The sequence below is a fragment of the Janibacter hoylei PVAS-1 genome, assembly GCF_000297495.1.
GTDB lineage: Bacteria > Actinomycetota > Actinomycetes > Actinomycetales > Dermatophilaceae > Janibacter > Janibacter hoylei.
Map to the genome: position 1 here is coordinate 1 of NZ_ALWX01000003.1, position 55,009 is coordinate 55,009.

The following is a 55,009-nucleotide window of genomic DNA, read 5'->3' on the forward strand; positions in this document are numbered from 1 at the left end:
GGAGGGTGGGCGCCGCGCGCGGCCCGGTCACGAGGTCGAGGCCGCCGGCGTCGACGAGCACCGGCAGGTCGGAGGCCAGCGCCGCCCGGGCGACGTCGAGCTGCGCGCGGGCCGCGTCGTCGCTCGCCGTCGTCTCGAGACCGGGGCCGACGACCCAGGCCTGGACCCTCCCTTCGCCGACGACGGCCTCGGGGACCGCCGCGCGCACGAGAGCGGTGGGTGTCGGGGTCCCGACGTAGCGGACCATGCCGGCACCGGCGGTGACGGCCGCGGTCGTCGTGAGCATCGCTGCGCCGGTGTACTGCTCACCGCCGGCGACGACGCCGAGCACGCCGCGCGAGTACTTGTCGTCGTCGGGTCCGGGGGTCGGCCACAGCAGGGGCACGTCGTCGGGGGTGACCCGCACGACCGCAGGTGTCGCGTCGGTGAGGTCGAGCCCGATGTCGATCACCGTGAGCACCCCGCAGGCCGCCTCGGTCGGCGGCAGCAGGTGCACCGGCTTGGGCGCCCCGAAGGTCACCGTCTCGTCGGCGAAGACCGCTTCGGCGAGCGCGTCCCCGCCCTCGACGGGCTGACCGCTCGGGGTGTCGACGGAGATCACCCAGGTCCGGTCGCGGATCGCGTCAACCCACGGGCGGGCGAAGGGCGGCAGCCCCGGCCGTCCGCCGATGCCGGTGATGCCGTCGAGGACGACCTCGGCCCGGGAGATCGCGGTGAGCGCCTCGGGTCCGTCGTCGAGCAGTCGGACCCCGGCCGGGCGCGGGCGAGGTCGGCCGCCTCGGTCTGCACCTGCGAGGCGCTCGTGTCGACGCACACGGCCGCGGTCTCGAAGCCGCGCTTGGCCAGGCGGGCGATGGCGAAGAGGGTGTCGGCGCCGTTGTTGCCCGGCCCGACGAGGGCACACACCCGTCGGGCGCCGCGCTCGCGCATCCGCCCGGCGGCGATGCGCGCGACGCCCCGCGCCGCGCGCTGCATGAGCTCACCGCTCTCGAGCAGCTCGGGCAGGGCCGCCTCGGCGGCGCGGACGGTCTCGACGGAGTACCCGGTGATCACGCTCGCGACGGTAACGTTCCGCCCTTCGCCCGGTCGTGGCCGGTCCGACGTAGGGAGGTCAGGCCGACTCGGCGACGACCATCGCCGTGGCGATGCCCCCGTCGTGGCTCAGCGACAGGTGCATCCGGGCGACGCCGAGCAGCTCGGCACGCTCGGCGACGGCACCGCTGATGGCCAGCACCGGCTCGCCGTGCTCGCCGTTGGTCACCTCGACGCCCTGCCAGGGCAGGTCGCCGGGGGTGCGCAGCGCCTTGCCGACAGCCTCCTTCGCGGCAAACCGGGCCGCGAGGGAGTGCAGCGGCAGCCCCTGCTCGCTCGGCGTGAAGACGCGACCGCGCAGGGCCGGGGTGCGGTCGAGCCGCTCCCCCAGCCGGGCGATGTCGACGACGTCGACGCCCACCCCGACGATCATCGGGTCACTCGACGGTGACGGACTTGGCTAGGTTGCGCGGCTGGTCGACGTCCAGACCCTTGGCGGTCGACAGGTGCAGGGCGAAGATCTGCAGCGGGACGACGGTGAGCAGCGGCTGCAGCAGCGGCGAGGTGTGCGGGACGCGGATGACCTCGTCGGCGAAGGGCAGGACCTCCTCGTCGCCCTCCTGGGCGATGACGAGGGTGCGGGCACCGCGAGCGCGGATCTCCTGGATGTTGGAGACGACCTTCTTGTGCAGCTCGTTGGGCGTGTCCGGGCCCGGGACGACGATGAAGACCGGCTGGCCGGGCTCGATGAGCGCGATAGGGCCGTGCTTGAGCTCGCCCGCCGCGAAGCCCTCGGCGTGGATGTAGGCGAGCTCCTTGAGCTTGAGCGCGCCCTCCATGGCGATCGGGTAGCCGACGTTGCGACCGAGGAAGAGGACCGAGCGGGTGTCGGCCATGAAGCGGGCGATCTCCTTGACCCGGTCCATCTCGGTGAGCAGCGAGGCGATCTTGTCCGGCACCTCGTGCAGCTCGGCCATGACCGTCCGGGCGTCGTCGGCGAAGGTGCCGCCGCGCAGCTGGGCGAGGTAGAGACCGAGGACGTAGCAGGCGGTGATCTGGGCGAGGAAGGCCTTGGTCGAGGCGACGGCGATCTCCGGGCCGGCGTGCGTGTAGAGGACCGCGTCGGACTCGCGCGGGATCGTCGCCCCGTGGGTGTTGCAGACCGAGACGGTGAGCGCGCCGAGGGAGCGGGCATGGCGCACGGCCATCGCCGTGTCGGCGGTCTCGCCGGACTGGCTGATCGAGACGACCAGGGTGCGGTCGGAGACGATCGGGTCGCAGTAGCGGAACTCGTGCGCGAGGGAGACCTCGACCGGGATGCGGGTCCAGTGCTCGATGGCGTACTTGGCGACCATGCCCGCGTAGGCGGCGGTGCCGCACGCGACGATGGTGATCCGGTCGATGTCCTTGAGCTTGGCCTCGTCGATGCGCAGCTCGTCGAGGACGAGCTTGCCGTCGGCGTCGGTGCGGCCGAGGAGGGTGTCGCCGACCGCGTGGGGCTGGTCGTTGATCTCCTTCTCCATGAAGGTGTCGTAGCCGCTCTTCTCGGCAGCTGCGGCGTCCCAGGTGACCTCGTAGGGCTTGCCCTCGGCGGGCGTGCCGTCGAAGTTCATCACCGTGTGCGACGTCGGCGTGATCGTGACGATCTGGTCCTGGTCGAGCTCGACGGCCTGCTTCGTGTAGCCGATGAAGGCCGCCACGTCGGAGCCGAGGAAGTTCTCCCCTTCGCCCAGACCGACGACGAGCGGGCTGTTGCGGCGGGCCGCGACGACCGTGTCCGGGGCGTCGGCGTGCACGGCGAGGAGGGTGAAGGCGCCCTCGAGACGGTTGACGACCGAGCGCATCGCCTCGGTGAGGTCGCCCGACTCGGCGAAGGCCGCGGCGAGCAGCTGCGCGGCGACCTCGGTGTCGGTCTCCGACGTGAAGGTGACGCCCTGGGCCAGCAGCTCCTGCTTGAGCTGATGGAAGTTTTCGACGATGCCGTTGTGGACGACGGCGAGCTTGCCGTCCGCCCCACCGCGGTGGGGGTGCGCGTTTTCGTCCGTCGGGCCGCCGTGGGTGGCCCAGCGGGTGTGCCCGATCGCGGTCGCGGCGGAGGGCACCGTGTCGCCCTCGAGGGCCTCGCGGAGGTTCGCCAGCTTGCCGGCGCGCTTTTGCGTGTAGACCTCGTCACCGGCGACGAGCGCGACGCCCGCGGAGTCGTACCCGCGGTACTCGAGGCGCGCGAGGCCCTCCATGACGACGTCCAGGGGGCGGGCTCCCGTGTCGGGGCCGACGTATCCAACGATTCCGCACATGCGGGACAGGCTATCCGTCGGATCGCTCTGCGCAGAAAAGGTGGGACACAATGGGCGCGTGTCCACCGCCGCCACCTCGACCCTGCCCTCCCCCTTCGTCGAGCTCGACCGGCAGGCATGGGCCCACCTGCGCGAAAACCACCCGCTCAACCTCGACGAGGGCGACCTCTCCCGGCTGCGCGGCCTGAGCGACCCGATCGACCTCGAGGAGGTGCAGGAGGTCTACCTGCCGCTGTCGCGGCTGCTGACCTTCTACGTCTCGGCGACCACCCGCCTGCACCGCATCACCTCGACCTTCCTCGGCGAACGCCCGCCCAAGGCCCCCTTCGTCATCGGGGTCGCCGGGTCGGTGGCGGTCGGCAAGTCGACGACCGCCCGCATCCTGCGCGAGCTCATGCAGCGTTGGCCGGACACGCCCAAGGTCGACCTCGTGACGACCGACGGCTTCCTCCTGCCCAATGCCGAGCTCGAGCGACGAGGCCTGCTCCAGCGCAAGGGCTTCCCGGAGGCCTACGACCGGCGGGCGCTGCTGCGCTTCATCTCGGCGGTCAAGGCCGGCCAGCCGGAGGTCTCCGCGCCGGTCTACTCCCACCTGACCTACGACATCGTCCCGGACGAGCGCATCGTGGTGCGCCAGCCCGACGTGCTCATCGTCGAGGGGCTCAACGTGCTCCAGCCGCCGGGGGTGCGCAGCGACGGGCGCACCGGCCTCGCCGTCAGCGACTTCTTCGACTTCTCCGTGTACGTCGACGCCAACCTCACCGACATCAAGCGCTGGTACGTCGACCGCTTCCTGCGGCTGCGCCAGACCGCCTTCGCCGACCCCGCCTCCTACTTCCACCGCTACGCGGACCTGACCGACGAGCAGGCCGAGGCCCGCGCGCTGCACATCTTCGAGACGATCAACCAGCCCAACCTCGTCGACAACGTCCTCCCGACGCGCGGCCGCGCCACCCTCGTCCTGACGAAGGGGGCCGACCACCAGGTCCGCCGCATCCGCCTGCGGAAGCTCTAGCGCCTCCACGCCTCCGAGCCCGAGTGGCCGAGTCCCCTCTTCCGTGCCGGCGGGGTGTTGGTGACGTCGGCGCCGACAGCGACGGACGAAAGATGGTGTCGGCGCACATCAAGCCGAAGTCAGTCACGACGACCGCCGGCCATCGATGAACGCAGGACTTCGGCGGGCGCCGACATCTTCTTTCGTCCGGCGCCATCCAGCCAACGACGCAGCCCCCGCGACCTCGTGGTCGCGGGGGCTGCGTCGGGGGCGGCTCAGTACCAGTGCGGGTTGTTGCTGTCCCAGAAGGCCTTGGCCTGGCAGGGGCTGCCGTAGGAGGCCTTGATGTAGTCCATGCCCCAGATCATCTGGGTGACCGGGTTGGTCTTCCAGTCCGGGCCGGCGGTGGCCATCTTGTCGGCCGGCAGCGACTGCGGGATGCCGTAGGCGCCCGACGAGGAGTTGGTCGCGTCCCAGGTCCAGTTGCTCTCGCCGTTCCACAGGCTGATCAGGCAGGACCACTCACCCTCGCCCCAGCCGTACTCGCCGAGCAACTGCTTGGCGTAGGGCTGCGGGTCGCGCTGGATGATCTTGATCTCGGCGTCGGTGAAGTCGCGCTCGGAGATCGGCTTGGCCTTCTCCTCGGCGCGCTTCTTCTCCTCGGCCTTCTTCTTGGCGGCGGCCTTGCGCTCGGCAGCCGCCTTCTTCTTCGCGGCGGCCCGCTTCTTGGCCTCGACGGCCGAGAGGCGGTCCTGCTCGCGTGAGGCGCTGCGGGAGACGTTGGTGGCGCGGCGGCTCTCGGCCAGCCGCGCGGTGTCGACGGTCTCGGAGTCCGCGGCGGGGCTGGCCGACTGCTCGGGGGAGGTCAGGGTGGTGGCCGTCTCGCCGGTGTCGTGCGAGGGGTCGCCGATGGCGACGGTGGCGCCGACCGAGCCGAGCATCGCGACGGCGATGGCACCGCCGACGACGGGGCGACGGACGGCCGACAGGCCGGTGCGCTTGCGCGCGTGACGCGCCGCGCCGTGTCTGGGCGTGTAGCTGTCCGAGCGCACGTCACCAGCTCCTTCCATGGGACAGCCACCCGCGAGGAGTGGCTGTGGTGTGCCGGGCGCTTCAGGGGTGCGTGACCGGCCGTTATGCTTTTGAGACCCTAACCCACCGTCCGCGGCCGAGCAAAGGGCCGTCCACAACCCCAGCACGAAGGGGAGGCCCCGCCCGATCGCCGGGCGGGGCCTCCCCCTTCGTCCCGGCGTCAGACGTCCAGGCCCTCGAGCAGGTCCGTGACGAGTGCGGCGATCGGGCTGCGTTCGCTGCGCGTCAGGGTGACGTGGGCGAAGAGGGGGTGCCCCTTGAGCGTCTCGATGACGGCGGCGACGCCGTCGTGGCGCCCGACCCGCAGGTTGTCGCGCTGGGCGACGTCGTGGGTGAGCACGATCTTGGAGTTCTGCCCGATGCGCGACATCACCGTGAGCAGCACGTTGCGCTCGAGGCTCTGCGCCTCGTCGACGATGACGAAGGCGTCGTGCAGGCTCCGGCCGCGGATGTGGGTCAGCGGCAGCACCTCGAGCATCTCGCGGTCGATGATCTCGTCGACGACCTCCTTGGAGACGAGCGCCCCGAGGGTGTCGTGCACCGCCTGGGCCCACGGCCCCATCTTTTCCTGCTCGCTGCCGGGCAGGTAGCCCAGCTCCTGCCCGCCGACGGCGTAGAGGGGGCGGAAGACGACGACCTTGCGGTGCTGGCGGCGCTCCATGACCGCCTCGAGCCCCGCGCACATCGCGAGCGCGCTCTTGCCGGTGCCGGCCCGCCCGCCGAGGCTGACGATGCCCACGTCGGGGTCGAGGAGCAGGTCGAGGGCGATCCGCTGCTCCGCCGACCGGCCGTGCAGGCCGAAGGCGTCGCGGTCACCGCGCACGAGGCGCACCTGCTTGTCGGCACCGACCCGGCCCAGGGCGCTGCCCTGGGGCGAGAGGATCTTCAGCCCCGTGTGGCAGGGCAGCTCGGCGGCCGCGAGGTGCTCGACCCGACCGGTCTCGTAGAGGGTGTCGACCTCCTCGGCGGTCATGTCGAGCTCGCTCATGCCGGTCCAGCCGGAGTCCGACGGTCGCTGCTCGTGGCGGTACTCCTGGGCATCGATGCCGACGGCGGAGGCCTTGACCCGCATCGGCAGGTCCTTGGAGACGATCGTCACCGAGGCGCCCTCGAGGGAGAGGTTCTTGGCGACGGCCAGGATGCGGGTGTCGTTGTCCCCGAGGCGAAACCCGCTCGGCAGGGACGTGGGGTCGGTGTGGTTGAGCTCGACCCGCAGGGTCCCGCCGTCCTCCCCCACCGGCACCGGGGCATCGAGCCGGCCCGCGGAGACGCGCAGGTCGTCGAGGAGGCGCAGCGCGGTCCGGGCGAAGTACCCGAGCTCCGGGTGGTGCCGCTTGGCCTCGAGCTCGGTGACGACGACGACCGGCAGGACGACCTCGTGCTCCTTGAAGCGCAGCATCGCCCGCGGGTCCGACAGGAGCACCGAGGTGTCGATGACGTAGGTGCGCGGGCCCTCTTCCTCGGGCGGGAGGTCCACCGGATCGGGCGCGCCGTCGGGCTGCGCGAGCGAGGGGGTGACGGTCTGGGTCATCAGGTCGTCCACGTCGATCTCCTCCACGGGCGCCGCGCCGGCAGGCGCGCACGCGCCTACTCTCGGTGCTGGTGCCGGGACCGGGCCCTCGGCTGGAGCCGAGGCCGGGTCCGGCCTCTCCTGCTGTGCAGCAGCTCCATCGATGAGGCCTCCCGAACGCCCTGCCGTGTGCAGGTCGTCGTCATCAACGTACGACCGGCGCACGGTGGCACGCGCCACGTCGGCGGCGTGTCGGAGCGGGCTTCGCGATGTTCACCCCGTCGTCGCCTCAGGAGTCACACGGGCCACTCCAGGAGCACGCCGGCGGGACCGGAGGGAACGTCAGGCACCGTACCGACGGTGCCGGTCCGCGTAGGCCCGCAGGGCTCGCAGGAAGTCGACGCGGCGAAATTCCGGCCAGTAGACCTCGCAGAAGTAGTACTCGCTGTGCGCCGACTGCCACAGGAGGAACCCGGAGAGCCGCTGCTCCCCCGAGGTGCGGATGACGAGGTCGGGGTCGGGCTGGCCCTTGGTGTAGAGGTGTCCGCTGATGTCCTCGACGGTGAGCTCGCTGGCCACCTCCTCGAGGGTCGCACCCTCGGCCGCCCGGGTGCGCAGCAGCGAGCGCACCGCGTCGGCGATCTCCTGGCGGCCGCCGTAGCCGACCGCGACGTTGACGATGAGCCCCTCGACGTCGGCGGTCTCGTCCTCGGCCCGACGCAGCGCGGCCGCGGTCTGGACCGGGAGCATGTCGAGGGCGCCGGCCGCGTGCAGCTGCCACCGCTGGGCGGTCGCGAGGTCGGCCACCAGACCCTCGATGATGCGCAGCAGCTTGTCCAGCTCCTGCGGCGGACGGGTGAGATTGTCGGTCGAGAGCAGCCACAGGGTGACGACCTCGACGCCGGCCTCCTCGCACCACTCGAGGAAGCTGCCGACATTGGCGGCACCCGCCTGGTGCCCATCGGCAGCATTGCCCCCGCGCGCCTTGGCGAAGCGTCGGTTGCCGTCGACGATCATCCCGACGTGCCGCGGCACGCTGGCCTGGTCGAGCTGCCCGACGAGGCGTCGTTCGTAGGCGGTGTAGAGCGGGTTGCGCACTCGCGGGTCCCTTCAGGCGAGGTCAGTGTCCCCAACCTACCGTCGGGCCGTGGCACCCCTCACAAAGGCGCTCCGGAGCCCGTCCGGGCATGGCCGACCTACGGGTGCGTAGGTTACCGTCGATCCATGGACTCCCCCCGCGCCGAGATCAAGGAGATCGCGCACGACGTCGGCGAGCAGGTCGATGCCTTCGTCGATGCCGTCAAGCCGCACCTGCGCGGCTGGCTCCATCTCGTCATGGCGCCGCTGGCCCTCGTCGGCGGTCTGGTCCTCACCTCGACGGCGCCGACCCAGGGGGGGCGCATCGCGGCCATGGTCTTCACCATCACCGCCGGGCTGCTCTTCGGCACGTCCGCCGTCTACCACCGCGGCAAGTGGGGCGGCCGGATGGCCGGCGCCCTGCGCCGCTGGGACCACGCCAACATCTTCCTCATCATCGCGGGGAGCTACACCCCCTTCGCGCTGATGCTGCCGCGCACGCAGGCGATCACGCTGCTCGTCATCGTCTGGAGCGGCGCCATCATCGGTGTGCTCTTCCGTGTGCTGTGGGTCGGCGCACCGCGCTGGCTCTACGTGCCCGTCTACGTGGCCCTGGGCTGGGTCGCGGTCTTCTACATCAAGCCGCTGCTGACGCACGGCGGGTGGACGATCCTCGCCTTCGTCATCGCCGGCGGCGCCCTGTACACCGCCGGGGCCGTCGTCTACGGCCTCAAGCGGCCCAACCCGTCACCGCGGTGGTTCGGCTTCCACGAGATCTTCCACGCGCTGACGATCCTCGCCTTCATCTCACACTTCGTCGCCGCGACGCTCGCCCTCTTCGGGCCCATCGCCCAGACCGGCTGACCCCTGCTCCCGGCCCGAGGCGACGTCGCTCTCGCGGCTGCGCTCGGCGGACTCCTCACGCGCCCGCTCCTGCTCGGCCCGCTGCCGCTGCGCGTCCCGCTCGGCGAGGTTCATCCGGCGCAGCCGGGTGAACATGTTGCGCATGAGCAGCCACAGCGCCAGCGCGAGGACGAAGAAGACGATGAAGGCCCAGATCCCCGGGCTGACCTCGGTGCTCGGGGAGTTCACTTCCACTCCCTGACGGTCGACGCGGTCCGTCGGTCGAGGACCGGCTCACGCCTCGGACGAAGGGAGAGCGCGTCCGCCTCCGCGAGCGTCGCCGGGATCCCCGCGAAGAGGTCGTCCTCGCGCTCCGTCGTCTCCACGTGGCTGACCGCGAGCTCGTACTCCTCGGTGGGCCACAGGTCCGCCTGGACGTCGTTGGGCACGGCGAAGAAGAACCCGTCGGGGTCGATCTGCGTCGCGTGCGAGCGCAGGGCGTGGTCGCGAGCATCGAAGAAGTCCGCGCACGGCACCCACGTCGTGAGCTCGCGCTCCGGGCGGCCCTCGATGCGCTTCATCCACTCGTCGAAGGGGGACTCCTTGCCCTGAGCGAGGATCGCCTCGTGGAAGGTGCGGATCCGCTCGCTGCTGAACCCGCCGATGTAGTAGAGCTTCAGCGGCTGCCAGGGCTCCCCGGCGTGCGGGAAGGCCTCGGGGTCGCCGGCCGCGGCGAAGGCCGCCTCGGAGACGCGGTGGGTCATCACGTGGTCCGGGTGCGGGTAGCCGCCGTTCTCGTCGTACGTCGTGATGACGTGCGGCCGGAACCGCCGGATCTCGCGCACGAGAGCCTCCGTCGACACCTCGAGCGGCTCCAGGTAGAAGCAGCCCGCCGGCAGGTCCGGGAGGGGGTCGCCCTCCGGGAGGCCGGAGTCGACGAAGCCGAGCCAGGTGTGCTGCACCCCGAGGTGGGCGGCGGCACTGGCCATCTCCTCGCGGCGCACCTGCACGATGTCGCGCAGGATGTGCGGGTCGTCCTTGAGCTTGGGGTTGAGCACGTCGCCACGCTCACCGCCGGTGCACGTCACGACGAGCACCTCGGCACCCTCGTGGACGTAACGTGCGGTCGTCGCCGCGCCCTTGCTCGACTCGTCGTCGGGGTGGGCGTGGACCGCCATGAGCCTGAGTGCTTCCACTGCTGGGTTCCTCCCGGGGAGGGTGCGCCGCACGGCCCGGTGTGCCGTCGCGGACTGGTGTCACGGACAATGGCTCCATCCTCTCACCGCTCGCCGACCGCTTCGACGGGGCCGGTGACACCCCCCTTCGTCCCGCAGGAGCAGTCATGACGCCCGACGCCTCGCCGACCGAGCCCGGCTGGGACCCGGAGCGCGAGGAGGCCGAGGCCGAGGCCAACCCCGACCGGGGCAGCCGACGCTGGTGGCTCATCGGCGGTGTCGCGGTGGTCGCGGCCGTGGCGATGTCGATCTGGTACGGGCTGTCGATGACGTCGGGCGCGATCACGACGACCGACGTGGGCTTCGAGCGCAACGGCGAGCGGGAGATCGTCATGGTCTTCGACGTGACCCGCCCGACCGGCACCGCCCTGTCGTGCACCGTCACCGCGATGGACAGCACCTACGGGCGGGTCGGCACCAAGGAGCAGGCCGTGCCCGCGAGCGACGAGCGCACGACGCGGGTGCGGGCTGCGGTCCGCACGACGACACGGGCCGTCACCGCGACGGTCGCTGACTGCACGGTCGTGGACTGACACCTGCGCGCGGCCCCGCTGCGCGGTACACTGGACCTTTACACGCAACCGTGGGTCTGGACCGATGGGTCCAGACCTTTGTGCATCGTCCCCCACCCGGGAGAGCAGCGGTTCACCGTCTGTGGGGGCCCGACCCCGGTTCCCCACGACCTGAGGCAAGGAGTGTCCCGTGACCCAGACGTCCAACGCGTCGTACCTGACCCAGGAGGCCTACGAGCGTCTCCAGGCCGAGCTGCGCGAGCTCTCGGGCCCGGGTCGCGTCGAGATCGCCAAGCGCATCGAGGCCGCCCGCGAGGAGGGCGACCTCAAGGAAAACGGCGGGTACCACGCCGCCAAGGAGGAACAGGGCAAGATGGAGGCCCGCATCCGCCAGCTCAAGCAGATCCTCGACACGGCGACGGTCGGCGAGGCCCCGCCGGACGACGGTGTCGTCGAGCCCGGCATGGTCGTCACCGTCGAGATGTTCGGCGACGAGGAGACCTTCCTCCTCGGCTCCCGCGAGATCGCCGACGGCAGCGACAGCATCGACGTCTACTCCGAGCAGTCGCCCCTCGGCGCCGGCATCAACGGCCACAAGGTCGGCGAGACGGTCACCTACGAGGCGCCCAACGGCAAGTCCATCGAGGTCACGATCATCTCGGCGAAGCCGTACTCGGCCTGAGCCCACCCGCACCGAAGGGCGTCACGACCAGTGGTCGTGACGCCCTTCGTCGTCGGTGCTTGCGGTGCGGTGGTCAGCGGTTCCAGGGCTGCAGGTCGAGATCGTCGATGCCGAGCCACCCGCCCATCTGGGAGCCGTCCACCCCGCTGCCGCCCGACAGCACGTCGAGGAAGGGGTTGAAGGCGACGCTGCGCTGCCCGGCCGAGTCGCTCGCGGTCGTCACGTGGGCGCCCTCGTCCGTCGCCAGCTGGGCTGGCACGGCCGTCTCTCCGGACGTCGTCGGGGCGCTGGCGGCACCCCCGTCCGCTGGCGCCGGGGCCGCGCTCGTCTCCGGCTGGGCCGGGGGCGGGGTCGACCTGGGTGGAGGCCGCCGGCGCACCCGAGGTGGTCGCCGGCTCCGGGACGGCCTGCGCCGCGTCGGACCGCTCGAAGGCCCCGTAAGGGTGCTCGGCCGGACCGTCGACCCGCTCGAAGGCCGTGCCCTCCGGCGGGCCCGTCGTCAGGTCGAGCCGCTCGAAGGCGGGGGGCTCCAGGTCCGCGAGCTCGAGAGACTCCCCTTCGTCGGTCGGGAGATAGGGCACGAGGTCGCAGCCGACGAGGGGCAGGTCCGGGGGTGAGATCCGGATCGGCTCGCCGTGCACCTCGAGCTGGACCTCGGAGTTGCCGTCGGCCCGCGGGCACACGACGAAGTGGTGCCGGTCCGAGAGACTGGTCCCCGTCGGGAAGAAGGCCATCGGGCCCTGACCGTCGTCGCGCCGGCGGGCTCCGCCGGACCCGTCGTCGCCCGCGGCCCCGCCACCACCGCCGCCCGATCCGCCCGATCCGCCCGAGCCGCCGGAACCACCGCCCGACGGGACGCCGGAGGCACCGCGCTGAGCGTCGGACTCCTCCGCGAGCAGGCGGGAGGCGCCGCGCAGGGAACCCTCGGCAGCGTCGATGGCCCGGTGGGCCGAGCGCCACGAGCGGGCGAACTCCTCGAAGTCGGGGCCCTCCCACTTCGCACGGAGCACCTCGAGCAGCACGGCGCCACGACCGCCGACCTCGCTCAGGCGCTCGCTCTGACGCCGCAGTCCCACGGCGATGTCGTCGAGTTGTTCGACGTCTGCACCGTGGCTGATGTGCCTGGCCATCGACCTGCCTCCCGGAAGTTCTTGCCCTCAGACTAGAGAGCCGACCGGCGGCCGGACGATGGGGAGCACTCCCCCACACGAGCGGCTGCGACAATGGAGACATGTTCGGACGCCAGATCCCGCCCATGCCGACCGCCGAGTCCGCCCTGCCGGGGCGCGCGGAGCGGCCCTTCGACGTCCCGCAGCGTCACGAGGTGCTCGGGACACCGCTCGAGGGCCCGTGGCCCGAGGGCACCGAGGTCATCTACGTCGCCATGGGCTGCTTCTGGGGCGCCGAGCGGATCTTCTGGCAGCAGGCGGGCGTCGTCACGACGGCAGCCGGCTACATGGGCGGGCACACCCCAAACCCCACGTACGAGGAGACGTGCACCGGGCTCACCGGCCACACCGAGAGCGTCCTCGTCGCCTACGACCCCGAGCAGACGCGACCGGAGCTGCTGCTCAAGGCCTTCTGGGAAAACCACGACCCGACGACGCCCGACCGGCAGGGCAACGACGTCGGCACGCAGTACCGCTCGGCGATCTACTGGACGACCCCGGGGCAGCAGGCCGCGGTCGAGGCGACCGCCGCGGCCTTCGGCGAGGAGCTGCGCCGCCACAACCTGCCGCCGGTCGTCACCGAGATGCGGCCGGCGAACGAGGCCGGCACCTTCTGGTACGCCGAGGACTACCACCAGCAGTACCTCCACAAGAACCCCGGCGGCTACTGCAACCACGGCCCCAACGGCCTCACCTGCCAGGTCGGGATCCTCCGCCAGGACGAGGTGCCGAGCCAGGAGTCGGTGCTGCGTCAGGAGGGCTGAGCGGGCTCACTGCCCCCGGGCCGAGATGACGACGACCTCGCGGTCTGCCGCGACCCAGGCATCGACCTGCCACGTGTCGGGTCCGGCGAGCGCCACCTCGTCGAAGGTCCCGTCGCCGAGCTCGTCGCCCACCGCGTCGACGAGGTGCATGGGGCGGTCGCCGTCCGGGGAGGGCTGCGCGCGAAGGGAGTCCGCCACCTCCGGCTCGACGGTGACCGCGGCGTCGATCCAGTAGGTCGCCGGGCCGGGTGCCGTGCGGGAGTCCCCCAGCGTGCCGGACTGCCACGTCGCCGACACGGGGTCACCGAGGTCGGGGAAACGCTGCGTCAGCGGCGCGACGTCGGAGCGGGTGCCGCGCTCGTCGACCTGCTTGTCCGCGACGTGCCTCTCGTCGTCGCTCGAGGCACCGCACGCGGACCCCAGCACGACGACGAGGCCCAGCACGAGCAGCAGCCCGATGCGGCGGATCGCCGTGCTCATCGCACCGTGAGCATCCCGGTGGCGGTCGACCCCGACACCGTCGCATCGCGGGAGAAGGCCCGGCCCGTGGCGTCGTTGGCCAGGGCCGGGGTCCGCAGACGCACCACCCTGACGTCATCGCCCTCGACGACGACGACCAGCGCCGGCGACGCCGTCCACCGGTCCGAGATCGCCTCGCTGGCGACGACGGAGTTGACCCGCTCAGCGGTGACCCCCTCGTGGAAGAACGCCGCGCGGTCCCAGTGCCCCTCGACGACCTCGCCGAGGGGGGCCGAGGTGTCGTCGCGGACGAGCTCGGCCAGACGTGCGTCGACGGCCTCCCCGGACTCGGGCTCGGGAGTGCTCGAGCAGCCGGTCACGGTCGTCATCGTCACCAGCGCCATCATGCCGATGCACAGCCTCACGGTCATCGCCATGTCTGTCGTCCCCTCGTCCGTCTCGGCATCCCCGTCACGAGGAACCTAGGCCCAGTCGGCCCTCACGGCGATGGGGACGACTCCCCTCACAGGCTCGCGGCCAGCTCCGTGCCCTGCCGGATCGCCCGCTTGGCGTCGAGCTCGGCGGCGACGTCGGCGCCACCGATGACGTGGACGGTCACTCCCTTCGCCTGCAGCGGCTCGACGAGGTCACGCACGGACTCCTGCCCGGTGCAGACGACGACGTTGTCGACCGCGAGGGTGCGCGGCTTGCCGTCGACCGTGATGTGCAGGCCCTCGTCGTCGATGCGCTCGTAGGCGGCGCCAATGATCTGGTGGACCCCCTTCGCCTTGATCGCCGCGCGGTGGACCCAGCCGGAGGTCTTGCCCAGCCCGGCACCGATCTTGGTCTCCTTGCGCTGCACGAGGTAGACGGTGCGGGGTGAGGGCGCTGGGTGGGCGTCCTTGAGGCCACCACGCTCCGGCGAGAAGGGGTCGACGCCCCACTCGTCCTGCCACTCCTTGAGGTCGAGCGTCGGCGAGGCGCCCGTGGTGAGCAGCTCGGTGACGTCGACGCCGATGCCTCCGGCGCCGATGACCGCCACCCGCTCACCGATCTCCCGCGTGCCGAGCACGGCCTCCGGGTAGGTGACGACCATCGGGTGGTCGATCCCCGTGATCTCGGGGACGCGAGGCGTCACCCCGGTCGCGAGGACGACCTCGTCGAATCCGGTGAGGTCATCGACGCCGACTCGACGGCCGAGGTGCAGGGCCACCGCTCGACGCTCGAGCTCGCCGCGGTAGTAGCGGATCGTCTCGGCGAACTCCTCCTTGCCCGGGATGCGCATGGCGAGCGCGAACTGGCCACCGATGTCGTCGCCGGCCTCGAAGAGCTCGACGGCGTGGCCCCGCTCTGCGGCCGACACCGCGGCCGCCAGGCCCGCCGGCCCGCCACCGACCACGGCGACCCGCTTGCGGCGCGTCGTCGGCGAGAGCACGAGCTGCGTCTCGTGGGCCGCCCGCGGGTTGACGAGGCAGGAGGCGACCTTGCGCTGGAAGGTGTGGTCGAGGCAGGCCTGGTTGCAGGCGATGCAGGTGTTGATCGTCTCGGCTCGGCCCGACTCCGCCTTCGTCGCCCACTGCGGGTCGGCGAGCCAGGGCCGCGCCATCTGGACGAGGTCGGCCTGACCGGCGGCGAGCGCCTGCTCGGCCTGATCGGGCATGTTGATCCGGTTGCTCGTGACGACCGGCAGGTCGACGTGCGGCCGCAGCCGCTCGGCGACTTCGGTGAAGGCCATGCGCGGCACCGAGGTGACGATCGTCGGCACCCGGGCCTCGTGCCACCCGATGCCGGTCGAGAGGATCGTCGTGCCGGCCGCCTCGATCTCCTGGCCGAGGGCGACGATCTCCTCCCAGGTCTGCCCGCCCTCGACGAGGTCGAGCACGGAGAGGCGGTAGACGATGATGAAGTCGTCGCCGACGGCCGCCCGCACCGCCCGGACGATCTCGGTCGCGATCCGACGCCGGTTGGCCGGCGTGCCACCCCACCCGTCCTCGCGCGCGTTGGTGCGCGGCGCGAGGAACTGGTTGATGAAGTAGCCCTCGGAGCCCATGATCTCGACGCCGTCGTAGCCCGCGGAGCGGGCCAGCTCGGCGGCCCGGGCGAAGCCCCGGATCTGCCGACGGACGCCCTTTTCGCTCAGGGCGCGCGCGCCGAAGGGGGTGATGGGCGACTTCGTCGCCGACGCCGAGACCGAGAAGGGGTGGTAGGCGTAGCGGCCGGCGTGGAGGATCTGCAGCGCGATCTTGCCGCCCTCGCGGTGCACCGCGTCGGTGACCTGCTCGTGGTGGCGCGCCTCCCGCCGCGTGGTCAGCTTCGAGGCGAAGGGGTAGAAGCTGCCCTCGATGTTGGGCGCGAAGCCCCCAGTGACGATGAGGCCGGCACCTCCCTTCGCCCGCTCGGCGTAGAAGGCGGCCAGCCGCTCGAAGTTGCTGGCGCGGTCCTCCAGACCGGTGTGCATCGACCCCATGATCGTGCGGTTGCGCAGGCTGGTGAACCCCAGGTCGAGGGGCTCGAAGAGGTGCGGGTACTCGGTCATCGTCGTCCTCGCTCGTGCATCGGCAGTCGGCTGCGACGCTACCCAACGCCACGACGCCCGGCGCACCGCTCGTTGGCATTGTCACGCAGGGATGACAAGGTTGGGCGCACATGGGACCGATCGGAGGACTGGCATGGCTGAGCTGGGACGTGTGGCAGCCCGTGCGGCGCTGGGTGCCGTCGGGACCGCGGCCGCGAGCGCGACTCTCGCCGGTCTGGGCTACGGCCTCATCCAGGCTGAGGCCAAGATCACCCGCAAGATCGTCGGCAACCCCTTCGACGGCGCACCCGACGACGACGGGGTCTACGGGGCCGCGCCCGGCGAGCCGGTCCAGCTGCTCGTCCTCGGCGACTCCACCGCTGCCGGGATGGGCGCGGACACCCGCTACCAGACGATCGGCGCGATCCTCGCGACCGGCCTCGCCGCGATCATGGGGCGCCCGGTCGAGCTGACCAACGAGGCGGTCGTCGGCGCCGAGTCCTCCGACCTCAGCTCGCAGCTGTCCAAGGCCCTGGCCCGGGTCGACCAGCCCGACGTCGCGGTGATCCTCATCGGAGCCAACGACGTCACGCACCGCATCGACCGCTCGGTCTCCGTGCAGCACCTGCAGCGGACCGTGCGCTACCTGCGCACCCTCGACGTGCCCGTCGTCGTCGGCACCTGCCCCGACCTCGGGACGGTGGAGCCGGTGCCCTTCCCCCTCAACAAGCTGCTGCGCCAGTGGAGCCGCGAGCTGGCCGCCGCCCAGACCGTCGCCGCCGTCGAGGCCGGTGCCCGCACCGTCTCGATGGGCGACCTGCTCGGCCCGGAGTTCGCCGCGAGCCCGGCCGTGATGTTCAGCCAAGACCGCTTCCACCCCTCGGCCGCCGGGTACGCGCGGGTCGCCTCGGCCCTGCTCCCTTCGGTCGCAGCCGAGGTGGACGCCTGGCCCGAGGGTGCCACCCACGACTCCGAGCCCGAGGCGAGCCTCGGCGAAGGCATCGGCGCGCTCGACGACGCCGCCGAGCGCGCGGCCTCGACGCCGGGCACGGAGGTCGGGCCGGCCGAGCTGCGCGGTCGCCGCACCGGCCCCCGCGGCCCGTGGGCGATGCTCCGACGACGCGGCGAGCACGAGGTCACCGACCTCTGACCGTCTTTCCCTAGGGAAATACGGCCCCACCTGCGCATTTCCCTAGGGAAATACGACCCCACCTGCGCATTTGCCTAGGGAAATACGGCTTCCGTGCGGTACAGGTCAGGCCCACCCCAGGCGAAGGGAGGCCAGCTGCTCCGCGAGGTGCGGAGGTCCCCCTTCGACCCGGCAGGCATCGAAGACGACCACTCTCAGCTGGTCCATGACCACGGCCGGGCCGAGGTCCGGCAGCGGCTCCCCCGCGAGCTGGGCCATGAGCTCGTGCACGCCGACAACGCGCTCGGCCGCGCGGTCCAGCGGCAGCTGCTGCCACCTGCGGACCGCGCGGCCGAGCTCGGTCGCGACGTCGTCGGGGATCAATCCGAGCGGAGCCGGGCCAGCAGGCGCAGCAGCTCGAGGTAGAGCCAGACGACGGTGATGACCAGGCCGAGCGCCAGGGTCCAGCCGTAGTTGACCGGAGCCTGGGTGCGGATCGCGAGCGAGATGTTGTCGAAGTCGATCGCGAGGTTGACGGCGGCCAGGCCGGTGGCGAAGAGCGAGATGCCGATGCCGAGGAGCCCGGAGCCGCCGATGCCGAAGGGCGCCCCGCCGAAGAAGAGCGCGTAGCCGAGGTTGATGAGCGCGAAGACGAAGTAGCCGAGCGTCATCATGCCGACGATGGCGCGGAACTTCTGCGTCACCTTGATGATGCCGGTCGAGTACAGCAGGAGCATCGCGCCGAAGACGCACAGCGTCGCGAGGACGGCCTGGACGACGATCGACTCGAAGATCGGGGTGCCCGGCGGGTCGAAGGCTGCGCCGTAGCTCTGGCTGATCGCGCCGACGAAGAGCCCCTCGAAGGCGGCGTAGACGACGGCCAGCACGACGCCCACCGGCTTGCGCCGGAAGGCGAGGAAGATCCCCATGCCGAGCGTGGCGACCAGGCCGACCAGCAGCGCGAGCCCGCCGAGGGCGGGGCTGATGGCGCTGGCGGTCCAGGCGCCCGCGGCGACGACGAGCAGCACTCCGAAGAGGGCGCCCGTGCGCATGAGGACGTCGTCCAGGGTCAGCGATCGACCGCCGCCCCCGTCCCCGCCGAAGCCGCCGACCGGACCGGGCTGGCCGAAGCCGGGCTGCGGCTGGCCATAGCCCTGCTGGCCATAGCCCTGCTGGCCGTAGCCCTGCGGGTGGCCGGGCTGCTGGTATCCCTGCGGGGCCTGGCCGTAGCCGGTCTGGTAGCCCTGCTGCGGGGCCGCGCTCGAGTCCCGGAAGCCCGCGTATCCGCTCTGGGCGTCCTTCTCGACCCGGCCGAGGATCGGGTTGCTCATGTCTTGCTCCTCAAGAGGGGCGCGGCCATCTTGCCGCTGACTGTCACCAGACTAAGCGGTCGGCAGGCCGCGGATGTTCCCGCTGTCCACATGTGCGAGGTCAGCCGATGCCGTCGAGCGCCTGCTCGAGGTCGGCGAGGAGGTCGGCGACGTCCTCGATGCCGACGGACAGGCGCACCAGGTCGTCGGGCACCTCGAGCATGGACCCCGCGGTGGACGCGTGCGTCATCGCCCCCGGGTGCTCGATGAGCGACTCGATGCCACCGAGCGACTCGGCGAGGGTGAAGATCTCGGTCCGCGCGCACAGCTGCTGCGCGGCCTCGCGCCCACCGGCCATGCGCACCGAGATCATCCCGCCGAAGCGGGACATCTGCCGGGCCGCCACCTCGTGGCCGGGGTGTTCGGGCAGCCCCGGGTAGAGGATCGAGGTGATCTCCGAGCGGGTCGAGAGCAGGTCGACGACCGCCTCGGCGTTGTCGCAGTGCCGGTCCATGCGCACCCCGAGCGTCTTGATGCCGCGCATCGTCAGGTAGGCGTCGAAGGGACCGGGCACCCCACCGGAGCCGTTTTGCAGGAAGGCGACGTCGGCGTCGATTTGCTCGTCGTCGGTGACGAGCAGGCCCCCGACGACGTCGCTGTGGCCGCCGAGGTACTTGGTGCTCGAGTGGAGCACCACGTCGGCGCCCCGCGTGAGCGGCTGCTGCAGGTAGGGGCTGGCGAAGGTGTTGTCGACGACGAGCCGCGCGCCACCGGCGTGGGCGGCCTCGGCGACGGCCTCGATGTCGCCGATGTTGAGCAGCGGGTTGGTCGGCGTCTCGAGCCACACGAGCTTGGTCGCCGGCCGCATCGCCGCGCGGATCGCGTCGACGTCACCGACGGGCGCGGGCGTGTGCTCGATGCCCCACTGGGAGAAGACCTTGTCGATGAGCCGGAAGGTGCCGCCGTAGGCGTCGTCGGGGATGACGAGGTGGTCCCCCGGACGAAGGGAGGCCCGCAGGATCGCGTCGGTCGCCGCCATGCCGGAGGCGAAGGCACGACCGAAGGTGCCCGACTCGATGGACGCGGCATTGGCCTCGAGAGCCTGCCGGGTCGGGTTGCCGGTGCGGGCGTACTCGAAGCCGCCGCGCATGCCGCCGACGCCGTCCTGGGCAAAGGTCGAGCTGGCGTAGATCGGGACGTTGACCGCCCCCGTCAGCGGGTCGGGCTCGTAGCCCGCGTGGATCGCCCGGGTGGCGAACCCCTGGGTCGCGTGCGCGTCGGCCGCGCTCTTGCGCTCGGACATCGTCAGCCCTTCGCTCGGTGGGACAGGTGGCCCAGCAGGTCCTGCCGGGTGATGACGCCGGCGGGCTTGCCGCCCTCGACGACGAGCAGGGCATCGGCCTGCTCGAGCGCCTCGGTGGCCGCCGAGACGGGCTCGGCGGCACCGATCTGCGGCAGCTTGGCGCCCATGTGCGCGCTCACCGGATCGGCGAGCGAGGCGTGCCCCTCGAAGACTGCGGTGAGCAGCTCACGCTCGGTGACCGCACCGGCGACCTCGCCGATGACGACCGGCGGCTCGGCACCGACGACGGGCATCTGCGAGACGCCGTACTCCCGCAGGATGTCGATGGCCTCGCGGATCGTCTCGTTGGGGTGGGTGTGCACGAGCTCGGGCAGCTCGCCACCCTTGCCGCGGAGCACGTCGCCGACAGTGGCATCGCTCCCTTCGTCACCGGGGAGGAAGCCGTAGCTGGCCATCCAGTCGTCGTCGAAGATCTTGGCCAGGTAGCCGCGACCGCCGTCGGGCAGCAGGACGACGATCTTGGCGTCGGGGCCCTCACGCTCGGCGACGCGCAGCGCCGCGACGACGGCCATGCCGCTGGAGCCGCCGACGAGCAGGCCCTCCTCGCGGGCCAGGCGCCGGGTCATCGCGAAGGCCTCGGCGTCGTCGACCGCGATGACCTCGTCGGGCACCTCGGGGTCGTAGGCCCCCGGCCACATGTCCTCGCCGACGCCCTCGACGAGGTAGGGGCGCCCGGTGCCGCCGGAGTAGACCGAGCCCTCGGGGTCGGCGCCGATGATCTTGACCCGGCCCTCGCTGACCTCCTTGAGGTAGCGGCCGGTGCCGGTGATCGTGCCGCCGGTGCCGATGCCCGCGACGAGGTGGGTGACCTCACCGCCGGTCTGCTCCCAGATCTCCGGGCCGGTGCTCTCGTAGTGGGCCTGCGGACCGTTGAGGTTGAAGAACTGGTTGGGCTTCCACGCCCCGTCGATCTCCTCGGTCAGCCGGTCGCTCACCGAGTAATAGCTGTCCGGGTGGTCCGGCGCGACGGAGGTCGGGACGATCTGGACCTCGGCGCCGTAGGCCCGTAGCACGTCGATCTTGTCCTTGCCCACCTTGTCGGGGCAGACGAAGATGCATCGGTAGCCGCGCTCCTGGGCGACGAGCGCCAGGCCGACGCCGGTGTTGCCGGAGGTGGGCTCGACGATGGTGCCGCCGGGCCGCAGCTCGCCGGAGGCCTCGGCCGCGTCGATGAGCTTGCGGGCGATGCGGTCCTTGATGCTGCCGCCGGGGTTGAGGTACTCGACCTTGGCGGCGACGAGGGCGCCCTCGGCCGGTGCGACGGAGGAGAGCCTGACCAGCGGGGTGTTGCCGATCAGGTCGGTGATGTGGTCTGCGATCTGCATGTCCGCATCGTGGCACGGATCACCCGAGGCCGACACCGCGCCCCCGGGCACTAGTCGATCTGCCCGATCGGGGTGCGCTTCTCGGCCTGGAAGGCGTCCTCGGTGCGCCCCCGCGCCCAGTAGCCCGAGATCGAGATCGCCTCGCGCGGCACCCCGCGCGCCTTGAGCACCCGGCGGACCGCCTTGATCGACTCGCGCTCCCCGTGGGCGAAGACCTGCACGGCCTCGCGCCAGTCGACCGCGTCGACGGCCCGGGCAAGGAAGGCCGCGTCGGCGCCCGGGTTGGTCAGCCACCGCACCTCGACCCCCTCGGGAGAGCGAAGGGGGATGACGTCGCCCTCGCTCTCGACCTCCAGCAGGGCCACCCCCTGCGCCTGCGCGGGCATGGCCTCGAGGGCGGCGGCGATGGCCGGCAGGGCCGACAGGTCGCCGGCGAGCAGATGCCAGGCGGCCTGCGGGTCGGAGGCGTAGCCGCTGCCCGGGCCGGTGGCGACGATGCGGTCTCCTCCCTTCGCCTGCTGGGCCCAGGGGCCGGCGTAGCCGACGTCGCCGTGCGTCACGAAGTCGATCGTCAGCCGGCGGGCGGCCCGATCGATCGATCGCACCGTGTAGGTGCGGGTGAGCGGGGCACCCTCGGCGTCGGTGAACTGCAGCTTGACGTAGGCGTCAGTGTGATCGGCTGCGCCGAAGTCGGCGAGGGAGTCGCCGGTGAGGACGACCCGCACGAGATGGGGACCGACCTGCTCGGTCGAGACGACCGTCAGCTCGTGCTGGGGGCGGGGCGGACGGACGGGTCGATCGGGAGAAGCCATGAGATAAGGCTAACCTCACCCTCCGGCGGGATGGCCACCTCCCCTCGGCCCGACGGGCCGGCACCGCTCACGTACCCCCGGCGGGACTCGAACCCGCACCGATCGCCATTTTAAGTGGCGCGCCTCTGCCAGTTGGGCCACGGGGGCCAGACGCCCGGATGCTACGCGCTCGCCGCCTCGTCGTCGGCGACGACCGGACGCACGACGGACCGGGCGATGCCGTCGAGGATGTCGCGCTCGGAGACGGTGACGACGAGGTCCGGGCCGTTGGCGCCGCGGGCCCGCTCGAGGATCTCCCACCAGATGAGCGCGCCCGCCCCGATGACGTCGACCCGGCCGGGGTGCATGAAGGGCTGGGCGGCGCGCTCGGCGCGCGTGCTGAGGATGAGTCGCTCGCAGGCGACCATCATGTCGTCGATGGGGATGCGGGCGAGGTGGATCGCTGCGGGGTCGTAGGAGGTCAGCTCCAGCGCCAGCGCCGCGACGGTCGTCACGGACCCGGCGAGCCCGACGACGGTGGCCACTCCCCCGAGGCCGACCTCGGCCTCGGCCACGTCGAGCGCCTCGGCGATGTCGAAGCGGGCGGCGTCGACGACCTCCTGCGTCGGCGGGTCGGTGCGGTGGTGGCGCTCGGTGAGTCGGACGGAGCCGATGTCGAGTGAGGTGCCGGCGACGACCTCGTGGATGCCCCGCACGATCTCCGTCGATCCGCCGCCGATGTCGGCGACGAGGTAGGGCCCCTCGAAGCCGGCCTCCGCGAGACCGGCGGTCGCCCCGTCGAAGCTGAGGGCGGCTTCCTCCGCGCCGGCGATGACCTCGGGGGTGACGTCCAGGTCACCGAAGGCGGCCCGGACACCGGCAACGAACTCGTCGGCATTGCTCGCATCGCGCGAGGCGGAGGTGGCGACGAAGCGGATGTTGCCTGCGGTCACCCCGTGCTCCCGGCAGACCGCGGCGTAGTCGTCGCACATCGCCAGGGTCCGCGCGAGCGCCTCGGGCGCGAGCCGGCCGGTCGTGTCGACACCCTGCCCCAGGCGCACGACCTCCGAGCGGCGCAGGACGTCGACGAGCACGCCGGGCGCGGCTTCGTCGACCTCGGCGACGAGCAGACGGATCGAGTTGGTCCCACAGTCGATGGCGGCGACTCTCATCGCTCGCTCCCTTCGTCCGTGCCGACACACGGGCTGGTGTGCCACCACTCCGGCAGCAGGTCGAGCGCCTCGTCCCCGAGGGGGTTGACCCCGGGGCCGGCGGCGAGTGAGTGCGCGACGAGCACGTGCAGGCACTTGACGCGGGTCGGCATGCCGCCGGCCGAGATGCCGTCGATCTCGGGGACGTCACCGAGCTCCGCGCGCCGGGCGAGGTAGTCCTCGTGGGCCGCCCGGTAGCGCGCAGCGAGGTCCTCGTCCTCGAGCAGCCGCTGCGACATCTCCGCCATGAGCCCGCTCGACTCGAGCGTCGAGATCGGGCCGGTGAGACGCGGGCACGTCGCGTAGTAGCTCGTCGGGAAGGGGGTGCCGCCGGGCAGCCGCGGGGCGGTCCGCAGCACCGTCGGGCCCCCGCACGGGCAGCGGTGGGCGACGTCGACCGTCGCGCGGGCCGGCCGCCCGAGTTGCTGGTGGACGGTCTCGAGGTCCTTCGGGTCGACCCGGTCCAGGTCGTTGCCCCGTTCGTCGGCCCTCATCGCGGCGAGTTGGGGTCGTCAGCCGCAGCGACGGACGAGCTGATCTGTTCGTACCACGGCTGGGTGGAGGGGGCCTTGACCGCACCCGTCTCCGGGTCGACCTCCGGCGCGTCCGCGGACGGGTCGATGACCGTGTAGGTCCGCTCCCCCGGCTTGACGAACTTCAGCCGCTTGCGGGCCTGGGCCTCGACGTACTCGTCGGTCTGCCACAGGTCACGCTGCCGCTGCAGGTCCTCGACATTGGCCTCCTGGGCGGTGACCTGCTGGTCGAGGGCCTCGAGGCGCTGGCGCTGGTCGTACCAGGACTTGCCGGTCGGCAGCAGCATGACTGCGAGCAGGAGCAGCAGCGAGCCGAGGACCACCCAGCGCCGGGTCGTCATCGCCGCCCGGCGCTTCTGGGCCTCGCGCGCCGCTGCACCGGTGCGAGGACGGGGCGTCCGCGCACCGGTCGTGCGCCCGGCTGGCCGGGTCGTGCCGGGTCGCCGCGTCGCCCCCCGACGCACCAGGGCGTGCGGGGCGACGGCGCGGCGTACCGACCATGACCGACCTCAGCCCTTGAAGCGCGGGAAGGCGCCCGCGCCGGCGTAGACCGCGGCGTCGTCGAGCTCCTCCTCGATGCGCAGGAGCTGGTTGTACTTGGCGACGCGCTCGGAGCGGGCCGGTGCGCCGGTCTTGATCTGGCCGCAGTTGGTCGCCACGGCGAGGTCGGCGATGGTGACGTCCTCGGTCTCGCCGGAGCGGTGGCTCATCATCGACGTGTAGCCGCTGCGGGTGGCCAGGGCGACGGCGTCCATCGTCTCGGTGAGCGAGCCGATCTGGTTCACCTTGACCAGCAGCGCGTTGGCCGCGCCGTCCTGGATGCCCCGGGCGAGGCGCTCCGGATTGGTGACGAAGAGGTCGTCACCGACGAGCTGGACCTTGTCACCCAGCTGCGTCGTGAGCTCCTGCCAGCCAGCCCAGTCGTCCTCGTCGAGCGGGTCCTCGATGGACACGAGGGGGTAGCGTCGACGAGCTCGCCGTAGTAGGCGGCCATGTCCGCGGCGGTCTTCTGCTGGCCCTCGAAGGTGTAGGTGCCGTTGTCGCAGAACTCGCTGGCCGCGACGTCGAGCGCGAGCGCGATCTGCGTGCCGGGCTCGTAGCCCGCCTTGCGGATGGCGTCGAGGATGAGGTCGAGCGCCTCGCGGTTGCTGTCGAGGTTGGGCGCGAAGCCGCCCTCGTCACCGAGGCCGGTCGACAGGCCCTTGTCCTTGAGCACCGACTTGAGCGAGTGGTAGACCTCCGTGCCCCAGCGCAGCGCCTCGCGGAAGGAGGGCGCGCCGATCGGAGCGATCATGAACTCCTGGATGTCGACGTTGGAGTCCGCATGGGAGCCACCGTTGAGGATGTTCATCATCGGCACGGGCAGGACGTGCGCGTTGGGGCCGCCGACGTAGCGGAAGAGCGGCAGGCCGGCCGACTCGGCCGCGGCCTTGGCGACGGCGAGCGAGACGCCGAGGATCGCGTTGGCACCGATCGAGCCCTTGTTTTCGGTGCCGTCGATGGCGAGCATCTCGCCGTCGACGAGGCGCTGCTCGCTGGCGTCGAAGCCGACGAGGCGCGGGGTCAGGTCGTCCTCGATCGCGCGGACGGCGTCCTCGACACCCTTGCCCAGGTAGCGGTTCTTGTCGCCGTCTCGGCGCTCGACGGCCTCGAAGGCGCCGGTCGACGCACCGCTCGGCACCGCGGCGCGGGCGATGGTGCCGTCGTCGAGGGCGACTTCGACCTCGACGGTCGGGTTGCCGCGGGAGTCGAGGATCTCGCGGGCGCCAATTGCTTCGATGCTGGCCACTACCGGCTCCTTGGTGGTGCTCGATACACGGGGAAGGTCGCCACGAGCGTAACGGCTCGGCCACGGGGCTTCGTGCTGCGACCCGCCCCTCGGGCGCGGGCGAAGGGAGGTCACCCCGCCACGAGCAAGTCGGCCAGTCGTCGTTGCTGGACGCCGTCGACGAAGTTGGCCGGCTCCAGCCACGTGTCGTGCGCGGCCCGCACCCGCGGCCAGTCGTCGACGGTCATGGCGAACCACGCGGTGTCGCGGGACCTCCCCTTCGTCACGACGTGCCGGCGGAAGGTGCCCTCGTGGGCGAAGCCGAGCCGCCCGGCAGCCCGGCGGGAGGGGGCGTTGAGGCTGTCGCACTTCCACTCCAGGCGCCGGTAGCCGAGGTCGAAGACGTGCCGCGCGAGCAGCGACATCGCCTCGGTCGCGGCGGTCGTGCGCCGCAGCCGCGGGCCGAACACGACGTTGCCGATCTCGACGACGCCGTGGGCCCGGTCGATGCGCATGAGGCTCACGAGACCGCAGGCGATCCCGTCACCGTCGCGGACGAGCACCTCGACGGTGTCGCCGGCGAGCCGGCCGGCGACGTAGGCGTCGACGTCGAGGGGCCGCTCCACGGGCAGGTAGGTCCACAGGGCGTCGTGGTCCGGGCTGGCGACCTCGGGCGCCAGCTCGACGGCGTGGGCGGGCGCGAGCGGTTCGACGGTGCACCAGCGACCGACGGTCGCCGGTAGGTCGGGTCGAGGCGGCGGGGTCCAGCCGTCGACCGCGGGACCGATCAGCTGGTCGAAGGGAGTGAGCCGCTCTTCGTCGCGGGACGCGGGCGGCAGCACAGTCTGCCCGATGGGCCCGGGGTTGACCGCGATCTCCCAGCGAAACCCGTCGGGGTCGGCGAAATAGCCCGTGTACCCACCCCAGTCACGCTGCTGGGCCGTCGAGATCTCCGGCGAGCCCGCGCTGCGCGCTAGGGCGAGGATCTCGTCGACCTCCTCGGGTCGGGCGACGTTGTGCGCCAAGGTGATCGGCGCCAGGCCTCCCCACGACGAAGGGGGCCGACCTCCCCTTCGAACTCGGCGGCGTCCCACAGCGAGAGGATCAGCCGCTCCCCCGCGCGGATCATGAGGACCTCGTCCGGCACGTCGAGCTCCGCCCGCCAGCCGAGGCCGTCGAGGTAGAAGCGGCGGCTCGCCGCGAGGTCGCCGACGGCGAGGGTGACGAGGCTGATCCGCTGGTCCATGCCCCCGACCCTAGGGACCCGCCCCGGACCTGCGCATTTCCCTAGGGAAATGTGGGGTTGGTGGTGATTTCCCTAGGGAGATGTGGGGTTGGGTGGTGATTTCCCTAGGGAATGCGTCAGTCCTGTGCCTTCTCCTGCGCCTTGATCGCCTGCCACTGCGCCTCGATCTCCTCGAGGGTCTCGGCCGTGGCGTCGCCGAAGACGTGGGGGTTGCGCCGCACGAGCTTGTCCACGAGGGCCGCGGCGGCGTCGTCGACGGTGAAGGACGCCGACGGGTGGTCGGCGGCGACCCGGGCGTGGAAGAGCACCTGGAAGAGCAGGTCGCCGAGCTCGTCGACGAGCTCTCCGCGCAGCCGCACGTCGTCGGGGTCGGCGACGACCGCCTCAAGCGCCTCGGTCACCTCGTGCGCCTCCTCCAGGACGAAGGGGACCAGGCTCGCGTGGTCCTGCGCCGCCACCCAGGCGCACCCGCCCGGCGAGCGCAGCCGGTCCATGACGGCGACGGCGTCGAGCAGGCGCCCGCCCTCGACGTCCCAGGACCCGACGAGCACCTCGACCTCGGGCGCGTCGTCGAGCCGGGAGACCTCGGCGGCGAGGGCGTCGCTCAGGCCCGGGTCCCCGTCCGGCGAGCCGACCCAGACGACCACACCTCCCGTCGTCGCGTCGACGAGCGCGCGGGCCCGCTCGTCGGGCGAGCTGGCCTCGATGCGCTCGACCGTGACGCCGTCGTCGACGAGCGCGACCGGCAGGGCATCATCGGGGTCGGCCACCAGCACACGGTCGGCGGACTCGAGGGCCCGCCACGCGTCGCGGCTGAGGAGCCCGGGCGAGACCCGTGGGCTCGTCGCGAGCAGGACGACCCGCCCGGCGGTCAGGGCGTCTCCAGCGGGGTCTGCTGCTCGACGGGGGCCTTGATCCAGTCGGGCGTCTCGTCGCGGGCGGCGGCATAGCGCGGGCTGACGGAGACCCGCTGGCTCTCGATGTGCTCGACCAGCTCGGTGCGCTCGGTCTCGTCGAGCTGCGCGCTCACGGCATTGGCGCGCAAGAAGTCGATGGTCACGTCGGAGGCACTCGGCAGGACCTGCTCGAGGCTCTTGCGGACCGAGCCCGCCGAGGGGACGCTCTTGCCCTGCTCCTGCGCGTAGTCGAGCACCCCCGGGCGTCTGCACGAGCAGCGTGACGACGCCGTCGGTGTCGAGCTGCTGCGGCTGCTGGCCCGAGCTGGCGGCCTGCGCCTCGAGGAAGGTCCGCAGCTCACGAGTCGTGCGCTGCACGTCACCGACGGTGATCTCCTGACCATCGACGGTGGCGGCGACGGCACTGCTGCCCTCGGCCGGCGGACCGCCGTCGTCGCTCCCCCCCGCACGCGGTGAGCACCAGGGTCGCGCCGGCCGCGAGGGCGGCGAGCCGGGCAGGCCGACGGATGGGGAGTCGAGCGGGCACGGGTGGTCCTTTCGTCCGATCCTCAGCGCGAGCGCGAGGTGTCTCGGGGCGCCGTCGCCCCGCTGTCCACAATGACATCATCGAGCATGACCTGACGGATGAGGTCGGTGGCCCAGGAGAGCACCGCCGTGTCGCGAAGGGGGGAGCCCCCGATGCGTGCCGTCGTGGGCTTCGGGACGAGCACCGTCTGGGTGCCCTCCTTGTAGCTCGACTTCGGGTAGAGGCGGGCCAGACGCAGCTGCTGGCTCTCGCGCAGCTGCACCGGCGCGAAGCGCACGTTGTTGCCCACCGCGACGACATCGGTGAGGCCGGCGGACCGCACGACGATGCGCAGCCGCGCGACCTCGACGAGGTTGCGCACCGGCTCCGGCGGCTCGCCGTAGCGGTCGGTGAGCTCCTCCACGATCTCGGCGAGGTCGGCCTCGGTGTCGGCGGACGCCAGCTTTTTGTAGGCCTCGAGGCGCAGCCGTTCCCCCGGGACGTACTCGTGCGGCAGGTGCGCGTCGACGGGCAGCTCGATCTTCACCTCGGCGGGGGCGGACTCCCCTTCGCCCTTGAAGTCGGCGACCGCCTCGCCGACCATCCGGACGTAGAGGTCGAAGCCGACGCCGGCGATGTGGCCGGACTGCTCGCCACCGAGCAGGTTGCCGGCGCCGCGGATCTCGAGATCCTTCATCGCGACCTGCATGCCGGCACCGAGGTCGGTGTTGCTCGCGATCGTCTGCAGCCGGTCGTGCGCCGTCTCGGTCAGAGGCTTGTCCGGCGGGTAGAGGAAGTAGGCATAGGCCCGCTCCCGACCTCGACCGACGCGCCCGCGCAGCTGGTGCAGCTGGCTCAGGCCGAAGCGGTCGGCCCGGTCGAGGATCAGCGTGTTGGCATTGGAGATGTCCAGGCCGGTCTCGACGATCGTCGTGCACACGAGGACGTCGAAGCGTCGCTCCCAGAAGTCGAGGACGACCTGCTCGAGCCGGTGCTCGCCCATCTTGCCGTGGGCGGTCTCGACCCGGGCGTCGGGGACGAGCTCGCGGATGCGGGCCGCTGCCTTTTCGATCGTCCCGACGTTGTTGTGGACGTAGAAGACCTGCCCCTCGCGCATGAGCTCGCGGTGGATCGCGGCCGCCACCTGCTTTTCCTCGTACCCGCCGACGAAGGTGAGCACCGGGTGCCGCTCCTCGGGCGGAGTGGCGAGCGTCGACATCTCCCGGATGCCGGTCACCGCCATCTCGAGGGTCCGCGGGATCGGGGTGGCCGACATCGCGAGCACGTCGACGTTGGTGCGCAGGGCCTTCAGCTGCTCCTTGTGCTCGACGCCGAAGCGCTGCTCCTCGTCGATGATGACCAGGCCGAGATCCTTGAACTTCACCTCGTTGCCGAGGATGCGGTGGGTGCCGATGACGAGGTCGACGGCACCGCTGGCCATCCCCTCGAGCACCTCCTTGGCCTGCTTGTCGGTCTGGAAGCGGCTGAGCGCCTTGACCGTCACGGGGAAGCCGGCGTACCGCTCGGAAAAGGTGTTGAGGTGCTGCTGGACGAGCAGCGTCGTCGGCACGAGCACCGCGACCTGCTTGCCGTCCTGGATCGCCTTGAAGGCGGCCCGGACGGCAATCTCGGTCTTGCCATAGCCGACGTCACCGCAGATGAGACGGTCCATCGGGACCGTCTTTTCCATGTCCGCCTTGACCTCGTCGATGGTGCTCAGCTGGTCGGGCGTCTCGATGTGCGCGAAGGCGTCCTCGAGCTCGCGCTGCCACGGCGTGTCCGGCCCGAAGGCGTGACCGGGGGTCGCCATGCGCGCGCTGTAGAGACGGATGAGCTCGCCGGCGATCTGCTTGACGTGCCGCTTGGCCCGCGACTTCGTCTTCTGCCAGTCACTGCCGCCCATCTTGTTGAGCTGGGGCGCTTCACCGCCGACGTAGCGGGTCACCTGGTCGAGCTGGTCGGTCGGCACGAAGAGCCGGTCGCCCGGGTGGCCGCGCCGCGACGGCGCGTACTCGATGACGAGGTACTCGCGGGTGGCGCCCTGCACGGTGCGCTGGATCATCTCGACGAAGGAGCCGACGCCGTGCTGCTCGTGGACGACGTGGTCGCCGGGCCGCAGCTGGAGGGGGTCGACCTGCTTGCGTCGCCGCGAGGGCATGCGGCGCATGTCGCGGGTCGTCGCGCCGGCACCGCTCGAGCCGAGCAGGTCGGCCTCGGTGAGCACGGCGAGCCGCTGCTCGGGTGCGACGAAGCCGGTGCCGAGGCTGGCCCGCACGAGCGTGACCACGCCGTCGGAGAGCTCGACCGGCTCGCCGGCAGCCGTGGTGCGGGTGGCGATCCCGGCCTCGCCGAGCACCTGCGCAACGCGGGTGACCAGTCCGGCACCGTCGGTGGCGACGAGGATCCGCCAGCCGGCGCCGGCCCACTCGGCCAGCTGGGCGACGGCCTGCTCGGTGTTGCCGCGGAAGCGCGGCGGCTCCTCGGCTGGCACCCGCAGGCCGACGTGGTCGTGGTCGACCCTGTCGTCGAGGTCGGCGGCGATGGCGTCGAGCTCGTCGTCGACGGCGAAGGGGGTGACCGTCCACCACGGCAGGCCGAGGTCGAGGGCGTGCTCACGGGCCTGCGCGAGGGTCCAGTGGGAGGCGGTGCCGAGGACCCCTTCGAGGTCGATGGGCACGGCATTGCCCGCGGCAGCGTTGGCCCAGCTCGCCTCGAGGAACTCGGCGCTCGTCGAGACGAGGTCGTGGGCACGTGCCCGCACCCGCTCGGGGTCGAGCAGGACCACGCCTGCTCCCTCGGGCAGCACGTCGAGGATCGACTCCATCCCGTCGACGAGCACCGGGCCGAGCGACTCCATGCCCTCGACGGCGATGCCCTCGGCGACCTTGAGCAGCATGTCGGCGACGCCGGGAAGCTCCTGCGCGAGCGAGGCGGCACGGCGTCGGACGTCGTCGGTGAGCAGGATCTCGCGGCACGGGGGCGCCCACAGCTCCTCCGCGGTCTCGAGGCTGCGCTGGTCGGCGACCTTGAACCACCGGATCTCGTCGACGGTGTCGCCGAAGAACTCGACGCGCACCGGGTGCTCCTCGGTGGGCGGGAAGACGTCGAGGATGCCGCCGCGCACCGCGAACTCCCCCCGTCGCTCGACGAGGTCGGTGCGCACGTAGGCCGCAGCCGCGAGCGCAGCGGTCACCTCGGCCAGAGCCCGCTCGTCGCCGACGCGCAGGCGCACCGGCTCGAGGTCGGCCAGCCCCCGGGCGATCGGCTGGAGCACGGCCCGCACGGAGGCGACGACGTAGCCGGGGCGGTCGTGCCCCTCCCCCGTCGGGTCGGGGTGGCGCAGCCGGCGCAGCACGGCCAGACGCCGGCCGACCGTGTCGCTGCGCGGGCTGAGCCGCTCGTGCGGCAGCGTCTCCCAGCTCGGGAAGGTGACGACGGCCTCCGGGCCGACGAGCTCCCCGAGCGCGGCCGCGACGTCGTCGGCTTCGCGAGCCGTCGAGGTGACGACGAGTCGCGGGGCGTCGTGCGCCGACTCGCCGCCGATGCAGGCGACGGTCGGCGCGCGCAGCCCGGTGGGCGCGACGACGTCGACCTGATCGCTCGCGGAGCGGTGTCGGGGGATGTCCGCGAGGCCGGGAAGGGCGGCGATCGCGCTGAGGAGGGGGGCGAGGGAGGCACTCATGCTGCTCAGGATTCTGCCGCACTCGTCTGCAATACTCAGCAGGCACCGACGCCGGTGGACCGACGGGCGTCTCGCACCAGGGGGTTTGGCCAGCGCATGAGCGACCGCGGACGACGTCTCGGTGGTGCGGTGTGCGCCCTCGCCGGCACGACCATCCTCCTGCTCGGCAGCGCCCCCGCCGTCGCGGCGACGAGTCCGGCCACGGCGCCGGTGACCGTCTCCGCCGTGCCGGCGGACGCCCCCTTCGCCCTCCGGGACCGGATCACCGACCGGGCCGACGTCCTCGACGAGGCCGCCCTCCAGAGCGACCTGGAGACGCTCGAGGAGGAGCACGACATCCAGCTGTGGGTCGTCTTCGTCGACAGCTTCGACGGCCGCAGCGGTGACCAGTGGGTCCAGGACACCTACGAGGAGTCCGGCTTCGGCGGCAACGACGTGCTGCTCGCCGTCGCCGTCGAGGACCGCGCCTACGGCATGTGGGCCACCGAGGGCTACGGCGTCACCGAGTACGGCATCAGCCGCACCCAGTCCCGCTACGTCGAGCCCGAGCTCGGCGACGACGACTGGGACGGCGCCGTCACGGCCGCGGCCGAGGGGCTCGGCGAGATCGGCGACACCGAGGCGTACACCGGCGGGTCGAGCTCCGGCGGGTACGACAGCGGCGGCGGGATCTTCGGCGGCTTCAACCTCTTCAGCTGGTTTCCCATCCTCTTCGTCCTCATGGCCGTCGGCCCGGTCGCCATGCGGGTCGTCCGCAACCTCCGGGGCCTGAAGGACCGGCAGCAGCCGGCGCCCCCGCCGATCGACCAGCCGGCTGGTGTCATGTCCTCGGTGCCGATCGACCAGCTCCGGCGCGACGTCGCGACCGCCCTCGTCGACCTCGACAACGCAATCCGCTCCTCCGGCGAGGAGCTCGCCTTCGCGCAGGCACAGTTCGGCGAGCAGGCCACGCAGCAGTTCACCTCCGCCCTCGAGTCCGCCCGCTCGCGCTCGGCCGAGGCCTTCCGCATCCAGCAGGAGCTCGACATCGCCCGCGGCGCCGGCCGCCTCGTCGAGGCCGAGGAGCGGGCCCGGCTCGCGCAGATCCTCGACCTGACCCGGGCCGCCGATGACGAGCTCGACGCCCAGGAGGCGGAGTTCACCCAGCTGCGCGACCTCGAGGCCTCCGTCCCGCAGTTCCTCGCCTCCCTGCGCACCCGCACCACCGAGGTCGAGCAGCGCCTGCCGGTCGCCCGCCAGGAGCTCGACGGGCTCGGCGCGACGCACGCGCGCAGCTCCCTGGCGACCTTGGCGGGCAACCTCGAGCAGGCCCCGCGCCTCGTCGAGGCGGCCCGCGGTTTCGTCACCTCCGGCGAGCAGCACCTGCAGGCCGACGACCGCCCCTCCGCAGTCGCCGCGGCCCGCGCCGCCGAGGACGCCCTCGGCCAGGCCGATGCCCTCGTCGACGCTGTGCTCTCGGCCCGCTCCGTCCTCGCCGACGCGACGAGCGCCCTCGACACGGCCCTCGCGTCGATCTCCTCGGACCTGCTCGACGTCAAGCGGCTGCAGGCCAACGACCAGATGACGATCTCCGCGGCCAGCGAGGCCCAGCGGGCTGTCGAGCTCGGCACCGCAGCCCGTGCCGGTGCCGGCGGTGACGTCATTGCCGCGCTCGGTGCCCTCGAGCGCGCCGAGCACTACCTCGACTCGGCGCTGGAGCGCTACCGCAAGGACGCCGACCGCACGGCAGCCCGCACCGAGAAGTTCAACCGGCGCTACGAGCACGTGCGCGCGCGGATCAACACCGTCCAGCGGCAGATCGACTCGATGCGCGGGATCCTCGACGCCCCGCCCCGCGCGCAGATCGCCGAGGCCTCGCGCCAGCTCGCCGCAGCGCACAGCGAGCGGGAGCGCAACCTCGACCTCGCCTCCGAGCACCTCACCGACGCCGAGGTCCTCGTCGAGCGCGTCGTCGCCACCCTGAGCAGCCGCTCCGACGACTACCAGGGCTTCGGGGGCGGCATCGCCGGCGGCATGTCGGGCACGAGCTCGGGCGACCTCGCCACGGCCATCCTCGGCGGCATCTTCGGCGGTGCCGTGAGCGGCCGCGGCGGTGGCTGGGGCGGCTCGTCCGGCGGCTTCGGCGGCAGCAGCCGCAGCCGCAGTCACAGCCGGCCCAGCGTCGGAGGCCGCGGCATCGGCGGAGGTGGTCGCTTCTGACCGGCCGGCCGCACCAGCTCGACCAGCACTCCCTTCGACCACCACGCACCACGACCGGCGGTCCCACCGCCAGGAGGAACGCACGATGACCCAGAAGCAGACCATCCTCGGCCGCGTCAGCCAGCTCGCCAAGGCCAACATCAACGCCCTCCTCGACCGCGCCGAGGACCCCGAGAAGATGCTCGACCAACTCGTCCGGGACTACACCAACTCCATCGCCGAGGCGGAGGAGGCCGTTGCGCAGACGATCGCCCACGTGCGCATGGCCGAGGGCGACCTCAAGGCCGACCAGGAGGCCGCGACCGAGTGGGGCAACAAGGCGGCCGCCGCGGCCAAGAAGGCCGATGAGCTGACCGCCGCCGGCGACACCGCGGGCGCCGACAAGTTCACCAACCTCGCCCGCGTGGCGCTCCAGCGCCAGATCCAGCACGAGGGCGAGGCCAAGGAGGCCGAGCCGACGATCGCCGCGCAGAACGCGCAGGTCGAGCAGCTCAAGTCCGGGCTCGTGACGATGAAGACCAAGCTCGAGGACCTCAAGGCGCGCCGCTCGGCCCTCGTCGCCCGCGCGCGCTCCGCGGAGGCGCAGTCGCGCGTCCAGGAGGCCATCGGGTCGATGGACGTCATGGACCCGACGAGCGAGCTGGGCCGCTTCGAGGAGCGGATCCGTCAGCAGGAGGCCCTCGTCACGGGCCGCGCCGAGGCTCAGGCGGCGACGCTCGAGGACCAGTTCGCCGAGCTCGAGGACCACAGCCAGGACGCGGAGATCGAGGCGCGCCTGGCCGCGCTGCGGCAGCAGGGCTGACCACGTGAAGATCCCCGCTGCGCAGCGAGTCACGCTCGCGCGCGGCGGGGATCCGCCGACCGGCTCCGGTCAGGTGGGCCGGCTCACGGACGCGGCGCGTGGACGACCTGCTGGGCGTCGGTCAGGCCCTTGTCGATGAGCAGCTCGACCGCGTCCGCGGCGTCGTCGACGAGGAAGGGCAGCTCCTTGCGCTCCGTCGCCGAGAAGTCCTTGAGCACGTAGGCAGCGGCGTCCATCCGCCCCGGCGGGCGACCGATGCCCACGCGCACGCGCAGGTAGTCCTTCGTCCCGAAGGAGCTGGTGATCGAGCGCAGGCCGTTGTGCCCCCCTTCGCCACCGCCGAGCTTGAGCCGCACCTCGCCGAAGGGGATGTCGAGCTCGTCGTGCACGACGATCGTGCGCTCCGGGGGGACGGAGAAGAAGCTCGCCAGGCCCTTGGTCGGGCCACCGGAGAGGTTCATGTACGAGCTCGGGATGCCGATGATCGCCCGGGTCGAGCCCAGCCGCACCGACTCGGCCGCCGCGCCCGCCTTGTGCGTGCGCAGACGGGCCCCGGCCCGCTCTGCGAGGTGGTCGATGACCATCGCGCCGACGTTGTGCCGGTTGCCGGCGTACTGGGGTCCGGGGTTGCCGAGACCGACGACGAGCCAGGTGTCATCACTCACGAGGCCACACCCTATGCAATGACCAAGGGGCCCCGTCGCCTCGTCGTCCACAGACAGCCACCGCCCGTCCTGCGAGATCCCGGCTCCCCCACCATGATCGGACCATGGCTCCCGACATGCAGCACGCCACCGACCCGCTGACCCCGGACGAGATCGACGGTGAGACCCGGCGCCTCCGCCTGCGTCTGGCCACTGCCCGCCGGCGCGTCGAGCACACCGCCCCGGCCGACGACGCAGAGACCGAGCACATCGCCCGGTGCGCGAGCGACCTCGACCACGCGGACTCCCAGCTCGACCTCGTCGAGGCCACCGTGGCGACCGACCCGTCAGCGGCGACCGGGGCACTGCTGTCCGCGATGGGGACGATCGACCGCGTCATCGAGCACCTGCCGACATCGCCCACGGACCACCAGCTGCTCGCGCAGCGCCAACCGCACTCGCCCGAGATCCGCCTCGGGGCGCTGGTCACCGAGAGCCGGCCGGGCGAGAGCCGCGCGGAGGCGGTGCTCTACGCGCTCTTCCGCGGGGTCGGGTGGGTGCTCGGCGGCGTCCTGTCACGCGGCATCGGTGGCGGCGGACGCTACTAGCCGCAGGACCCCAGCACGCCGAAGGGCGGTGCCCCCGTGGGGAGGCACCGCCCTTCGGCAGTGGTTGCGCGAGGTCGCGCGGTGGGTCACTCCTGCTCGGAGGACTCCTCGCCACCCTCGGCGGCCTCGGACTCGCCCTCGGCGGCCTCGTCCTCGGGGGCGTCGTGCTCGATGCCGGCCTCGGCCTCGGCCTCGGCGAGCTCGGCCTCGAGCTCCTCGGCGGAGATCTGCTGGGTGATGTTGACGACGAGCAGCTCGGCGTCGGATGCGAGCGTCGAACCGGCCGGCATCTCGACCTGGCCGGCGAGGATCTGGGTGCCGACCTCGAGGCCCTCGACGGAGACGACGAGCGCCTCGGGCAGGTTGGTGACGTCGGCCTCGATCTCGAGGGTCGCGTTGTCGACCGTGACGACGGTCTCCGGGGCGGCGTCGCCCTCGACGTGGACGGGGACCTCGACGGTGACCTTCTCGCCGCGCTTGACGATGACGAGGTCGACGTGCTCGATGATCGGCTTGATCGGGTCGCGCTGGACGTCCTTGGCCAGGGCCAGCTGGTCCGACTCGCCCTCGACGGCGATGGTGAGCAGAGCGTTGGGGTTCTTCAGCGCCTGGAAGGTGTCGTGGAAGGGCAGCGCGAGGTGGATCGGGGCCTCGCCGTGGCCGTAGAGGACCGCGGGGACCTTGTCGGCGCGGCGCAGCTTGCGGGCCGCACCCTTGCCGAACTCGGTGCGCTTGTCGGACACCAGGCGGATCTCGTCGCTGGACATGTGTTGCTCCTTGCTCGTGGGGGGGGTGCCCGCGCGGGGAGCGGGCGAGTCTGACGGCGGTGGCCTCGACGTGGGACGCGGCGCGGACGGATGTCGACGCGCAGGCACAGGACCCACGGACGGCACCGCGTCGATCACGGATCGCTGCGACCGTGCAGCGTCCCTCGCCGAGGCAACCCGTGGATACTAGTGGACCCGCGCGGGCTGGGCCAAGTCGGTCTCCTCGTCGCGGCCGAGGAGCGCGGTGTCGACGTCGTCGGTCGGCAGCGGCCCGCCGGCGACCTCCCTTTCGCCGAGCTTGACCGCGATGACGCCGGCGAGGACCGCGAGGCCACCGGCCGCCTGCACCGGCGACATCGCCTCGCCGACGACCAGCCAGGCGAAGACGATCGCGAAGAGGACCTCGCTCAGCCCGACGAAGGATGCCACGGTCCCGCCGAGCAGACGTGCAGCGGCGATGCCACTGGCGTACGCGAGTGCTCCGGCGACGACGGCGAGCTCGACGATCGCCACCCACCAAGGGGCGGACCAGCCGGCGAGGTCGACGCTCGAGGTGGTGGCCTCCATGGGCAGGACGCCGAGGGCGGCGACGACGAGCAGCCCCACGGCGCCGACCGCCAGCCCTCCCCCGGCGAAGCTGATGGGGGGCAGTGACTCTTCCTCGTCGGCTGCGACGAGGAAGAAGACGACCAGGCCGATGGCTGCGAGCAGGCCCCATGCGACCCCGACGACGTCGAGGCGGGCGCCCGAGGTCACGTCGAGCACGAGGACGAGACCGATGATCGCGGCGCCCACGCCGGCGGTCGTCAGCCGCGACGGCCGGCGGCCGTGCCGGGCCCATACCCACCCGACGATGAGCACGGGGGCCAGGTACTCGAGGAGCAGCGCGACGCCGACGGACAGCCGGTCGACGGCCATGAAGTAGGCGAACTGGCAGCCGGCCACCGCGAAGATCCCGTAGGCGATGATCCGACCGATGTTGCGCCGTAGCAGGTGCCAGTGGCCGTGCATGGCCAGAGCGGCCGGGACGAGCATGACGAGGGCGGCGCCGGTGATGCGCGCCGTGACGATCGCGCCGGGGCTCCAGCCGCTGGCGAGCAGCGCCTGGCCGAAGGTCCCCGACGAGCCGAAGGTCGCCGCGGACGCGAGCGCCACGAGCAACCCGACGAAGGGGGTGCGCTGCGGGGTGAGGTCGGCGGCCGCCACGGCTGCTCCTGACGTCATGGGTGAAGTAGCCTGATGCCGATGACGCTAGACCCGATCGACGTCAGGAGTCAATGTGGTCTTTGCCCATGACACGGATGTGGCGCTGCAGACCGCCGCCGCACTGGTCAACACCGCGGACGGGGCCTTCCCCGACGACGAGGGCGACACTCTGGAGACGACCGACCAACTGCGCGACTTCTACGTCGAGTGGGCGTGGACGGGGCGCTTCGACGGCGACTCCGCCGAGCTCGAGCAGGTGCGGGCCCTGCGCCCCCGGCTGCGCGCGGTGTGGGCGGCGGCGGACGACGCCGAGGCCACGGTGGCGCTCGTCAACGACCTGCTGCGCACCGGCGAGGCACTCCCCCAGCTCGTCGACCACGACGACTACGGCTGGCACATCCACGCGACCGGCGCCGACGCGCCCTTCGCCGACCGGATGCAGGTCGAGGCGGCGATGGCCCTCGTCGACGTCATCCGCGCCGGCGAGCTCTCCCGACTGCGGGTCTGCGCCGCCGACGACTGCGACGACGTGCTCGTCGACCTCTCGCGCAACCGGTCCAGGCGCTACTGCGACGGCGGCTGCGGCAACCGCTTGGCGGCCGCCGCCTACCGCTCGCGGCGCTCCTGACGACGAGAGCGGCCGGCGCAAGGAGTCTGCGCCGGGCCGCTCTCGTGGTGGGTCAGTTGAAGAGGCTGGTGACCGACCCGTCCTCGAAGACCTCGCGGATGGCGCGGGAGACGAGCGGCGCGATCGACAGGACCGTCAGGTCGTCGAACTTCTGCTCCTCCGTGAGGGGCAGCGTGTCGGTGACGATGACCTCCTCGGCGGCACAGGCCTGCATCCGCTCGACCGCCGGCCCGGAGAAGATGGCGTGCGTCGCGGCGATGATGACACCGGCGGCCCCGTCCTCCATGAGCGCGTCGGCGGCCTTGGTGATCGTGCCCGCGGTGTCGATCATGTCGTCGACGAGCACGCACCAGCGGCCCTCGACCTCACCGACGACGCGGTTGGCGACCGACTCGTTGGGCCGGTCGATGTTGCGCGTCTTGTGGATGAAGGCCAGCGGCACGCCGCCGAGCTGGCGGGACCACTGCTCGGCGACCTTGATCCGGCCGGCGTCCGGGGAGACGACGGCGAGCTTGCGGTCGCCGTACTTCTCCTTGACGTACTCGGCGAGGATCGGTCGGGCCATGAGGTGGTCGACGGGGCCGTCGAAGAAGCCCTGGATCTGGTCGGTGTGCAGGTCGACCGCGATGAGCCGGTCGGCACCGGCCGTCTTGAAGAGGTCGGCCATGAGGCGGGCCGAGATCGGCTCGCGCCCGCGGTGCTTCTTGTCCTGGCGGGCGTAGCCGTAGAAGGGCTGCACGACGGTGATCCGCTTGGCGCTGGCGCGCTTGAGCGCGTCGACCATGAGCAGCTGCTCCATGATCGCTTCGTTGATCGGAGTGCTGTGGCTCTGCAGGACGAAGGCGTCGCACCCACGCACCGACTCCTCGTAGCGCACGTAGATCTCGCCGTTGGCGAACTCGTAGGCGCTCGACGGCACGAGGTCGGTGCCGAGCTCGCGGGCGACCGCGTCGGCCAGCTCGGGGTGCGTGCGCCCCGTGAAGACCATGAGGTTCTTCTCGGTCGTCTTGTTGATGCCGGTCACTGGGAGTCCTCGCTGCTGTCGGGGGTGGCGGACGAAGGGGGTGTGGCCGCAGCCCGGGCGGCCGCCTCGGTGGGCGTACCGGCACGATGCGCCGCGACCCAGCCGTCGATGTTGCGCTGGCGGCCGCGGGCGATGCCGAGCTGGCCGGGCCCGACCGCGTCGGTCAGGGCGGAGCCGGCGGCGACGTAGGCACCGTCGGCCACCTCGACCGGCGCGACGAGCACGGTGTCGGAGCCGACGAAGGAGTGCTTGCCGATGACGGTCTGGTGCTTGTTGACCCCGTCGTAGTTGGCGAAGATCGTGCCGGCGCCGATGTTGGCCCCCTCGCCGATGATCGCGTCACCCGCGTAGGTGAGGTGCGGGACCTTGGCCCCGTCGCCGATCTTGGCGTTCTTCGTCTCGACGAAGCCGCCGATCTTCCCCTTCGCCCCGAGCTCGGTCCCGGGACGCAGGTAGGAGAAGGGCCCGACCGTGGCGCCGGCGCCGACGACGGCGAGGTGGCCCTCGGCCCGCTTGACCTCGGCGCCGTCCCCGACCTCGCAGTCGGTGAGGGTGACGTCGGGGCCGATCGTCGCCTCGGCACCGATGGTCGTCGCGCCGAGCAGCTGGGTGCCGGGGAGGATGCGGGTGTCCTGGCCGATGGTGACGTCGACGTCGATCCACGTCGAGTCGGGGTCGACGATCGTCACGCCGGCGCGCATGTGGCGCTCGAGGACCCGCTGGTTGAGCACCTTGCCCAGGCCGGCGAGCTGGACGCGGTCGTTGACGCCCTCGGTCTGCCAGAGGTCGTCGAGCACGTGGGCGGCGACGGTGCCGCCGGCGGCGCGGGCCAACTCGAGCACGTCCGTGAGGTACTTCTCGCCCTGCGCGTTGTCCGTCGTGACGTTGGCGAGCTCGCGGCGGAGCACGGCGGCGTCGAAGGCGTAGATGCCGGAGTTGATCTCGCGGATCTCCCGCTCCGCCTCGCTCGCGTCCTTGAACTCGACGATGCGCTCGACGTTGCCCGCGGCGTCGCGGACGATCCGGCCGTAGGCCTTGGCGTCCTCGAGCACCGAGGTGACGACGGTGACCGCGGCCTGCGCCTGCGTGTGCGCGCGGGTCAGCTCGCTGATCGTCTCCGCCGACAGGAGTGGCACGTCACCCATGGTGACGACGATCGTGCCGGTGAGGTCCGCGGGCAGGGCCTCGAGGCCGCACTCGACGGCCCGGCCGGTGCCCTTGACCTCGTCCTGGTCGGCGGTGCGGCATGGGATCTGCCACCGCTCGCCGTAGGCGGCGATGAAGTCGGCGACCCGGTCGCGCTGGTGGCGGATGACGACGACGGTCTCGCTGGCCCCGGCACCGGCGGCCGCGCGCATCGCGTGGCCGAGGAGCGGAGCTCCGCCGATCGGGTGCAGGACCTTGGGGAGGGTCGACTTCATCCGGGTTCCCTCGCCGGCGGCGAGGATGATGACTGCGTCTGGACGGACGTCGTTCACGCGGTTGATCTCCGAGGTGTCGGGGGCGCGGCCGGCCGACTGGGCCGCCTCGCCACTCTAGCGGCCGACCGTCGCCGGGATCGACCGAGCCGGGGTCAGAGCAGCTCGCGCCGCCCCCGGGTCGGCGAGTACTGCGGCGACCGACCGCGCCGGGCCGACCTCGTCGCCCTCGACGACGACCTCGCGGTCACCGGCGTCATGCGTACTGGCGTCCGGGTGCGGGGTGGGCAGCAGCCTCCACGCGGCTGAGACGTCAGTCGAGCTCCTCGTCGATCGCCTCGCCCGTGACGTCGTGGGCGCGGACGCTCGCGAGGTGGGCACCACCGAGCGGGTCACCGGTCCATCGCACGAGGTCCCAGCCCTCCCCCGGCCGGCCGTCGAGCAGGACGAGGCCGGTGTTGTTGATCCACCGACCTTCGATGTCGTCGGCGTCCAGCTCCGCCGCGAGCGTGGCGAAGACGCGGATCGCCGCGCCGTGGCTGAAGAGCGCGACGGTGTCGTCGCGACCGTGCGCCCCGGCGATCGAGCGCACCGCGCCGTCGAAGCGCGCCATGAAGTCGTGGCCGGTCGTCCCGCCCGGCACCGCGTGGTCGAGGTCGCGGTGCAGCCACGCGGCCAGCCCACCGAGGTAGCCCTCGACGGCCACCTGGTCGGCACGCATCTCGAAGTCGCCGGCGGCGATCTCCTCGAGCCCCTCGCGCACTCGTACCTCGAGCGAGCGCTCCTGCGCCAGTGGCACCCCCGTCAGCTGGGTGCGCACGAGCGGCGAGGCGTAGACCGCGCTGACGTCCTCGTCGGCGAGTGCTGCAGGCACCGCCGCCGCCTGGCGCTGGCCGAGCTCGGTCAGGCCGGCTCCGGGGTAGGCGGTGTCGAGCGCGCCCGTGACGTTGTGAGGGGTCTGTCCGTGCCGGATGAGGAGGAGTCGCACCCCAGCAGGCTACGCAGCGGCGCGCGGACGCCGGACCGCCCCCGTCCGGTGGACGAGGGCGGTCTGGTCGGATGGGCGGCGCTGGGCTCAGCGCACCATGCAGGGCCGCTTCGGGTCGAAGGTCCACCCGGGGACGAAGGCCTGCATGGCGACGGCGTCGTCGCGCGACCCGAGCCCGTGCTCCTGGTACAACGCGTGCGCCTGGGCGAGCCGGTCCCCGTCGATCGTCAGGCCCAGCACGACGTGACGCTCCCGATCGACGCCCTGGCCGACTTCGTCGAGGTCACGTCGGTCCGCGAGGGCGTGCAGGGCCACCCGGTCGCTCTCCCCTCGACGAGGACGACGGCCTGTGGGTTGCCCCCCCCCCACCACTGGCCTCCGGGCGCGTCCACGGCGCAAGCGGTTTTGCCGTCGCGGTGGTGGCCCTGGCCGGACGAGGCGATCGGCTGCCCCCGATCAGTCCCGCCGCTCCACCTCGTCCACCCCGACGACCCAGGCATGGCTGCGGGAGGGGCGGCTGTACCGGCCACCGCGACGCTCCTGGTACTCCTGGAGCACCGCGAAGCCGTCCGGCGAGACATCAGCGCCGGGCGAGAGACCGTCATCGGTCTCGGCAACGAGCTCGGCCGTGCGCGTGTCGACGATGCGGAAGGAGCTCTCCGCCGCATCGCTGAAGAGCTTGTCGGTCGGCAGGAAGAAGACGATGAGCCGACCCCGTGGGTCATTGGTCGCGATGCGATAGCCCTCGGGCACCTCGACGTCCCCGACGACCTCGTCCTCGAGGGCATCGCGCAGGGTGAGGGTGTCGCCGTCGCGCGAGATCTCGAAGCGGTCGTGGACGACCGACCGCCCGTCGGGCACCTCCTGCGACCGCTCCACCGGCGGCACGTCCACGGTGACGACGCGGTCGCCGTCGAGCAGCCGCACGCCGTCGTCGCACCGCACGACCGGTGTCGCCTCGCCGGCGAGGCGGCCCCCGGAGTCCCCGGGGTTGTCCAAGCGCGCGCCGGGGCACGACGTGCGCGCCAGCTCCTCCCCCGAGCGAAGGGAGGTCACCGTCACCACGTCGCCCGCCCGGTGGATCGCCTCGTCCTCGCGCACGAGGACGCGCCCGCGGGGCGCGTCCTGCCAGGTGCGCGCCACCTTGCCGGTGTCGAGGTCGAGCGCCTGCGTCGTCTCCTCGTCGGGGGTGATGAGGGCATAGCGCTGCTCCGGCAGACCGCCGGGGTAGAGCGTCGCCAGGTCGACGTCGCAGCCGACCTCGGTGTCGTGGCTCCAGGCGACGCTCGCGTCCTCGAGCACCACCCCGGAGACGACGAGGCGGCCGCCGGTGACGTCCTCGCCGAGGCGGGCGCCACCTCCCGGTGACATGCACGAGACCACCGCGACGTGCCGGGTCGACATCCCGACGAACTCGGCCTCGTCCCCGGGCCGGACGGCCTTGTCGCCGTGGGCGACGAGCAGGTCGGTGGCCCGTGCCTCGACCTCGCCGTCCGCACGCTCGACCCGGACGTCACCACCGAGGGTCGAGACGAGGGCGCCGTCGGAGGTGAGCGTGCCGTCGCCGTAGAAGCGCGACCCGCCCCACCGCTCACCCGTCGGCGCGTGCTCCACCCACTCACCGTCCTCGTCGCCGTACGTGAACCACCCGTTGGGCCCGATGCGCACGCTGTGGGACCGCTCGGACGTGTAGTAGTGGACCCGGCCGTCGACGCTCCCGCCGCCGCCGATGGCTCCGCGCAGGACGACGCCGACGAGGAAGGCGACGATCGCCAGGGCGGCGAGCACCGCGAGGGTGAGCTTGGTGGCGTCGGCAGCCTTGCTCGGGGTGCTCACCGCATCCCCTTCGGCGCCGCGACCCACAGCCGTGTGCCCTCGATGTCCTCGTCGTCGGCCTCGACGAGGATCACGCCGTCAGGCGAGGTGTCGGCACCGGCCCGCATGACGCCATTGGTCGTCACGACCATCTCCCCGGTGCGGGTGTCGAAGGCCCGGTAGGCACCTCGGGGCCGCTCGCCTCCGGTGTCGAACTCGGTGAAGGTGATGAGCCGGCCCACCGGGCCGAAGGCGCCGAGCTTCATGCCGTCGGGCACGTCGAGCACGCCGATCTCCTGGTCCTGCAGGCCGTCCCGCAGGGTCACCTGGTCGCCGTCACGCTGGAGCAGGTGGCGACCATGGGCGACCTGCTGCCCGTCGGGCAGCTCCTCGCCCGTGGCCAACGGCGGGGCGTCGATCTCGACGAAGTCGTCGTCCTCGACGACGTGGACGCGGTCGCGGCAGGTGACGAAGGGGGTGACCTCCGGCGACAGCTGCTGGGTGATCTCGTCGGGTCGTCCCGGGGAGGCCCACGGGCACTCCACCCGGGCGAGCTCCTTGCCGGTGCGTAGGGACCGCCAACCGACGACGTCGTCGTCGCTCTCGTTCACGAGCGCCTTGTCACCGCTGATGACGATGTCGCTCCGGGGACGGCCCGAGCGCTCGAGCACGACCTCGCCCGTCGCGACGTCGATGACGAGGAGGTGCTCCTCGCTCGGCACCAGGAGGGCGTACTGCTGTGCGGGCAGGGTCCGGGGCTTGCTCAGCGGCCGAGCGTCGGGCCCGCACTCGATCCCGACGTCCTTGACCCAGTCGATCGAGGCGTCCTCGAGGGAGAGACCGGCGAGCACGGCCTTGCCACCCTCGACCTCCTCGGTGAGACGTGAGGGCGACGGGGCCACACAGGTCGTGACGACGACCTGCTCCTCGCCGAAGGCGACGGTCTGCACGTCCTCGCCACCCCACAGGTCGTCCTCCCCGAGCTCGTCGGCGATCTCCTTCGTCGTCCGCGAGCTCGTCGACCCCTCACGCTGCACGAGCACCTTGGCATCGCCCGGCTGCACGACGACCCCGTCCTGCGAGATCGACATCTGCGAGTCGAGCTCGCCGATCGTCCACGACTCGCCGGTGTGCACGTTGCGGGCGACGTAGTCGCCCCCGCCGCCGGGGTGGGTCACCCACCCGTCGGGCCCGAGCTGGACCGACAGGTCCTCGCTGTCCCAGACGATGTTGCCCGAGACCTCCGGCGGGTCGAGGCGCCCGCTGAGCGCCCCGAGACCACCGGGTAGGAAGGAGACGACCCCTGCGGCAAACATCCCGACGAGGGCCAGCACGCCGACGACCTTGAGTGCGCGCGGCACCGCGCGGGAGGGCTGAGGGGAGAGGTCGTGGGGGGCGCTCACCGGCTCATTGTGGCCGATCGGCGTCGACCGATGGCTCCCCGGGTAGGAGTCGAACCTACGTCGCTAGTCCTGATTCAAAGTCAGGCGGGCCCTGCCGGCAGACCAACCGGGGAATGCCGCCGGAGCGGCACGGTCAGGGTAGTCGACAGGCTGCTCCGTGCCGTCACCGACAATGGGGGCATGAGCCAGCAGGACGAAGGGCGGCCGCCGCGCCGCCCGCGCATGACCGGTGCGGCACGGCGTGAGCAGCTCGTGAGCGTCGGGCGCGGACTCTTCGCGGCGAAGGGGGTCGACGGCACCTCCGTGGAGGAGATCGCCGGCGCGGCCGAGGTGTCCAAGCCGGTCGTGTACGAGCACTTCGGCGGCAAGGAGGGGCTCTACGCCGTGGTCGTCGACCGTGAGCTGAGCGTCCTCACCGAGGCCGTGACGACGGCGCTCACCGCGGGCGGCACCGACCGGCAGATCATCGAGCGAGCGGCTCTCGCGCTGCTCGACTACATCGAGGGCTCACCGGACGGCTTCCGCATCCTCGCGCGGGACGTCTCCGGCGAGGCCCCCAGCGGCACCTACTCCTCGCTGATCTCCGATGTCGCGACCCAGGTCGCCCACCTGCTCTCCGAGCCCTTCGAGCAGCGGGGTTTCGACCCGACCACGGCGCCGATGTACGCCCAGATGCTCGTCGGTCTGGTCTCCCTCACGGGGCAGTGGTGGCTCGAGACCCGCCAGCCGGACAAGGAGTCCGTGGCCGCCCACCTCGTCAACCTCGCGTGGAACGGTCTCGACGGCCTCGAGCCCCACCCCACGCTGCACGGGCGGAACTGACCTCCCTTCGCCCGGTTCCCATGCACCGCGCACGCCTGCACGTGCGGGGTGTATGGGAATGGCGGAGGTCAGGCCTGCTGGAGCTCGACCCTGTTCCCCACCGGGTCATCGGTGTGGAAGCGCCGCACCCCCGGGATCGCCTCGTCCCAGCGCACCTCTCCCCCCGGCAGCCGTCACGGCCTCCGCCAGGGCGTCGACGTCGTCGACGAGGAAGCACGGGTGGGCCTTGCGCGCCGGAGTGAAGTCGGCCTCGACGCCGCAGTGCAGCTCCCGGTCCCCCGCCTGGAACCACGCTCCACCGCGGGCCGCGAGGACCCGCGGCTTGGGGATCTCCGGCATCCCGAGGAGGTCACCGTAGAAGGCCCGCAGCGCGTCCTCGCTGCCTGCGGGACAGGCGATCTGGACGTGGTGCAGCCCGAGGACGCTCACGCCTTGCGCCCGACGGCGAAGACGCGACGGAAGGCCAGGAGGACCCCGGCGGGGGTGCGCGGGTAGGCGGCCGTCAGCTTGGCGGCGTAGGCAGCGAGGAAGGCCTCGCGCTCGCCCTCGTCCTCGAGGACCTCGAGCATCGGTCGCAGACCGGTGCCGCTGACCCAGTCGAGCACCGGGTTGTCACTGGCCCCCTCGGGGTCGAGCACGTGCGTGTAGGTCGTCTCCCACGCGTCGACGGCGAGCCCGCGAGCCGTGAGCACCTGCAGGTAGGTCGACGGGTCGCCGGCGCCGAAGCGCTTGCTCGCGGCCTCGAGCTCGCCGCTGCGCGGGTGGTCGACCGCCGTCTCGCGCATGAGCGCGTGGGTCGGCGCGTCGTAGTTGCCCGGCACCTGCAGGGCAAACCAGCCGTCCGCGGCGAGGGCGTCGACCCAGGTCTCGATGAGGGGCAGGTGGCGTGGCACCCACTGCAGCGCAGCATTGCTGACGATGACGTCGGGCGCCGCGCCCAGGCTGGCGATGTCCCAGTCGGCGAGGTCGGCCTCGACCCACTCGACGCGCCCGTCGGTGTCGAGGGCGCGCGCCGCGTCGAGCATCTCGACGCTGCTGTCCACCCCGACGACCCTGGCCTGCGGCCAGCGCTCGGCGAGCGAGAGGGTCAGCGGGCCGTTGCCGCAGCCGAGGTCGACGACGAGCCCCGGCTCCTGCGCGTCGACGCGTGCCATGAGATCCACGAAGGGTCGGGAGCGTTCGCTCGAGAACTGGCCGTAGCGGGTCGGGTCCCAGGTCACCGTCATGTGTGCGTGCCTCCTCGTTCGGGTCCGTGCAGCCTAACCAACGACCATGCATATGTCTCGATATCAAGATTCACGACCGCAGGTATTCTTGACGGATGAGCAGCCGCCACGACCCGTCCGACGACGTCGACGCCATCGTCGAGGCCTGGCGCCGCGAGCGTCCCGACCTCGACGTCGAGCCGTTGCACGTCTTCTCACGCGTCTCCCGGCTCGCCCGGCTGCTCGACCTCGACCGCACGAGCGCCTTCGCCCGGCACGAGCTCGAGGGCTGGGAGTTCGACGTGCTCTCCGCGCTGCGCCGCGCCGGCGAGCCCTACCAGCTCTCCCCCGGCCGCCTGGTCCAGGAGACCCTCGTGACCTCGGGGACGATGACCAACCGCATCGACCGCCTCGCCACCAAGGGCTGGGTCGAGCGCCTCCCGTCGCCCACCGACCGTCGGGGGGTCATCGTCCGCCTGACGCAGGGAGGCCAAGCGGCGGTCGACGCCGCGATGGCCGACCTGCTGGCCCGCGAGGGCGAGCTCCTCGACGACATGTCGGCCGACGAGCGGGCCGCGCTCACCCGCGCGCTCAAGCGGCTGCTCGCCCCCTTCGAGGCCTGACCTCAGCCGACGAGCTCGGCGCACTCCAGCCACTCGAGCTCGAGCATCTCCTTGTCCTCCGCGAGCTCGCCGAGCGTCGCGTTGAGCTCCGCCAACCGCGTGTGGTCGTGCACCGACTCGGCCATCTCGTGGTGCAGCGACTCCTCCCGCGCGGCGATCTTGGCCAGCTGCTTCTCGATCCGCGCCATCGCCTTGCGCGCCTCGCGCTGGGCAGCCGGGTCCACGGTCGGCTCCCCCGGGGACGAAGGGGGCGCCGCCGCCCCCTTCGTCGGGGTCGGCCGCGTCGGCTGGGCCGCGCGCAGCCGCAGGTACTCGTCGACGCCACCGGGCACGTGCCGCAGGCGCCCGTCGAGGATCGCGTACTGCTGGTCGGTGATGCGCTCGAGCAGGTACCGGTCGTGGGAGATGACGATGAGCGTGCCCGGCCACGAGTCGAGCAGGTCCTCCATCGCGGCGAGCATGTCGGAGTCGACGTCATTGGTCGGCTCGTCGAGCGCGATGACATTGGGCTCGTCGAGCAGCAGGAGCAGCAGCTGGAGGCGCCGCTTCTGGCCGCCGGAGAGGTCGTCGACCCGTGCTGACAGGTGCTCGCGGGCGAAGCCGAGACGCTCGAGCAGCTGGGCGGGCGTGTGGTCGCGCCCGTCGATCGTGAAGGTCGCCTTGGTCCGGGCGAGCACCTCGCGCACCCGGTCGGAGCCGATCTGCGCGAGCTGGGAGAACTGCTGGTCGAGGAAGCCCAGGCGCACCGTCTTGCCCCGCTTGACCCGACCGGTGCTCGGCGCGATGTCGCCGGAGACCAGCCCGAGGAGGGTCGACTTGCCGGCGCCGTTGGCGCCGAGGATGCCGGTGCGCTCACCCGGCGCGATCCGCCACGTGATGTCACGCAGGACGGTCCGGTCGCCGAAGGTGACGCTCGCGTCCTCGATGTCGATGACGTCCTTGCCGAGGCGGGCCACGGCCATGCGCTGCAGCTCGATCGGGTTGCGAACGGGTGGGACATCGGCGATCAGCTGGTTGGCGGCCTCGATGCGAAACTTCGGCTTCGAGGTCCGCGCGGGCGCCCCCCGGCGCAGCCAGGCGAGCTCTTTGCGCATGAGGTTCTGCCGCTTCTGCTCCGTCGCGGCGTTGATCCGGTCGCGCTCGACGCGCTGGAGGACGTAGGCGGCGTAGCCCCCTTCGAAGGGCTCGACGATCCCGTCGTGCACCTCCCAGGTCTCCGTGCACACCTCGTCGAGGAACCACCGGTCGTGGGTGATGACGACGAGACCGCCCGAGCCCTTGGGCCAGCGCCGGCCCAGGTGCTCGGCGAGCCACGAGATGCCCTCGACGTCGAGGTGGTTGGTCGGCTCGTCGAGGGCGACGAGGTCCCACTCCCCGACGAGGAGCGCCGCGAGCGCCACGCGCCGCCGCTGGCCACCTGACAACTCGCCGATGCGGGCCTCCCACGGCACGTCGGTGACGAGGCCGGCGATGACGTCGCGGACGGCCGGGTCGCCGGCCCACTCGTGGTCGGGGCGGTCGCCGACGATCGCGTGACCGACGGTCTCGTCGGGGTCGAGGTCGTCCGACTGCCCGAGCACGCCGAAGCGGACGCCACCCCGGCGGGTGATCCGCCCGGCCTGCGGCTCGATCGTGCCGGCGAGCATGCCGAGCAGGCTGGACTTGCCGTCGCCGTTGCGACCGACGAGGCCGATCCGGTCGCCCTCCTCGATGCCGAGGCTGACCGAGTCGAAGACGACGCGCGTGGGGTACTCGAGGTGGAGCCCTTCGGCCCCGAGGAGCGGTGTGGCCATCAGAGCTGACGCACGGTGGGCAGGATGTGCGCGCCCTGGACCGGGCCGGTCGCGCGCAGGACGTCGCCGGCGACGCCGCAGGCCGTGAGCGCCACGGCCAGGTCGATCGCCCCCTCGGCTCCATCAGCGAGGATCGCGACGGTCGGGCCCGAGCCGGAGACGATCGCCGCGAGCGCACCGAAGCCCATCGCCGACTCGATGACCTCGCCGATCGCGGGCTGCAGGCCGATGGCGTCGGCCTGCAGGTCGTTGTCGAGCACGGGGGCCAGCGCGGACGCGTCACCCGAGCGCAGCGCGCTCATCAAAGCAGCGCTCGGCTGCGGCTCCTCGAGCGTCGTCCCGGCCGTGCGCTCGTCGAAGGCGGCGTAGACCCGCGGGGTCGACAGCCCGCTCGCGAGCGACGGCACGAAGACCCAGTGGTACCTCCCCTTCGCCAGGACGGCCGTGACGACCTCGCCCCGCCCCGACCCGACGGCGGTGCCGCCGTGGAGGAGGAAGGGGACGTCGCTGCCGATGCCGGCCGCGATCTCCTCGAGCTCGTCCTTGGGTACGTCCGTGCCCCACAGCGCGTCGCAGGCGACGAGTGCCGCGGCCGCGTCGGCGGAGCCCCCGGCCATGCCGCCGGCGACGGGGATCTCCTTGTGGATCGTCAGGTGCACCGGCTCCTGACCACCCGTGTGGTCCGCGAGGGCGCGGGCCGCACGCAGCGCGAGGTTGGACTCGTCGGTCGGCACCCGGTCGGCGTCGCGACCGCGCACGGAGCATCCCCACTCGTCGGCAAGGGTGGCCGTGACGTCGTCGTGGATGCCGATGGCCTGGTAGACCGTCGACAGCGCGTGGTAGCCGTCCTCACGAGCCGGGCCGACGAAGAGCTCGAGGTTGACCTTGGCAGGGGCCCGCACGGTCACGCACGCGGGCAGCTCGAGCACGGAGGTCATGCCGTCACCCTAGCCATGAGTTCCTCGGTGACACGGGCGAAGTCCGCGACGCCGATCTGCTCGCCCCGGGTCCGCGGGTCGATGCCGGCTGCGCGCAAGGCCTCCTCGGCGATCTCCCCCGTCCCCGCGATGCCCTTGAGCGAGGCGCGCAGCGTCTTGCGGCGCTGGGCGAAGGCGGCGTCGACGACGGCGAAGACCTGCGAACGGGTGGCACCCGTGGGCGGGGGCTCCCGCCGCACGAGCCGCACGAGCCCGGAGTCGACGTTGGGCACCGGCCAGAAGATGCTGCGCGGCACCCTCCCGGCGAGCGCCACGTCGGCCCACCACGCGGCCTTGACGCTCGGCACGCCGTAGGTCTTGCTCCCCGGCCCCGCGGCGAGGCGCTCCGCGACCTCGAGCTGGACCATGACGAGCACCCGCTCGATCGTCGGGAAGGTCTCGAGGAAGTGCAGCACCACCGGCACCGAGATGTTGTACGGCAGGTTGGCGACGAGTGCCGTGGGTGGTGGGCCGGGCAGCTCGGTGACGGTGAGCGCGTCGGCCGGCACCACGGTCAGGTGGTCGGCGACGGCCGGCCCCTGGGCGGCGACGGTGCCCGGCAGCGCCGCTGCGAGCGTCGGGTCGACCTCGACGGCCGTGACCCGCGCGGCCTCCTCGAGGAGCGCCAGGGTCAGCGAGCCGAGACCGGGGCCGATCTCCACGACGTGGTCGTCTGCGGTGACTCCCCCGGCGCGGACAATCCGCCGCACCGTGTTGGCGTCGACGACGAAGTTCTGCCCCCACTGCTTGGTCGGGCGCACGCCGAGACCGTCGGCGAGCTCACGGACCCGAGCGGCGCCGAGGAGGGTGACGCCGCTCCCTTCGTCAGGGGCGGTGCTCGGGTCGCTGCTCATGGGTGGACTCTATTCGGCGAAGGGGGACGGCCGCGGGCCCCCACGACCGTGGTGGTCGCAGGGGCCCGTCGGGTGCGTCGAGACGTCAGGCCGCGTGGGCGCAGCCCCAGGGCTGCAGGCCGCGCTGGGCGTAGACGCGGTTGGCCACGGTGATCTGCTCCTCGCGGGTGGCGAGGTCGGCGCGGGGGGCGAAGTCGCCACCGCCGGAACCGAGCCAGGTGCGGCTGTCGAACTGCAGACCGCCGTAGTAGCCGTTACCGGTGTTGATCGACCAGTTGCCCGTCGACTCGCACTGGGCGATCCGGTCCCACATCGCGGCGCGCGAGGTGTCCAGACCGGACGAGCTGCTGCTCTTCGTCGGCTCCGACGTGGGGGGTCGAGGTGCTCTTCGGCGTCGAGGAGGAGGAGGAGGAGGACGACTTCGGCGTCGAGCTCTTGGGGGTGGACGTCGGCGCGGGCTTGGGGGCCGGCTTGGCCTTGGTGCCCTCGACGACGACCTTGTGAACGGGCTGCTTGGTGATCTTGCTGCTCGTGCGCTCGGAGGAGACGACCTTGCCGTTCTTGACCGTGTCGCGGTAGGTGCTGCGGCGCTCGCCGGCGACACCCTCGCGCTCGACCTTCGTCGTGCCGACGGTGAGCGAGGCGTCCTTCTTGACGATGGTGCGGAAGGGGACCGCCTCGGTGCGCTGCGTGGACCGGGCGTCCATCTCGTCGACGCGGATCGTCATGCCGTCCTTGACGACGGTCTTCGCGCCCGGCTTGATGCGGTCGTCGGAGTCGAAGCGGACCTCTGCCTCACGCAGGGCCTCCTGGACCGTGCGGGCGGTGACGGTGGCCGTGGTGCGCTTGCCACCGACGACGAGCTTGATGTCCTTGGGCGTCGACATCTCGATGTCGAGGCCGTCGCGGCCGATCGCCTTGCTGCGCGAGGCGGACAGGACCGCGTCGCCGCTGTTGCGGATGCCGAGCTCCTTGAGGGCGTCGCCGACATTGGTCGCCGTCGTCCAGTACTCGCGCTCCTTGCCGTCCACCGTGAGGGTCAGCTTGCGCCCGTAGCGCACCACGATCGTCTGACCGTCGTCGACAGGGGTCTCGGCCGAGGGCGTGACCACGTCGTGGGCGCCGAGCTCGATGCCCTGCTTGTCGAGGACGTCGGCGACGGTGCCTCCGAAGGAGTGGACGGTCGAGGTCTCGCCGTCGACCGAGAGGGCCACGGACTTGTCCATGACGACGACTCCCGAGACCCCGAGGGCCAAGGCGCCGACGACGCCGGCCTGGGTGATGCGGCGGATCGCGGGTGAACTCACAGTGCTCCGATGGTCGAGCTTCCCGGGCACCGGCGGGATCGCGCACGACGACCCAGGGATGGCGGGCGCCGTGTCAGCGGAAGAACATCAGGGGAAACCGGCCCCGGCCAACAGCGGACTACCCTGCACCACCGGACCGCCGAAGGTCAAGTTTTGGTAACGGAGCGTGGTGAGCGCCACCCTTCGCCCCTGCCCGCCGGCCCCCTCCGGCAGCCGGTCACCAAGGGCCGTAGACCCGCTCCGAGGTCTCGGAGATCGCCGCGCACATCGTCGGCACGTCGACCCCGAGGGTGCGCGCCATGACCCGCACCGTGTGCGGTAGCAGGTACGGGGCATTGGCCCGGCCACGCTCAGGCGACGGCGTGAGATAGGGCGCGTCCGTCTCGGCGAGCACCTGCTCGATCGGGGTGTGCGCGAGCGCCTCGCGCAGCCCGGCGGCGCTCTTGAAGGTCACGGTGCCGGCGAAGGAGAGGTGGTAGCCGCGCTCGACGCACTCACGGGCCATCGCCAGGTCGCCGCTGAAGCAGTGCAGGACCGTCGTCTCCGGCGCCCCCTCCTCGGTGAGGATGCGCAGCACGTCGTCGTGGCTGTCGCGGTCGTGGATCTGCAGGGCCTTGCCGGTGCGCTTGGCGAGGTCGATGTGCCAGCGGAAGGACTCCTGCTGCACCGCGTGCCCCTCCGGGCCGGTCCGGAAGTAGTCGAGGCCGGTCTCGCCGATCGCGCGCACCCGCGGGTGGGCGGCCAGCGCCTCGATCTCGTCCCACGCGGCCTGCAGCCGACCGGCCTCTGCGAGCGCTGGGATCTCGTTGGGGTGCAACGCAACTGCGCCGAGCATCGACGGGTGCCGGTCGACCTGCTCGACGGTGAAGCGGGCGCTCTCGAGATCGCAGCCGACCTGCACGACCCGGTCCACCCCCGCCGACGCGGCACTCGCCAGGGCCGCGGCGACGTCCTGCGTGGTCCGCTCCTCTCCCCCGTCGGGGGCGATGGCGTCGGCGACGTCGCGCCGCCGGATGTCGAGGTGCGTGTGGTTGTCGACGACCGGCAGCGGCAGCGGGTCGGGCCGAGGGGCCACCCCGTCGCGGTCACCCATCACTCAGCCGCCATGGCCGCCCGCTCGGTGCCGACGACCTCCTCGGCGTCGAGCTTGACGAAGACCGGGGTGGGCTTGGCGATCGGGGTGCCGACCACGACGGGCGTCGGTTCCCACCGCGGGAAGGACGAGTAGTCCCCCGTGATGACGGGGTAGCCGGGCCCGCCGTCGAGGTCGTCGACGTCCTCGACGCGCGGCATCGGGACGAGCGCCCCGTCGCCACCGAGGACGGCGTCGACCCGGTTGGCCGCGTGCGGGACGAAGGGAGCCAGCAGCAGGTTGCAGTCGCTGACGCACTGGGTGAGCGTGTGCAGGACCGTCGCCAGCCGCTCGCGCTGGTCCTCGCCCTTGAGGCGGAAGGGCTCGGTGTCGGTGACGTACTTGTTGACGTCGCCGACCACCCGCATGACCTCGCCGAGCGCGGCCTTCTGCCGGTGCCGCTCGAGGAGGGTGCCGACCTCGGCGAAGGCCCCGGCGACCCGGGCGAGCACCGCCCGGTCGACGTCCTCGAGCTCTCCCGGCTGCGGGATCTCGCCGAAGTTCTTGGCAACCATCGACGCGGTGCGGTTGACGAGGTTGCCCCAGCCGGCGACGAGCTCGGAGTTGTTGCGCTGGACGAAGTCCGGCCAGGTGAAGTCGGCGTCCTGGTTTTCCGGACCGGCCGCGCAGATGAAGTAGCGAAGCGGGTCCGGGCCGTAGGTCTCGAGGACGTGCCGCACGCCGATGACGTGGCCACGGCTGGAGGAGAACTGCCGGCTCTCCATCGTGAGGAACTCGCTGGAGACAACCTCCGTCGGGAGGTTGAGCTCACCGAAGGGGCCGGGCTCGCCTCCCTTCGCACCCTTGCCGGAGTAGGCGAGCAGCTCCGCCGG

At 72.1% G+C, this 55,009-nt stretch carries 54 protein-coding genes, 2 tRNA genes and 2 pseudogenes (1 of these 58 cut by a window edge); 12 read left to right on the forward strand and 46 right to left on the reverse strand.

Annotated elements, in window-relative coordinates:
- The 4 genes from B277_RS19395 to glmS all read right to left on the reverse strand — a co-directional run.
- Positions 1 to 709: NAD(P)H-hydrate dehydratase (locus tag B277_RS19395; RefSeq protein WP_274517163.1), on the reverse strand; the 709-nt coding region annotated here is incomplete at its 3' end.
- Positions 598 to 1,053, reverse strand: a complete 456-nt coding sequence (locus B277_RS18495) for an NAD(P)H-hydrate epimerase (RefSeq protein WP_007923898.1) — start codon at positions 1,051 to 1,053, stop codon at positions 598 to 600. The genes B277_RS18495 and B277_RS19395, both read right to left, overlap by 112 nt.
- 58 nt (positions 1,054 to 1,111) lie before the next feature.
- Entirely contained in the window at positions 1,112 to 1,465 is a 354-nt protein-coding gene (locus B277_RS00495; protein ID WP_007923909.1) for a holo-ACP synthase, read from the reverse strand.
- A gap of 4 nt (positions 1,466 to 1,469) precedes the next feature.
- Positions 1,470 to 3,329 carry a glutamine--fructose-6-phosphate transaminase (isomerizing) gene (gene glmS, locus B277_RS00500; protein WP_040880438.1) on the reverse strand — a complete coding sequence of 620 codons (1,860 nt, stop codon included), beginning with the start codon at positions 3,327 to 3,329 and terminating at the stop codon, positions 1,470 to 1,472.
- A 58-nt stretch (positions 3,330 to 3,387) separates the two neighbouring features.
- On the opposite strand from glmS, the gene coaA reads away from it, so the two are divergent.
- Positions 3,388 to 4,344: a type I pantothenate kinase gene (gene coaA / locus B277_RS00505; RefSeq protein ID WP_007923913.1), complete on the forward strand. Its 957-nt coding sequence runs from the start codon at positions 3,388 to 3,390 to the stop codon at positions 4,342 to 4,344.
- Positions 4,345 to 4,598: 254 nt separating this feature from the next.
- Here the strand turns inward: coaA and B277_RS00510 are convergent, their stop codons facing one another.
- From B277_RS00510 to B277_RS00520, 3 genes are all read right to left on the reverse strand, one after another.
- The gene (locus B277_RS00510) at positions 4,599 to 5,375 is read right to left on the reverse strand and encodes an aggregation-promoting factor C-terminal-like domain-containing protein (protein WP_007923914.1); all 777 of its coding nucleotides are present in this window, start codon (positions 5,373 to 5,375) and stop codon (positions 4,599 to 4,601) included.
- 200 nt (positions 5,376 to 5,575) lie between these two features.
- Positions 5,576 to 6,946, reverse strand: coding sequence for a PhoH family protein (locus B277_RS00515; protein WP_051987781.1), 1,371 nt, complete (start codon positions 6,944 to 6,946; stop codon positions 5,576 to 5,578).
- Between the two features lie 321 nt (positions 6,947 to 7,267).
- Positions 7,268 to 8,023 carry an isoprenyl transferase gene (locus B277_RS00520; RefSeq protein WP_007923919.1) on the reverse strand — a complete coding sequence of 252 codons (756 nt, stop codon included), beginning with the start codon at positions 8,021 to 8,023 and terminating at the stop codon, positions 7,268 to 7,270.
- Positions 8,024 to 8,149: 126 nt separating this feature from the next.
- Between B277_RS00520 and trhA the strand changes: the two genes are divergently transcribed.
- Positions 8,150 to 8,866 carry a PAQR family membrane homeostasis protein TrhA gene (trhA, locus tag B277_RS00525; protein ID WP_007923921.1) on the forward strand — a complete coding sequence of 239 codons (717 nt, stop codon included), beginning with the start codon at positions 8,150 to 8,152 and terminating at the stop codon, positions 8,864 to 8,866.
- On the opposite strand, the gene B277_RS00530 is transcribed toward trhA, so the two are convergent.
- Both B277_RS00530 and mca read right to left on the reverse strand, forming a co-directional pair.
- A complete protein-coding gene (locus tag B277_RS00530) occupies positions 8,810 to 9,094 on the reverse strand; it encodes a hypothetical protein (RefSeq protein WP_007923930.1) in 285 nt (94 codons plus the stop codon). The genes trhA and B277_RS00530 overlap by 57 nt on opposite strands.
- Positions 9,091 to 10,023 carry a mycothiol conjugate amidase Mca gene (gene mca / locus B277_RS00535; RefSeq protein WP_007923934.1) on the reverse strand — a complete coding sequence of 311 codons (933 nt, stop codon included), beginning with the start codon at positions 10,021 to 10,023 and terminating at the stop codon, positions 9,091 to 9,093. The genes B277_RS00530 and mca overlap by 4 nt, the downstream gene beginning before the upstream one ends.
- Positions 10,024 to 10,187: 164 nt before the next feature.
- On the opposite strand from mca, the gene B277_RS15580 reads away from it, so the two are divergent.
- Together B277_RS15580 and greA are read left to right on the forward strand one after the other, a co-directional pair.
- Positions 10,188 to 10,613, forward strand: a complete 426-nt coding sequence (locus B277_RS15580; RefSeq protein WP_007923936.1) for a DUF4307 domain-containing protein — start codon at positions 10,188 to 10,190, stop codon at positions 10,611 to 10,613.
- Positions 10,614 to 10,782: 169 nt separating this feature from the next.
- On the forward strand, positions 10,783 to 11,274 hold the full coding sequence (greA, locus tag B277_RS00545) for a transcription elongation factor GreA (RefSeq protein ID WP_007923937.1): 492 nt from the start codon (positions 10,783 to 10,785) through the stop codon (positions 11,272 to 11,274).
- Here greA and B277_RS00550 read toward each other — a convergent pair.
- Positions 11,208 to 12,404 (reverse strand): WXG100 family type VII secretion target, encoded by a 1,197-nt coding sequence (locus tag B277_RS00550; protein ID WP_040880440.1) that lies wholly within the window; start codon positions 12,402 to 12,404, stop codon positions 11,208 to 11,210. The genes greA and B277_RS00550 overlap by 67 nt on opposite strands.
- Positions 12,405 to 12,505: 101 nt before the next feature.
- On the opposite strand from B277_RS00550, the gene msrA reads away from it, so the two are divergent.
- Complete coding sequence (msrA, locus tag B277_RS00555; RefSeq protein ID WP_007923948.1) at positions 12,506 to 13,207, forward strand: peptide-methionine (S)-S-oxide reductase MsrA; 702 nt, start codon at positions 12,506 to 12,508, stop codon at positions 13,205 to 13,207.
- 6 nt (positions 13,208 to 13,213) lie between these two features.
- Here the strand turns inward: msrA and B277_RS00560 are convergent, their stop codons facing one another.
- The 3 genes from B277_RS00560 to B277_RS00570 form a co-directional block, all read right to left on the reverse strand.
- Positions 13,214 to 13,687, reverse strand: a complete 474-nt coding sequence (locus B277_RS00560; protein WP_007923949.1) for a hypothetical protein — start codon at positions 13,685 to 13,687, stop codon at positions 13,214 to 13,216.
- Positions 13,684 to 14,103 carry a hypothetical protein gene (locus B277_RS00565; protein ID WP_007923950.1) on the reverse strand — a complete coding sequence of 140 codons (420 nt, stop codon included), beginning with the start codon at positions 14,101 to 14,103 and terminating at the stop codon, positions 13,684 to 13,686. The genes B277_RS00560 and B277_RS00565 overlap by 4 nt, the downstream gene beginning before the upstream one ends.
- Before the next feature lie 86 nt (positions 14,104 to 14,189).
- Positions 14,190 to 16,202 (reverse strand): NADPH-dependent 2,4-dienoyl-CoA reductase, encoded by a 2,013-nt coding sequence (locus B277_RS00570; protein WP_007923952.1) that lies wholly within the window; start codon positions 16,200 to 16,202, stop codon positions 14,190 to 14,192.
- A gap of 133 nt (positions 16,203 to 16,335) precedes the next feature.
- On the opposite strand from B277_RS00570, the gene B277_RS00575 reads away from it, so the two are divergent.
- Complete coding sequence (locus B277_RS00575) at positions 16,336 to 17,331, forward strand: SGNH/GDSL hydrolase family protein (RefSeq protein ID WP_007923961.1); 996 nt, start codon at positions 16,336 to 16,338, stop codon at positions 17,329 to 17,331.
- 105 nt (positions 17,332 to 17,436) lie between these two features.
- Here the strand turns inward: B277_RS00575 and B277_RS00580 are convergent, their stop codons facing one another.
- The 15 genes and pseudogenes from B277_RS00580 to mfd all read right to left on the reverse strand — a co-directional run bounded on the left by B277_RS00580 (position 17,437) and on the right by mfd (position 31,961).
- Positions 17,437 to 17,694: a hypothetical protein gene (locus B277_RS00580; RefSeq protein ID WP_007923963.1), complete on the reverse strand. Its 258-nt coding sequence runs from the start codon at positions 17,692 to 17,694 to the stop codon at positions 17,437 to 17,439.
- Positions 17,691 to 18,641 (reverse strand): Bax inhibitor-1/YccA family protein, encoded by a 951-nt coding sequence (locus B277_RS00585; RefSeq protein ID WP_007923964.1) that lies wholly within the window; start codon positions 18,639 to 18,641, stop codon positions 17,691 to 17,693. The genes B277_RS00580 and B277_RS00585 overlap by 4 nt, the downstream gene beginning before the upstream one ends.
- A gap of 100 nt (positions 18,642 to 18,741) precedes the next feature.
- Positions 18,742 to 19,923 carry a cystathionine gamma-synthase gene (locus B277_RS00590; protein WP_007923966.1) on the reverse strand — a complete coding sequence of 394 codons (1,182 nt, stop codon included), beginning with the start codon at positions 19,921 to 19,923 and terminating at the stop codon, positions 18,742 to 18,744.
- A 2-nt stretch (positions 19,924 to 19,925) separates the two neighbouring features.
- Positions 19,926 to 21,308, reverse strand: a complete 1,383-nt coding sequence (locus B277_RS00595) for a cystathionine beta-synthase (RefSeq protein WP_007923968.1) — start codon at positions 21,306 to 21,308, stop codon at positions 19,926 to 19,928.
- A gap of 50 nt (positions 21,309 to 21,358) precedes the next feature.
- Entirely contained in the window at positions 21,359 to 22,120 is a 762-nt protein-coding gene (locus B277_RS00600) for a siderophore-interacting protein (RefSeq protein WP_007923970.1), read from the reverse strand.
- A 72-nt stretch (positions 22,121 to 22,192) separates the two neighbouring features.
- Positions 22,193 to 22,267 (reverse strand) — tRNA-Leu (locus B277_RS00605).
- Positions 22,268 to 22,281: 14 nt separating this feature from the next.
- Positions 22,282 to 23,271, reverse strand: coding sequence for a Ppx/GppA phosphatase family protein (locus tag B277_RS00610; RefSeq protein ID WP_007923976.1), 990 nt, complete (start codon positions 23,269 to 23,271; stop codon positions 22,282 to 22,284).
- A complete protein-coding gene (locus B277_RS00615; RefSeq protein WP_007923977.1) occupies positions 23,268 to 23,804 on the reverse strand; it encodes a DUF501 domain-containing protein in 537 nt (178 codons plus the stop codon). The genes B277_RS00610 and B277_RS00615 overlap by 4 nt, the downstream gene beginning before the upstream one ends.
- Entirely contained in the window at positions 23,801 to 24,184 is a 384-nt protein-coding gene (locus tag B277_RS00620; RefSeq protein ID WP_040880441.1) for an FtsB family cell division protein, read from the reverse strand. Before B277_RS00620 ends, B277_RS00615 begins: the two co-directional genes overlap by 4 nt.
- 168 nt (positions 24,185 to 24,352) lie before the next feature.
- A pseudogene (eno, locus tag B277_RS00625) lies at positions 24,353 to 25,632 on the reverse strand (phosphopyruvate hydratase).
- A 110-nt stretch (positions 25,633 to 25,742) separates the two neighbouring features.
- Positions 25,743 to 26,636: a GNAT family N-acetyltransferase gene (locus tag B277_RS17200; RefSeq protein ID WP_007923979.1), complete on the reverse strand. Its 894-nt coding sequence runs from the start codon at positions 26,634 to 26,636 to the stop codon at positions 25,743 to 25,745.
- On the reverse strand, positions 26,585 to 26,857 hold the full coding sequence (locus tag B277_RS17745) for a VOC family protein (protein ID WP_007923980.1): 273 nt from the start codon (positions 26,855 to 26,857) through the stop codon (positions 26,585 to 26,587). The genes B277_RS17200 and B277_RS17745 overlap by 52 nt, the downstream gene beginning before the upstream one ends.
- Before the next feature lie 116 nt (positions 26,858 to 26,973).
- Entirely contained in the window at positions 26,974 to 27,777 is an 804-nt protein-coding gene (locus B277_RS00640) for a MazG nucleotide pyrophosphohydrolase domain-containing protein (protein ID WP_337590126.1), read from the reverse strand.
- A complete protein-coding gene (locus B277_RS17750) occupies positions 27,729 to 28,010 on the reverse strand; it encodes a hypothetical protein (RefSeq protein ID WP_007923982.1) in 282 nt (93 codons plus the stop codon). The genes B277_RS00640 and B277_RS17750 overlap by 49 nt, the downstream gene beginning before the upstream one ends.
- 312 nt (positions 28,011 to 28,322) lie before the next feature.
- The gene (mfd, locus tag B277_RS00645; protein WP_007923984.1) at positions 28,323 to 31,961 is read right to left on the reverse strand and encodes a transcription-repair coupling factor; all 3,639 of its coding nucleotides are present in this window, start codon (positions 31,959 to 31,961) and stop codon (positions 28,323 to 28,325) included.
- A gap of 96 nt (positions 31,962 to 32,057) precedes the next feature.
- Between mfd and B277_RS00650 the strand changes: the two genes are divergently transcribed.
- Together B277_RS00650 and B277_RS00655 are read left to right on the forward strand one after the other, a co-directional pair.
- Entirely contained in the window at positions 32,058 to 34,160 is a 2,103-nt protein-coding gene (locus tag B277_RS00650; RefSeq protein WP_007923986.1) for a TPM domain-containing protein, read from the forward strand.
- Between the two features lie 85 nt (positions 34,161 to 34,245).
- Positions 34,246 to 34,962 (forward strand): PspA/IM30 family protein, encoded by a 717-nt coding sequence (locus B277_RS00655; protein WP_007923990.1) that lies wholly within the window; start codon positions 34,246 to 34,248, stop codon positions 34,960 to 34,962.
- Positions 34,963 to 35,045: 83 nt separating this feature from the next.
- Here the strand turns inward: B277_RS00655 and pth are convergent, their stop codons facing one another.
- The gene (gene pth / locus B277_RS00660; protein WP_007923991.1) at positions 35,046 to 35,627 is read right to left on the reverse strand and encodes an aminoacyl-tRNA hydrolase; all 582 of its coding nucleotides are present in this window, start codon (positions 35,625 to 35,627) and stop codon (positions 35,046 to 35,048) included.
- A gap of 104 nt (positions 35,628 to 35,731) precedes the next feature.
- Between pth and B277_RS00665 the strand changes: the two genes are divergently transcribed.
- On the forward strand, positions 35,732 to 36,214 hold the full coding sequence (locus B277_RS00665) for a hypothetical protein (protein ID WP_007923992.1): 483 nt from the start codon (positions 35,732 to 35,734) through the stop codon (positions 36,212 to 36,214).
- An 86-nt stretch (positions 36,215 to 36,300) separates the two neighbouring features.
- Here B277_RS00665 and B277_RS00670 read toward each other — a convergent pair whose 3' ends face one another.
- Entirely contained in the window at positions 36,301 to 36,981 is a 681-nt protein-coding gene (locus B277_RS00670; protein WP_007923993.1) for a 50S ribosomal protein L25/general stress protein Ctc, read from the reverse strand.
- Positions 36,982 to 37,167: 186 nt separating this feature from the next.
- Positions 37,168 to 38,205, reverse strand: coding sequence for an EamA family transporter (locus B277_RS00675; RefSeq protein WP_128276930.1), 1,038 nt, complete (start codon positions 38,203 to 38,205; stop codon positions 37,168 to 37,170).
- 79 nt (positions 38,206 to 38,284) lie between these two features.
- Between B277_RS00675 and B277_RS00680 the strand changes: the two genes are divergently transcribed.
- Positions 38,285 to 38,815 carry a CGNR zinc finger domain-containing protein gene (locus B277_RS00680; protein WP_007923995.1) on the forward strand — a complete coding sequence of 177 codons (531 nt, stop codon included), beginning with the start codon at positions 38,285 to 38,287 and terminating at the stop codon, positions 38,813 to 38,815.
- Positions 38,816 to 38,867: 52 nt separating this feature from the next.
- On the opposite strand, the gene B277_RS00685 is transcribed toward B277_RS00680, so the two are convergent.
- The 7 genes from B277_RS00685 to B277_RS00715 all read right to left on the reverse strand — a co-directional run bounded on the left by B277_RS00685 (position 38,868) and on the right by B277_RS00715 (position 45,576).
- Complete coding sequence (locus B277_RS00685; protein WP_007923996.1) at positions 38,868 to 39,839, reverse strand: ribose-phosphate diphosphokinase; 972 nt, start codon at positions 39,837 to 39,839, stop codon at positions 38,868 to 38,870.
- The gene (gene glmU / locus B277_RS00690; RefSeq protein WP_040880444.1) at positions 39,836 to 41,317 is read right to left on the reverse strand and encodes a bifunctional UDP-N-acetylglucosamine diphosphorylase/glucosamine-1-phosphate N-acetyltransferase GlmU; all 1,482 of its coding nucleotides are present in this window, start codon (positions 41,315 to 41,317) and stop codon (positions 39,836 to 39,838) included. Before glmU ends, B277_RS00685 begins: the two co-directional genes overlap by 4 nt.
- A 253-nt stretch (positions 41,318 to 41,570) precedes the next feature.
- Entirely contained in the window at positions 41,571 to 42,245 is a 675-nt protein-coding gene (locus tag B277_RS00695) for a histidine phosphatase family protein (RefSeq protein ID WP_007923998.1), read from the reverse strand.
- An 87-nt stretch (positions 42,246 to 42,332) separates the two neighbouring features.
- Complete coding sequence (locus tag B277_RS00700; RefSeq protein WP_007923999.1) at positions 42,333 to 42,560, reverse strand: hypothetical protein; 228 nt, start codon at positions 42,558 to 42,560, stop codon at positions 42,333 to 42,335.
- Between the two features lie 141 nt (positions 42,561 to 42,701).
- Positions 42,702 to 44,081 carry a hypothetical protein gene (locus tag B277_RS00705; protein WP_128276931.1) on the reverse strand — a complete coding sequence of 460 codons (1,380 nt, stop codon included), beginning with the start codon at positions 44,079 to 44,081 and terminating at the stop codon, positions 42,702 to 42,704.
- The gene (locus tag B277_RS16340) at positions 44,078 to 45,463 is read right to left on the reverse strand and encodes a hypothetical protein (RefSeq protein ID WP_007924003.1); all 1,386 of its coding nucleotides are present in this window, start codon (positions 45,461 to 45,463) and stop codon (positions 44,078 to 44,080) included. Before B277_RS16340 ends, B277_RS00705 begins: the two co-directional genes overlap by 4 nt.
- Before the next feature lie 31 nt (positions 45,464 to 45,494).
- Positions 45,495 to 45,576 (reverse strand) — tRNA-Gln (locus B277_RS00715).
- A gap of 109 nt (positions 45,577 to 45,685) precedes the next feature.
- On the opposite strand from B277_RS00715, the gene B277_RS00720 reads away from it, so the two are divergent.
- Positions 45,686 to 46,285 carry a TetR/AcrR family transcriptional regulator gene (locus tag B277_RS00720; protein ID WP_007924005.1) on the forward strand — a complete coding sequence of 200 codons (600 nt, stop codon included), beginning with the start codon at positions 45,686 to 45,688 and terminating at the stop codon, positions 46,283 to 46,285.
- Positions 46,286 to 46,390: 105 nt separating this feature from the next.
- On the opposite strand, the gene B277_RS00725 is transcribed toward B277_RS00720, so the two are convergent.
- Both B277_RS00725 and B277_RS00730 read right to left on the reverse strand, forming a co-directional pair.
- Positions 46,391 to 46,714 carry a VOC family protein gene (locus tag B277_RS00725; RefSeq protein WP_007924007.1) on the reverse strand — a complete coding sequence of 108 codons (324 nt, stop codon included), beginning with the start codon at positions 46,712 to 46,714 and terminating at the stop codon, positions 46,391 to 46,393.
- The gene (locus tag B277_RS00730) at positions 46,711 to 47,511 is read right to left on the reverse strand and encodes a methyltransferase domain-containing protein (RefSeq protein WP_007924009.1); all 801 of its coding nucleotides are present in this window, start codon (positions 47,509 to 47,511) and stop codon (positions 46,711 to 46,713) included. The genes B277_RS00725 and B277_RS00730 overlap by 4 nt, the downstream gene beginning before the upstream one ends.
- A gap of 95 nt (positions 47,512 to 47,606) precedes the next feature.
- On the opposite strand from B277_RS00730, the gene B277_RS00735 reads away from it, so the two are divergent.
- Positions 47,607 to 48,113 carry a MarR family winged helix-turn-helix transcriptional regulator gene (locus B277_RS00735; RefSeq protein WP_007924016.1) on the forward strand — a complete coding sequence of 169 codons (507 nt, stop codon included), beginning with the start codon at positions 47,607 to 47,609 and terminating at the stop codon, positions 48,111 to 48,113.
- Between the two features lie 2 nt (positions 48,114 to 48,115).
- Here the strand turns inward: B277_RS00735 and B277_RS00740 are convergent, their stop codons facing one another.
- From B277_RS00740 to metG, 6 genes and pseudogenes are all read right to left on the reverse strand, one after another.
- Positions 48,116 to 49,906, reverse strand: coding sequence for an ABC-F family ATP-binding cassette domain-containing protein (locus tag B277_RS00740; RefSeq protein WP_007924017.1), 1,791 nt, complete (start codon positions 49,904 to 49,906; stop codon positions 48,116 to 48,118).
- Complete coding sequence (locus tag B277_RS00745; protein ID WP_007924018.1) at positions 49,906 to 50,844, reverse strand: 4-(cytidine 5'-diphospho)-2-C-methyl-D-erythritol kinase; 939 nt, start codon at positions 50,842 to 50,844, stop codon at positions 49,906 to 49,908. The genes B277_RS00740 and B277_RS00745 overlap by 1 nt, the downstream gene beginning before the upstream one ends.
- Positions 50,841 to 51,737, reverse strand: coding sequence for a 16S rRNA (adenine(1518)-N(6)/adenine(1519)-N(6))-dimethyltransferase RsmA (rsmA, locus tag B277_RS00750; RefSeq protein ID WP_007924019.1), 897 nt, complete (start codon positions 51,735 to 51,737; stop codon positions 50,841 to 50,843). The genes B277_RS00745 and rsmA overlap by 4 nt, the downstream gene beginning before the upstream one ends.
- A gap of 85 nt (positions 51,738 to 51,822) precedes the next feature.
- Positions 51,823 to 53,044: pseudogene (locus B277_RS00760) on the reverse strand (ubiquitin-like domain-containing protein).
- A gap of 217 nt (positions 53,045 to 53,261) precedes the next feature.
- Positions 53,262 to 54,137 (reverse strand): TatD family hydrolase, encoded by an 876-nt coding sequence (locus B277_RS00765; RefSeq protein ID WP_007924028.1) that lies wholly within the window; start codon positions 54,135 to 54,137, stop codon positions 53,262 to 53,264.
- Positions 54,137 to 55,009, reverse strand: partial view of a methionine--tRNA ligase gene (gene metG / locus B277_RS00770; protein WP_007924032.1) — the 3' end only. 924 nt of this gene lie beyond the right edge of the window; only the last 873 of its 1,797 coding nucleotides appear in the window; the start codon falls outside the window, past its right edge — the gene reads right to left on this strand; it ends in the stop codon at positions 54,137 to 54,139. The genes B277_RS00765 and metG overlap by 1 nt, the downstream gene beginning before the upstream one ends.

What these genes read in the sequence shown, in the direction of transcription:
- B277_RS00495 (WP_007923909.1), bottom strand. Translation starts at nt 1,465, where the DNA reads ATGATCGTCGGGGTGGGCGTCGACGTCGTCGACATCGCCCGGCTGGGG.
- glmS (WP_040880438.1), bottom strand. Translation starts at nt 3,329, where the DNA reads ATGTGCGGAATCGTTGGATACGTCGGCCCCGACACGGGAGCCCGCCCC.
- B277_RS00515 (WP_051987781.1), bottom strand. Translation starts at nt 6,946, where the DNA reads ATGACCCAGACCGTCACCCCCTCGCTCGCGCAGCCCGACGGCGCGCCC.
- trhA (WP_007923921.1), top strand. Translation starts at nt 8,150, where the DNA reads ATGGACTCCCCCCGCGCCGAGATCAAGGAGATCGCGCACGACGTCGGC.
- mca (WP_007923934.1), bottom strand. Translation starts at nt 10,023, where the DNA reads ATGGCGGTCCACGCCCACCCCGACGACGAGTCGAGCAAGGGCGCGGCG.
- B277_RS15580 (WP_007923936.1), top strand. Translation starts at nt 10,188, where the DNA reads ATGACGCCCGACGCCTCGCCGACCGAGCCCGGCTGGGACCCGGAGCGC.
- B277_RS00550 (WP_040880440.1), bottom strand. Translation starts at nt 12,404, where the DNA reads ATGGCCAGGCACATCAGCCACGGTGCAGACGTCGAACAACTCGACGAC.
- msrA (WP_007923948.1), top strand. Translation starts at nt 12,506, where the DNA reads ATGTTCGGACGCCAGATCCCGCCCATGCCGACCGCCGAGTCCGCCCTG.
- B277_RS00560 (WP_007923949.1), bottom strand. Translation starts at nt 13,687, where the DNA reads ATGAGCACGGCGATCCGCCGCATCGGGCTGCTGCTCGTGCTGGGCCTC.
- B277_RS00565 (WP_007923950.1), bottom strand. Translation starts at nt 14,103, where the DNA reads ATGGCGATGACCGTGAGGCTGTGCATCGGCATGATGGCGCTGGTGACG.
- B277_RS00570 (WP_007923952.1), bottom strand. Translation starts at nt 16,202, where the DNA reads ATGACCGAGTACCCGCACCTCTTCGAGCCCCTCGACCTGGGGTTCACC.
- B277_RS00575 (WP_007923961.1), top strand. Translation starts at nt 16,336, where the DNA reads ATGGCTGAGCTGGGACGTGTGGCAGCCCGTGCGGCGCTGGGTGCCGTC.
- B277_RS00585 (WP_007923964.1), bottom strand. Translation starts at nt 18,641, where the DNA reads ATGAGCAACCCGATCCTCGGCCGGGTCGAGAAGGACGCCCAGAGCGGA.
- B277_RS00590 (WP_007923966.1), bottom strand. Translation starts at nt 19,923, where the DNA reads ATGTCCGAGCGCAAGAGCGCGGCCGACGCGCACGCGACCCAGGGGTTC.
- B277_RS00595 (WP_007923968.1), bottom strand. Translation starts at nt 21,308, where the DNA reads ATGCAGATCGCAGACCACATCACCGACCTGATCGGCAACACCCCGCTG.
- B277_RS00600 (WP_007923970.1), bottom strand. Translation starts at nt 22,120, where the DNA reads ATGGCTTCTCCCGATCGACCCGTCCGTCCGCCCCGCCCCCAGCACGAG.
- B277_RS00610 (WP_007923976.1), bottom strand. Translation starts at nt 23,271, where the DNA reads ATGAGAGTCGCCGCCATCGACTGTGGGACCAACTCGATCCGTCTGCTC.
- B277_RS00615 (WP_007923977.1), bottom strand. Translation starts at nt 23,804, where the DNA reads ATGAGGGCCGACGAACGGGGCAACGACCTGGACCGGGTCGACCCGAAG.
- B277_RS00620 (WP_040880441.1), bottom strand. Translation starts at nt 24,184, where the DNA reads ATGACGACCCGGCGCTGGGTGGTCCTCGGCTCGCTGCTGCTCCTGCTC.
- B277_RS17745 (WP_007923980.1), bottom strand. Translation starts at nt 26,857, where the DNA reads ATGGACCAGCGGATCAGCCTCGTCACCCTCGCCGTCGGCGACCTCGCG.
- mfd (WP_007923984.1), bottom strand. Translation starts at nt 31,961, where the DNA reads ATGAGTGCCTCCCTCGCCCCCCTCCTCAGCGCGATCGCCGCCCTTCCC.
- B277_RS00650 (WP_007923986.1), top strand. Translation starts at nt 32,058, where the DNA reads ATGAGCGACCGCGGACGACGTCTCGGTGGTGCGGTGTGCGCCCTCGCC.
- B277_RS00655 (WP_007923990.1), top strand. Translation starts at nt 34,246, where the DNA reads ATGACCCAGAAGCAGACCATCCTCGGCCGCGTCAGCCAGCTCGCCAAG.
- B277_RS00665 (WP_007923992.1), top strand. Translation starts at nt 35,732, where the DNA reads ATGGCTCCCGACATGCAGCACGCCACCGACCCGCTGACCCCGGACGAG.
- B277_RS00670 (WP_007923993.1), bottom strand. Translation starts at nt 36,981, where the DNA reads ATGTCCAGCGACGAGATCCGCCTGGTGTCCGACAAGCGCACCGAGTTC.
- B277_RS00675 (WP_128276930.1), bottom strand. Translation starts at nt 38,205, where the DNA reads ATGACGTCAGGAGCAGCCGTGGCGGCCGCCGACCTCACCCCGCAGCGC.
- B277_RS00720 (WP_007924005.1), top strand. Translation starts at nt 45,686, where the DNA reads ATGACCGGTGCGGCACGGCGTGAGCAGCTCGTGAGCGTCGGGCGCGGA.
- B277_RS00730 (WP_007924009.1), bottom strand. Translation starts at nt 47,511, where the DNA reads ATGACGGTGACCTGGGACCCGACCCGCTACGGCCAGTTCTCGAGCGAA.
- B277_RS00735 (WP_007924016.1), top strand. Translation starts at nt 47,607, where the DNA reads ATGAGCAGCCGCCACGACCCGTCCGACGACGTCGACGCCATCGTCGAG.
- B277_RS00740 (WP_007924017.1), bottom strand. Translation starts at nt 49,906, where the DNA reads ATGGCCACACCGCTCCTCGGGGCCGAAGGGCTCCACCTCGAGTACCCC.
- B277_RS00745 (WP_007924018.1), bottom strand. Translation starts at nt 50,844, where the DNA reads ATGACCTCCGTGCTCGAGCTGCCCGCGTGCGTGACCGTGCGGGCCCCT.
- rsmA (WP_007924019.1), bottom strand. Translation starts at nt 51,737, where the DNA reads ATGAGCAGCGACCCGAGCACCGCCCCTGACGAAGGGAGCGGCGTCACC.
- B277_RS00765 (WP_007924028.1), bottom strand. Translation starts at nt 54,137, where the DNA reads ATGGGTGACCGCGACGGGGTGGCCCCTCGGCCCGACCCGCTGCCGCTG.